The 54,254-nt window shown below is 67.8% G+C and carries 54 protein-coding genes, 1 tRNA gene and 4 pseudogenes (1 of these 59 running past the window's edge); 23 read left to right on the top strand and 36 right to left on the bottom strand.

Going from position 1 to position 54,254, the window contains the following annotated elements; genetic code table 11:
- Nucleotides 1–147: 147 nt before the first annotated feature.
- A complete protein-coding gene (locus tag IT40_RS28335) occupies nt 148–426 on the top strand; it encodes a hypothetical protein (protein ID WP_157034056.1) in 279 nt (92 codons plus the stop codon).
- Between the two features lie 46 nt (nt 427–472).
- Here IT40_RS28335 and nusB read toward each other — a convergent pair whose 3' ends face one another.
- Genes nusB through IT40_RS04040 form a run of 5 tightly spaced genes read right to left on the bottom strand, consistent with a single transcriptional unit; the run spans nt 473 to nt 3,805 of the window.
- Entirely contained in the window at nt 473–973 is a 501-nt protein-coding gene (gene nusB / locus IT40_RS04020; protein ID WP_036751013.1) for a transcription antitermination factor NusB, read from the bottom strand.
- Nucleotides 970–1,521, bottom strand: coding sequence for a 6,7-dimethyl-8-ribityllumazine synthase (locus IT40_RS04025; RefSeq protein ID WP_036751016.1), 552 nt, complete (start codon nt 1,519–1,521; stop codon nt 970–972). The genes nusB and IT40_RS04025 overlap by 4 nt, the downstream gene beginning before the upstream one ends.
- A 4-nt stretch (nt 1,522–1,525) precedes the next feature.
- Nucleotides 1,526–2,644 carry a 3,4-dihydroxy-2-butanone-4-phosphate synthase gene (ribB, locus tag IT40_RS04030; RefSeq protein WP_036751019.1) on the bottom strand — a complete coding sequence of 373 codons (1,119 nt, stop codon included), beginning with the start codon at nt 2,642–2,644 and terminating at the stop codon, nt 1,526–1,528.
- Nucleotides 2,634–3,212, bottom strand: a complete 579-nt coding sequence (locus tag IT40_RS04035) for a hypothetical protein (protein ID WP_036751022.1) — start codon at nt 3,210–3,212, stop codon at nt 2,634–2,636. The genes ribB and IT40_RS04035 overlap by 11 nt, the downstream gene beginning before the upstream one ends.
- Nucleotides 3,212–3,805, bottom strand: a complete 594-nt coding sequence (locus IT40_RS04040; protein ID WP_036751024.1) for a riboflavin synthase — start codon at nt 3,803–3,805, stop codon at nt 3,212–3,214. The genes IT40_RS04035 and IT40_RS04040 overlap by 1 nt, the downstream gene beginning before the upstream one ends.
- A gap of 227 nt (nt 3,806–4,032) precedes the next feature.
- Here IT40_RS04040 and IT40_RS04045 point away from each other — a divergent pair, with 227 nt between their 5' ends.
- The 3 genes from IT40_RS04045 to IT40_RS04055 all read left to right on the top strand — a co-directional run bounded on the left by IT40_RS04045 (nt 4,033) and on the right by IT40_RS04055 (nt 8,724).
- On the top strand, nt 4,033–5,448 hold the full coding sequence (locus tag IT40_RS04045; protein ID WP_084196860.1) for a capsule biosynthesis protein: 1,416 nt from the start codon (nt 4,033–4,035) through the stop codon (nt 5,446–5,448).
- 149 nt (nt 5,449–5,597) lie between these two features.
- A complete protein-coding gene (locus tag IT40_RS04050) occupies nt 5,598–6,728 on the top strand; it encodes a polysaccharide biosynthesis/export family protein (RefSeq protein ID WP_208021288.1) in 1,131 nt (376 codons plus the stop codon).
- Nucleotides 6,729–6,732: 4 nt separating this feature from the next.
- Nucleotides 6,733–8,724, top strand: coding sequence for a capsular polysaccharide biosynthesis protein (locus IT40_RS04055; RefSeq protein ID WP_036751026.1), 1,992 nt, complete (start codon nt 6,733–6,735; stop codon nt 8,722–8,724).
- A 15-nt stretch (nt 8,725–8,739) separates the two neighbouring features.
- Here IT40_RS04055 and ribD read toward each other — a convergent pair whose 3' ends face one another.
- Nucleotides 8,740–9,732 (bottom strand): bifunctional diaminohydroxyphosphoribosylaminopyrimidine deaminase/5-amino-6-(5-phosphoribosylamino)uracil reductase RibD, encoded by a 993-nt coding sequence (ribD, locus tag IT40_RS04060; protein WP_036751222.1) that lies wholly within the window; start codon nt 9,730–9,732, stop codon nt 8,740–8,742.
- Nucleotides 9,733–9,746: 14 nt separating this feature from the next.
- Nucleotides 9,747–10,211, bottom strand: coding sequence for a transcriptional regulator NrdR (gene nrdR / locus IT40_RS04065; protein ID WP_036751029.1), 465 nt, complete (start codon nt 10,209–10,211; stop codon nt 9,747–9,749).
- A gap of 247 nt (nt 10,212–10,458) precedes the next feature.
- Here nrdR and IT40_RS04070 point away from each other — a divergent pair, with 247 nt between their 5' ends.
- Complete coding sequence (locus IT40_RS04070; protein ID WP_036751032.1) at nt 10,459–11,583, top strand: TRAP transporter substrate-binding protein; 1,125 nt, start codon at nt 10,459–10,461, stop codon at nt 11,581–11,583.
- Between the two features lie 102 nt (nt 11,584–11,685).
- On the opposite strand, the gene IT40_RS04075 is transcribed toward IT40_RS04070, so the two are convergent.
- The 5 genes from IT40_RS04075 to cobU all read right to left on the bottom strand — a co-directional run bounded on the left by IT40_RS04075 (nt 11,686) and on the right by cobU (nt 16,561).
- On the bottom strand, nt 11,686–13,560 hold the full coding sequence (locus IT40_RS04075) for a TRAP transporter large permease (RefSeq protein WP_036751034.1): 1,875 nt from the start codon (nt 13,558–13,560) through the stop codon (nt 11,686–11,688).
- Nucleotides 13,557–14,180 (bottom strand): TRAP transporter small permease subunit, encoded by a 624-nt coding sequence (locus IT40_RS04080; RefSeq protein WP_036751038.1) that lies wholly within the window; start codon nt 14,178–14,180, stop codon nt 13,557–13,559. The genes IT40_RS04075 and IT40_RS04080 overlap by 4 nt, the downstream gene beginning before the upstream one ends.
- Nucleotides 14,181–14,314: 134 nt before the next feature.
- Nucleotides 14,315–15,082 carry an adenosylcobinamide-GDP ribazoletransferase gene (gene cobS, locus IT40_RS04085; RefSeq protein WP_036751040.1) on the bottom strand — a complete coding sequence of 256 codons (768 nt, stop codon included), beginning with the start codon at nt 15,080–15,082 and terminating at the stop codon, nt 14,315–14,317.
- Nucleotides 15,075–16,031 carry a nicotinate-nucleotide--dimethylbenzimidazole phosphoribosyltransferase gene (cobT, locus tag IT40_RS04090; protein WP_036751042.1) on the bottom strand — a complete coding sequence of 319 codons (957 nt, stop codon included), beginning with the start codon at nt 16,029–16,031 and terminating at the stop codon, nt 15,075–15,077. Before cobT ends, cobS begins: the two co-directional genes overlap by 8 nt.
- A complete protein-coding gene (cobU, locus tag IT40_RS04095; protein ID WP_036751045.1) occupies nt 16,028–16,561 on the bottom strand; it encodes a bifunctional adenosylcobinamide kinase/adenosylcobinamide-phosphate guanylyltransferase in 534 nt (177 codons plus the stop codon). The genes cobT and cobU overlap by 4 nt, the downstream gene beginning before the upstream one ends.
- 106 nt (nt 16,562–16,667) lie before the next feature.
- Here cobU and IT40_RS04100 point away from each other — a divergent pair, with 106 nt between their 5' ends.
- A complete protein-coding gene (locus tag IT40_RS04100) occupies nt 16,668–17,153 on the top strand; it encodes a HugZ family pyridoxamine 5'-phosphate oxidase (protein ID WP_036751224.1) in 486 nt (161 codons plus the stop codon).
- 34 nt (nt 17,154–17,187) lie between these two features.
- On the opposite strand, the gene IT40_RS04105 is transcribed toward IT40_RS04100, so the two are convergent.
- Together IT40_RS04105 and IT40_RS04110 are read right to left on the bottom strand one after the other, a co-directional pair.
- The gene (locus tag IT40_RS04105) at nt 17,188–19,482 is read right to left on the bottom strand and encodes a glycosyl hydrolase family 28-related protein (RefSeq protein ID WP_036751047.1); all 2,295 of its coding nucleotides are present in this window, start codon (nt 19,480–19,482) and stop codon (nt 17,188–17,190) included.
- A 140-nt stretch (nt 19,483–19,622) separates the two neighbouring features.
- Nucleotides 19,623–21,215 carry a lysine--tRNA ligase gene (locus IT40_RS04110; RefSeq protein ID WP_036751050.1) on the bottom strand — a complete coding sequence of 531 codons (1,593 nt, stop codon included), beginning with the start codon at nt 21,213–21,215 and terminating at the stop codon, nt 19,623–19,625.
- A gap of 89 nt (nt 21,216–21,304) precedes the next feature.
- Between IT40_RS04110 and IT40_RS04115 the strand changes: the two genes are divergently transcribed.
- On the top strand, nt 21,305–21,727 hold the full coding sequence (locus tag IT40_RS04115) for a tellurite resistance TerB family protein (protein WP_036751052.1): 423 nt from the start codon (nt 21,305–21,307) through the stop codon (nt 21,725–21,727).
- A gap of 49 nt (nt 21,728–21,776) precedes the next feature.
- Here the strand turns inward: IT40_RS04115 and IT40_RS04120 are convergent, their stop codons facing one another.
- The 7 genes from IT40_RS04120 to IT40_RS04150 all read right to left on the bottom strand — a co-directional run bounded on the left by IT40_RS04120 (nt 21,777) and on the right by IT40_RS04150 (nt 31,512).
- Nucleotides 21,777–23,189, bottom strand: coding sequence for a D-alanyl-D-alanine carboxypeptidase (locus IT40_RS04120; RefSeq protein ID WP_036751055.1), 1,413 nt, complete (start codon nt 23,187–23,189; stop codon nt 21,777–21,779).
- The gene (locus IT40_RS04125; protein ID WP_036751058.1) at nt 23,186–23,791 is read right to left on the bottom strand and encodes a nicotinate-nucleotide adenylyltransferase; all 606 of its coding nucleotides are present in this window, start codon (nt 23,789–23,791) and stop codon (nt 23,186–23,188) included. The genes IT40_RS04120 and IT40_RS04125 overlap by 4 nt, the downstream gene beginning before the upstream one ends.
- Before the next feature lie 3 nt (nt 23,792–23,794).
- Nucleotides 23,795–25,462, bottom strand: coding sequence for a formate--tetrahydrofolate ligase (locus IT40_RS04130; RefSeq protein WP_036751060.1), 1,668 nt, complete (start codon nt 25,460–25,462; stop codon nt 23,795–23,797).
- Between the two features lie 67 nt (nt 25,463–25,529).
- Nucleotides 25,530–26,663 carry an OpgC domain-containing protein gene (locus tag IT40_RS04135; protein ID WP_036751063.1) on the bottom strand — a complete coding sequence of 378 codons (1,134 nt, stop codon included), beginning with the start codon at nt 26,661–26,663 and terminating at the stop codon, nt 25,530–25,532.
- Entirely contained in the window at nt 26,660–28,825 is a 2,166-nt protein-coding gene (mdoH, locus tag IT40_RS04140; RefSeq protein ID WP_243700136.1) for a glucans biosynthesis glucosyltransferase MdoH, read from the bottom strand. The genes IT40_RS04135 and mdoH overlap by 4 nt, the downstream gene beginning before the upstream one ends.
- A gap of 5 nt (nt 28,826–28,830) precedes the next feature.
- Nucleotides 28,831–30,372, bottom strand: coding sequence for a glucan biosynthesis protein G (locus IT40_RS04145; RefSeq protein WP_244273996.1), 1,542 nt, complete (start codon nt 30,370–30,372; stop codon nt 28,831–28,833).
- A 225-nt stretch (nt 30,373–30,597) separates the two neighbouring features.
- Nucleotides 30,598–31,512: a hypothetical protein gene (locus tag IT40_RS04150; RefSeq protein WP_036751068.1), complete on the bottom strand. Its 915-nt coding sequence runs from the start codon at nt 31,510–31,512 to the stop codon at nt 30,598–30,600.
- Nucleotides 31,513–31,650: 138 nt separating this feature from the next.
- Here IT40_RS04150 and IT40_RS04155 point away from each other — a divergent pair, with 138 nt between their 5' ends.
- The 4 genes from IT40_RS04155 (at nt 31,651) to IT40_RS04170 (ending at nt 34,172) form a co-directional block, all read left to right on the top strand.
- Nucleotides 31,651–32,040: a hypothetical protein gene (locus tag IT40_RS04155; RefSeq protein WP_240540205.1), complete on the top strand. Its 390-nt coding sequence runs from the start codon at nt 31,651–31,653 to the stop codon at nt 32,038–32,040.
- Nucleotides 32,037–32,699 carry a response regulator transcription factor gene (locus tag IT40_RS04160; RefSeq protein WP_036751072.1) on the top strand — a complete coding sequence of 221 codons (663 nt, stop codon included), beginning with the start codon at nt 32,037–32,039 and terminating at the stop codon, nt 32,697–32,699. The genes IT40_RS04155 and IT40_RS04160 overlap by 4 nt, the downstream gene beginning before the upstream one ends.
- Nucleotides 32,696–34,036, top strand: coding sequence for an ATP-binding protein (locus IT40_RS04165; RefSeq protein WP_036751075.1), 1,341 nt, complete (start codon nt 32,696–32,698; stop codon nt 34,034–34,036). Before IT40_RS04160 ends, IT40_RS04165 begins: the two co-directional genes overlap by 4 nt.
- Nucleotides 34,037–34,082: 46 nt before the next feature.
- Nucleotides 34,083–34,172: transfer RNA gene (locus IT40_RS04170), tRNA-Ser, on the top strand.
- Nucleotides 34,173–34,718: 546 nt separating this feature from the next.
- Here IT40_RS04170 and IT40_RS04175 read toward each other — a convergent pair.
- The 5 genes and pseudogenes from IT40_RS04175 to IT40_RS28345 form a co-directional block, all read right to left on the bottom strand.
- Nucleotides 34,719–35,192: a sigma-70 family RNA polymerase sigma factor gene (locus IT40_RS04175; protein ID WP_036751077.1), complete on the bottom strand. Its 474-nt coding sequence runs from the start codon at nt 35,190–35,192 to the stop codon at nt 34,719–34,721.
- A 100-nt stretch (nt 35,193–35,292) separates the two neighbouring features.
- Entirely contained in the window at nt 35,293–35,511 is a 219-nt protein-coding gene (locus IT40_RS04180) for a hypothetical protein (protein ID WP_147307255.1), read from the bottom strand.
- A gap of 579 nt (nt 35,512–36,090) precedes the next feature.
- Nucleotides 36,091–36,291, bottom strand: a pseudogene (locus IT40_RS30725) (hypothetical protein); the annotation flags it as partial.
- A gap of 9 nt (nt 36,292–36,300) precedes the next feature.
- The gene (locus IT40_RS04190) at nt 36,301–36,762 is read right to left on the bottom strand and encodes an NlpC/P60 family protein (RefSeq protein ID WP_052095736.1); all 462 of its coding nucleotides are present in this window, start codon (nt 36,760–36,762) and stop codon (nt 36,301–36,303) included.
- A pseudogene (locus IT40_RS28345) lies at nt 36,759–36,875 on the bottom strand (phage BR0599 family protein); the annotation flags it as partial. The pseudogene IT40_RS28345 and the gene IT40_RS04190, both read right to left, overlap by 4 nt.
- Nucleotides 36,876–36,885: 10 nt before the next feature.
- Here IT40_RS28345 and IT40_RS04195 point away from each other — a divergent pair.
- Nucleotides 36,886–37,101 (top strand): annotated as a pseudogene (locus tag IT40_RS04195) (hypothetical protein); the annotation flags it as partial.
- Nucleotides 37,102–37,308: 207 nt separating this feature from the next.
- On the opposite strand, the gene IT40_RS04200 reads toward IT40_RS04195, so the two are convergent.
- Nucleotides 37,309–37,587 (bottom strand): type 1 glutamine amidotransferase family protein, encoded by a 279-nt coding sequence (locus IT40_RS04200; RefSeq protein ID WP_036751088.1) that lies wholly within the window; start codon nt 37,585–37,587, stop codon nt 37,309–37,311.
- A gap of 95 nt (nt 37,588–37,682) precedes the next feature.
- Here IT40_RS04200 and IT40_RS04205 point away from each other — a divergent pair, with 95 nt between their 5' ends.
- The 3 genes from IT40_RS04205 to IT40_RS04210 all read left to right on the top strand — a co-directional run bounded on the left by IT40_RS04205 (nt 37,683) and on the right by IT40_RS04210 (nt 39,629).
- Nucleotides 37,683–38,444: a DJ-1/PfpI family protein gene (locus IT40_RS04205; RefSeq protein WP_243700131.1), complete on the top strand. Its 762-nt coding sequence runs from the start codon at nt 37,683–37,685 to the stop codon at nt 38,442–38,444.
- Entirely contained in the window at nt 38,380–38,823 is a 444-nt protein-coding gene (locus tag IT40_RS29900) for a hypothetical protein (RefSeq protein WP_243700130.1), read from the top strand. The genes IT40_RS04205 and IT40_RS29900 overlap by 65 nt, the downstream gene beginning before the upstream one ends.
- Nucleotides 38,824–38,981: 158 nt before the next feature.
- Entirely contained in the window at nt 38,982–39,629 is a 648-nt protein-coding gene (locus IT40_RS04210; RefSeq protein ID WP_036751091.1) for a dihydrofolate reductase family protein, read from the top strand.
- A gap of 131 nt (nt 39,630–39,760) precedes the next feature.
- Here IT40_RS04210 and IT40_RS26605 read toward each other — a convergent pair whose 3' ends face one another.
- The 3 genes and pseudogenes from IT40_RS26605 to IT40_RS30730 form a co-directional block, all read right to left on the bottom strand.
- On the bottom strand, nt 39,761–40,552 hold the full coding sequence (locus tag IT40_RS26605) for an FAD-dependent monooxygenase (protein WP_341860329.1): 792 nt from the start codon (nt 40,550–40,552) through the stop codon (nt 39,761–39,763).
- The gene (locus tag IT40_RS30410) at nt 40,539–40,955 is read right to left on the bottom strand and encodes an FAD-dependent monooxygenase (RefSeq protein WP_052095738.1); all 417 of its coding nucleotides are present in this window, start codon (nt 40,953–40,955) and stop codon (nt 40,539–40,541) included. The genes IT40_RS26605 and IT40_RS30410 overlap by 14 nt, the downstream gene beginning before the upstream one ends.
- Nucleotides 40,956–41,007: 52 nt before the next feature.
- Nucleotides 41,008–41,223: pseudogene (locus IT40_RS30730) on the bottom strand (FAD-dependent monooxygenase); the annotation flags it as partial.
- A 181-nt stretch (nt 41,224–41,404) separates the two neighbouring features.
- On the opposite strand from IT40_RS30730, the gene IT40_RS29495 reads away from it, so the two are divergent.
- Nucleotides 41,405–41,647, top strand: coding sequence for a MarR family transcriptional regulator (locus IT40_RS29495; RefSeq protein WP_208021287.1), 243 nt, complete (start codon nt 41,405–41,407; stop codon nt 41,645–41,647).
- Nucleotides 41,648–42,177: 530 nt separating this feature from the next.
- Here IT40_RS29495 and IT40_RS04225 read toward each other — a convergent pair.
- The 6 genes from IT40_RS04225 to IT40_RS04250 form a co-directional block, all read right to left on the bottom strand.
- A complete protein-coding gene (locus IT40_RS04225) occupies nt 42,178–43,122 on the bottom strand; it encodes a zinc metalloprotease HtpX (RefSeq protein ID WP_036751092.1) in 945 nt (314 codons plus the stop codon).
- The gene (locus IT40_RS04230) at nt 43,119–43,598 is read right to left on the bottom strand and encodes a phosphate-starvation-inducible PsiE family protein (RefSeq protein WP_036751094.1); all 480 of its coding nucleotides are present in this window, start codon (nt 43,596–43,598) and stop codon (nt 43,119–43,121) included. The genes IT40_RS04225 and IT40_RS04230 overlap by 4 nt, the downstream gene beginning before the upstream one ends.
- A 222-nt stretch (nt 43,599–43,820) precedes the next feature.
- A complete protein-coding gene (locus IT40_RS04235) occupies nt 43,821–44,780 on the bottom strand; it encodes a YfdX family protein (protein WP_084196850.1) in 960 nt (319 codons plus the stop codon).
- Nucleotides 44,781–44,852: 72 nt separating this feature from the next.
- Nucleotides 44,853–45,344, bottom strand: a complete 492-nt coding sequence (locus IT40_RS04240) for an Hsp20/alpha crystallin family protein (RefSeq protein ID WP_036751095.1) — start codon at nt 45,342–45,344, stop codon at nt 44,853–44,855.
- A gap of 20 nt (nt 45,345–45,364) precedes the next feature.
- Nucleotides 45,365–45,763 (bottom strand): Hsp20/alpha crystallin family protein, encoded by a 399-nt coding sequence (locus tag IT40_RS04245; RefSeq protein ID WP_036751096.1) that lies wholly within the window; start codon nt 45,761–45,763, stop codon nt 45,365–45,367.
- 14 nt (nt 45,764–45,777) lie between these two features.
- Nucleotides 45,778–46,203 carry an Hsp20/alpha crystallin family protein gene (locus IT40_RS04250; RefSeq protein ID WP_036751099.1) on the bottom strand — a complete coding sequence of 142 codons (426 nt, stop codon included), beginning with the start codon at nt 46,201–46,203 and terminating at the stop codon, nt 45,778–45,780.
- Between the two features lie 201 nt (nt 46,204–46,404).
- Here IT40_RS04250 and IT40_RS04255 point away from each other — a divergent pair, with 201 nt between their 5' ends.
- The 7 genes from IT40_RS04255 to IT40_RS04280 form a co-directional block, all read left to right on the top strand.
- Nucleotides 46,405–46,833 (top strand): MarR family winged helix-turn-helix transcriptional regulator, encoded by a 429-nt coding sequence (locus IT40_RS04255; protein ID WP_036751102.1) that lies wholly within the window; start codon nt 46,405–46,407, stop codon nt 46,831–46,833.
- Between the two features lie 16 nt (nt 46,834–46,849).
- Entirely contained in the window at nt 46,850–48,682 is a 1,833-nt protein-coding gene (gene ftsH, locus IT40_RS04260) for an ATP-dependent zinc metalloprotease FtsH (RefSeq protein ID WP_036751103.1), read from the top strand.
- Between the two features lie 64 nt (nt 48,683–48,746).
- Complete coding sequence (locus IT40_RS04265; protein ID WP_036751105.1) at nt 48,747–51,653, top strand: ATP-dependent Clp protease ATP-binding subunit; 2,907 nt, start codon at nt 48,747–48,749, stop codon at nt 51,651–51,653.
- Between the two features lie 78 nt (nt 51,654–51,731).
- Nucleotides 51,732–52,874, top strand: a complete 1,143-nt coding sequence (locus IT40_RS04270; protein WP_036751107.1) for a sigma-70 family RNA polymerase sigma factor — start codon at nt 51,732–51,734, stop codon at nt 52,872–52,874.
- Between the two features lie 26 nt (nt 52,875–52,900).
- Nucleotides 52,901–53,548 (top strand): HdeD family acid-resistance protein, encoded by a 648-nt coding sequence (locus tag IT40_RS04275; protein ID WP_036751109.1) that lies wholly within the window; start codon nt 52,901–52,903, stop codon nt 53,546–53,548.
- An 11-nt stretch (nt 53,549–53,559) separates the two neighbouring features.
- Nucleotides 53,560–53,760: a hypothetical protein gene (locus IT40_RS27320; protein WP_208021286.1), complete on the top strand. Its 201-nt coding sequence runs from the start codon at nt 53,560–53,562 to the stop codon at nt 53,758–53,760.
- Nucleotides 53,760–54,254: the 5' portion of a hypothetical protein gene (locus tag IT40_RS04280; RefSeq protein WP_036751112.1), read on the top strand. The gene runs 126 nt beyond the window's last position; the window shows 495 of its 621 coding nt (coding positions 1–495); its start codon is at nt 53,760–53,762; its stop codon lies off the right edge, out of view. The genes IT40_RS27320 and IT40_RS04280 overlap by 1 nt, the downstream gene beginning before the upstream one ends.

Here is a 54,254-nt window from a genome sequence, read left to right on the forward strand (position 1 = left end):
GTCTGGCGCGGGGTGTCGGGACGCTGCGGCAGCCGGTGACGGCCCCGCGCGGCGGCTGGATCGCGGTGCTGATGCTGGTCGGCTTCCACACCGTCCTGCTCTCGGGGGGGCAGTGCGGCATCCGCATCTGGCTGATGGCCCGCTAGGATGGCCGCGGCGGCGGCCATCCTTGCGGGCCATCAGCATGATGCGGATGCCGAACTGCACCCCCGAGAACAGGATGGTGTGGAAGACGACCAGCATCAGCACCGCGATCCAGCCGCCGCGCGTGGCCGTCACCAGATGCCGCAGCGTGCCGACATCCAGCGCCAGAAGCAGCGCGGTAAAGGCCAGCGCCAGCGCGAAGCCGATGGCGATGCTGACGATATAAAGCCGGACGAGTTGCGGCATCTTTTTTCCCGGAACAGACAAGCCCGGCCATTCTAGCGCGGATCGCGGCAAAGCCCGAGGGGAAAATCCCGCGCGCCCCGCGTCAGAATGCCTCGGGACGGGCCTCGCGCGCCATGTGGTCCAGCACCGCGTTGACGAATTTCGACTCGCGCCCCTCGGCGAAGAAGGCCTGCGACAGGCGGACATATTCGGCGATGACCACCTTGGGCGGGGTCTTGGGCGTCACCAGCTCGGCGCCCGCGGCCCGGAAGACCGAGCGCAGCACCGGGTCGATGCGGCCGATCGGCCATTTCGCCACCAGCGCCCGGTCGGTCATCTGGTCGATCCGCGACTGCCAGGTGACGGCATCGTCCACGATGCGGGTGAACAGCGCCTGGTCGGCCTCGGCCGAGACCATGTCCTCGTCCTCGTCCTCGCGGCCGATGCGCCAGTTCAGGAACTCGCGCTGCACGCGGTCGGCGGACTGGCCGCCCGCCTCCATCTGGAACAGCGCCTGCACCGCATAAAGCCGCGCGGCCGCGGCGCGGGCCTGCCGCGCCTGCCGGTCGCCGTCGCGGCGCGTCTTGTCGCCCGCCCCGCTCATGCGCTGCCCGGCCCGTCGATCTCGCCGGCCAGCTTGATCACGTCGCGCGGCACCGGGGCGTCGCCCCGCGGCGATTGCCCGGCCCAGCCGCGCTTGAGCGCGATCAGGTGCAGCGCCGCGGCCGCGGCCCCGCCGCCCTTGTTTTGGCCCTGCGGATCGGCGCGCAACTCGGCCTGGGCGGTGTTTTCCACCGTCAGGATGCCGTTGCCGATGCAATGGCCCTGCAGGCCCAGCAGCATCAGCCCGCGCGAGCTGTCGTTGCAGACGGTGTCGTAATGCGTCGTCTCGCCGCGGATCACGCAGCCAAGCGCGACATAGCCGTCGTAAAGGTTGCGGCCGGCCGCCAGGGCGATGGCGCTGGGGATTTCCAGCGCGCCGGGCACCTCGACCAGATCGACGGTGGCGCCGGCGGTCTCGGCCACGCCGCGCGCGCCGGCGATCAGCCCGTCGGCGATCTGGCGGTAATAGGGCGCGACCACGATCAGCAGGCGCGCGCCGCCCTCGATCCGGGGCAGCGGCAATTGGTCATGTTCGATGCTGGCGGCCATTTCGTCACTCTTTGGGAATCGAGCGGGTGGAATGGATCGAAAGCCCGTAGGCGTCAAGCCCGACCACCTTGACCGGCGCCGAATTGGTCAGCACCACCAGCTCGGACAGGCCGAGCGCCGAGAGGATCTGCGCCCCCAGCCCGTATTGGCGCAGCACATGCGAGGAAACCTCGTCCTGGCGCGGCAGGCGCGGCTCGAGGTCGCGAAACAGCACCACGACGCCCCTACCCTCCTGGGCGATGACGCGCATGGCGGCGTCCAGGGTGCCGGCGCTCTCGCGCCCGATGCCCAGGACGTCGTGCAGCGGGTCCAGCACATGCATGCGCACCGGCACCGGGCCGGGCGCGGTCAGGTCGCCCTTGGTCAGCACGATATGCTCGGCCCCCGAGGTCTCGTCGGCGAAGATGCGCATCATCCAGTCGCCGCCATGGATCGAATGCACGGCGCGCTGGCCGCGCTCGGCGATCAGGTTGTCGTGGCGGCGGCGATAGGCGATCAGGTCGCTGATGGTGCCGATCTTCAGCCCGTGCTTCTGCGCGAATGCCACCAGGTCCGGCAGCCGCGCCATGGTGCCGTCCTCGTTCATGATCTCGCAGATCACGCCCGAGGGGTTCAGCCCCGCCAGCCGCGCCACGTCCACCGCCGCCTCGGTATGGCCGGCGCGCACCAGCACGCCGCCCTCGCGGGCGCGCAGCGGAAAGACATGGCCGGGCGTGGCGATGTCGGCCGCGCCCTTGCTGGGGTCGATGGCCACCGCGACGGTATGGGCGCGGTCATGGGCCGAGATGCCGGTGGTCACGCCCTCGCGCGCCTCGATCGACATGGTGAAGGCGGTCTCGTGCCGGCTGGAGTTCTTGGGGCTCATCAGCTGCAGGCCAAGCGCGTCGATGCGCGGGCCGGGCAGCGACAGGCAGATCAGCCCGCGGCCATGGGTGGCCATGAAGTTGATCGCCTCGGGCGTGGCCATCTGGGCGGGGATGACCAGGTCGCCCTCGTTCTCGCGGTCCTCGTGGTCGACCAGGATGAACATGCGGCCGTTGCGGGCCTCGTTGATGATCTCCTCGATGGGAGAGATCGCGTCGGACCAGTCGCGCTCGACCGGCCCCGGCTTTTCATACTGCATCCGCCGCTCCTGCAAAGAATTGCCGGCCGGTGACGAAACCCGCCAGCCCGCCTGCCACCATCATTTCCCGCTCATGCCCGGTCTCGCCGATCATCAGCACCGCATCGCCGGGCAGGCCCCGTGCCCGCAACCAGCCCTTCATCCCGTCCCGGATCGCCGACCAGCTGGCGCCAAAGGGCGGCAGGCGTTCGGCCGAGACCGCCCCGATCTGCACCGCGATCGCATCGGGCGCAAGCCCCGGCGCGCAGCCCAGATGCGGCGCGGCGGCACTTTCGGCGATGCGCCGGCGCTCGGCCGCGCCGACCGGCTGGCCGTCGCGGAACACCCCCAGCGCATTCGTCGAGTAAAGAAACGCCACCAGGTCGCGCCCGGTCGTCGCCCGCACCCCGGCATAGGTCTTGTAGTCCAGCCCCAGCTGCCTGGCCCGGCGGACCTGCATGCGCACCACCTCGACCGGCAGCCGCGCGCCCAGCAGCTCGCGCCGCGCCACGGTCCAGGCATGGGCGCGAAAGCCACGGCCCGCCTCGGGGGACAGCGCCGGGCCGCGGTTATGGCCGATCCCGGCCATCAGCCCGCCTCGGCCAGCCGCGCGACATAGCGCGCCAGCGTGTCGATTTCCAGGTTCGCCTCGTCGCCCGGCTGCACCTCGCCCCAGGTGGTCACGGCCTGGGTGTGGGGGATGACGTTCACGCCGAAGCGGTCGCCCTCGACCTCGTTCACCGTCAGCGAGGTGCCGTTCAGCGCCACCGAGCCCTTGGGCGCGATGAAGCGCGCCAGCGCCCTGGGCGCGCGCAGGGTGATGCGGGTGCTGCCGCCTTCGTCGCGCATCTCCTCGATCACCGCGACGCCGTCGACATGGCCCGAGACGATATGCCCGCCCAGCTCGTCGCCGACGCGCAGCGCGCGTTCCAGGTTCAGCCGCTTGCCGGGCGCCCAGCCGTTGGCGCCGATGTTGGTCTTGGAAATCGTCTCGGCCGAGATGTCCACGTCGAACCAGTCCGCCCCCTTCTCGACCACGGTCAGGCAGATGCCGTCGCAGGCGATCGAGGCGCCCAGGTCCACCCCCGCCATCTCGTAATGGCAGGAAATCCGCGCCCGCATGTCGCCGCGCATCTCGACGCGGGATACCTCGCCGATATCGGTGATGATGCCGGTAAACATGGACGCCCCCTTCCTTTGGCTGCCCGAGAACTAGAGCCTCGGCGCGCGATCTTCAAGCAAAGCCGCAGCCGCGACACCACGCCGGTTAAGCCAAAATGAGGAAAGGCCGTGACAGCGGCGGGATTTTGGTGCAATCAGAGGGAATATGACCTCGGTGGCTGGGCCCCGCCTGTAGCGAAAAGCCCGATTCCTGCACAAACAGACACCAGGCTCATATGCTCAATCCCATGACCGGCCCCCGCCACGTCCGCGATCTGCGCCCCGCCCCGGCGCCTGCGGCACCCCAGCGTCCGCTTGCCCCGCCCGATCCGCCGCCGCCCCAGCGCAAGCTGGTCCCGGTGGCGGCGACCGCCGCATTGCCCGCAGCCAAGCGCGTCTTCCTGATGCTGCAGGGCCCGCACGGCCCGTTCTTCGACCGCGTCGGCCGGCTTTTGCGCGCCACCGGCGCCCAGGTCTGGCGCGTCGGCTTCAACGCCGGCGATGAGTTCTTCTGGTCCGACGCGTCCCGGTTCATCCGCCACGGCACCGGGCCCGAGGACTGGCCAGACCACCTGGACCGCATCGTCACCGAAAAGGGCGTGACCGACATCGTGCTTTACGGCGACGTGCGCCCGGTCCATGCCGCCGCGCGCGAGGCGGCGCGGCGCCACGACCTGGTGCTGCATGTCTTCGAGGAAGGCTATCTGCGCCCGTTCTGGATCACCTATGAGCGCGGCGGCTCGAACGGGCATTCGGCGCTGATGCGCATCCCCCTGCGCGAGATGCGCAATGCCCTGCGCAACCGCATCGCCGAGATGCACCGCCCGCCGGCGCGCTGGGGCGACATGCGCCAGCACAAGTTCTATGGCGCGCTCTATCACTTCCTGGTGCTGGTGGCGAACCGCCGCTATCCCGGCTACCGCACCCACCGCCAGATCGGCGTGTTCCAGGAATTCCGGCTGAACCTGCGCCGCTTCCTGCTGACGCCCTTGCACGCCCTGGCCCGCATGCGCGAGGCGGGGGCGGTGCGCCGCGGCGGCTTTCCCTATGTGCTGGTGCTGATGCAGCTGGAACATGATTCCAACTTCGTCGCCCATTCCCCCTATCGCCGCATGGCCGAGTTCACCGACGAGGTGCTGACCGCCTTCGCCCGCTCGGCGCCGCGCCATCACCACATCGTCTTCAAGGCCCATCCGCTCGAGGATGGGCGCGGCGGCATCCGCCACGCCATCCTGGCCAGGGCGCGCGAGCTGGGGATCGAGGACCGGGTCCATTTCGTGCGCGGCGGCAAGCTGGCGCGGCTGCTGAACCAGGCCCATGCGGCGGTGACGGTGAACTCGACCGCCGCGCAGCAGGCGCTGTGGCGCGGGCTGCCGGTCAAGGCCATGGGCAATGCGGTCTTCGACAAGCCCGGCCTCGTCTCGGACCAGAGCCTGGACGAATTCCTGCACGACCCGCGCCCGCCCCATGCCCTGGCCTATCGCCGCTATCGCGACTTCCTGCTGGAAAGCAGCCAGGTGCCGGGCGGGTTTTACGCCGCGCGGTCCCGCGCCCATGCGCTGCGCATCGTGGTGGACATGATCCTGGCGCCCGAGGATCCCTATCAGGCGCTTTTCGCCGGACGTGGCAAATATCGGCAACAGATGGGCGGCAAGGACGATTGAGCGGGGCAAAAATATGGAAAACCCCTGGTTGCTGGGTTAACGTGCGGAAAAATACGACCTGCGATCCGGGAATCGCACGAGAGGACAGGAGCAACAGTTTGACGCAAGCCATTTTTTCGCCCCTTCGATCCGGTGCGGCGCCGCTCCGCATGCGCCGCAGCCTTGCCGCGCGCCTGACGCGGGCCGCGATTCTGGGGGGAATGCTTCTCGTCTCCGCCTGCGGTTTGCCGCGCTCGGGCCCCACCAAGGGCCAGATCATGTCCGGCGCGGTGGAAAAGGGCGGCAGCACCCATATCGTGCATGTCGACGACCGGGTGAACCGGGCGGCGAACTTTACCCCCGCCTATGGGTTCTCGGCCGATTTCCGCTCGGCCGGGACGGTCGCGGCCGACGACATCCGGCCCGGCGACGTGCTGGGGCTGTCGATCTGGGAAAACGTCGATGACGGGCTGCTGGCCTCGATGGGGACAAGCTCGACCCAGCTGACCGAATTGCAGGTGGACAGCCAGGGCTATATCTTCGTGCCCTATGCCGGGCGGGTGCTGGCCGCCGGCAACAGCCCCGAAGAGCTGCGCCGCATCATCACCCAGAAGCTGGAAACCCAGACCCCCGACCCGCAGGTCATGGTCACGCGCGTCGCCGGCGACGGCGCCACCGTCTCGGTCATGGGCAAGGTGAACGCGCAGGGCGTCTATCCGATCGAGCGCCCGACCCGCAACCTTTCCTCGATGCTGTCGCGCTCGGGCGGCGTCTCGATCGAGCCCGAGATCGCCGTGGTCACGGTCAAGCGCGGCAATTCCAGCGGCAAGGTCTGGCTGCGCGACCTGTATTCCAACGCGCGCAACGACATCGCGCTGCGCCCCGGCGACGTGATCCTGGTCGAAGAGGACGAGCGCAGCTTTACCGCGCTTGGCGCGCTTGGCGGCCAGACCAAGGTGCCCTTGGGCAATCAACAGATCAACGCCATCGAGGCGGTGGCCATGGTCGGCGGCCTCAGCACCGCGCTGGCCGATCCCAAGGGCGTGTTCGTGCTGCGCGACGAGCCGCCGGCGGTGGCCCGCGCCGTGCTGGGCCGCGGCGACATCCAGGGCAGCCAGCGCGTCGCCTATGTGCTGGACCTGACCAGGCCCGACGGCATGTTCCTGGCGCGCGATTTCGTCATCCGCGACGGCGACACCGTCTATGTGACCGAGGCGCCCTTCGTGCAATGGCGCAAGACCCTGCAGTCGATCCTGGGCACCGCGACCGAGGTCGGCTCGGTAGACAGCGCCTTCCGGTAAGGCCGTGAAGCAGAACGATGATGCCGCCGGGGATTCCCGGCGGCTTTTCATATGCAGCGGCGGCTTCCTGACCCGGCCTCGCCTGCGCCGCATCCTGCAGCTGGCCGGATGGTCGCCCCGCATCGGCCTGCCCGGCCCCGGCGATCACGTCGGCATCTGGGGCGACAGCCCGACCGCCTGGCGCGGCAAGGCGCTGGCCACCCGCCGCGGCGCCCGGCTGGTGCGGGTCGAGGACGCCTTCCTGCGCTCGGTCCTGCCGGGACGGGCGCGCGGCGCGGTGGCGCGGCGCGGGCCCATCGGCCTGCTGGTCGACCCCGTCGGGCTGCATTTCGACGCCGAGGCGCCCTCGCTGATCGAAACCCTGGTGCATGCGCCCGGCACCCAGGCGCAGCTGCAACGCGCGCGACAGGGGATCGCGCGGCTGATCGCCGCCGATCTGTCGAAATACAACGCGCATCTGCCCCAGGTCGCGCCGCCCGCCGCCGGCTATGTGCTGGTCATCGACCAGACCCGCGGCGACGCCTCGCTGCGCGGGGCGGGCCGGGCGGATTTCCTGGCCATGCTGGAGACGGCGCGCGACGAAAATCCCGGCCTGCCGCTGGTGGTCCGCAGCCATCCCGAGACCGCGCGCGGCCTGCGACCCGGCCATTTCAGCCCCGCCGACCTGCGCCGCGACGAGGTCTTTTGCGACGGCGCGGTGTCGCCCTGGGCGCTGCTTGCGGGCGCGGCGCGGGTCTATGCCTTTTCCTCGCAGCTGGGATACGAGGCGATGCTGGCCGGCCACCGGCCGCGCATCTTCGGCCGTCCCTTCTATGCCGGCTGGGGCCTGACGGACGACCAGCACCCGATCCCGCGCCGCAGCCCGGCCAGCATCGAGCAGCTTTTCGCCGCCAGCCACCTGCTGGCGCCGACCTGGTATGATCCCTGCCGCGACCGGCTGACGGATTTCGAGGGCGCGCTGGAACAGATCGAGGCCGAGGCCCGCGCCTGGCGCCAGGACAATGCCGGCCATCGCGCGCATGGCATCCGGCTGTGGAAACGCCCGTTCATGGCGCGGTTCTTCGGCAGCGGCCGGGGGGTGCGCTTTGTCGCGAAACCGGGGCCGGGCGTGACCATGGCCTGGGCAAGCCGCGCCGATCAGGTGCCCGGCGCGCTGCGGGTCGAGGACGGATTCCTGCGCTCGCGCGGGCTGGGGGCGGCGCTGGTCCCGCCCCTGTCGCTGGTCGCCGACGACCTGGGCATCTATTACGACCCCGGCCGCGAAAGCCGGTTCGAGCGGCTGATGGCCGAACCCCTGCCCCCCGGCGGGCGGGACCGCGCCCTGCGCCTGGCCCGGCTGCTGGTCGAGGCCGGGATCACCAAATACAACCTGTCCGGCGGACCGCCCGACCTGCCGCCCGGCCGTCGCATCCTGGTGCCGGGCCAGGTCGAGGACGATGCCTCGATCCGCCTGGGCGCGGGAGCCGAGCGCACCAACCTGGCCCTGCTGGAGCGCACGCGGGCCGAGAATCCCGATGCGGTGCTGGTCTACAAGCCGCATCCCGATGTCGAGGCCGGGTTGCGCCCCGGCCTGGTCGCCCCGGCCGATCTGGAACGGCTGGCCGATGTGGTCGCCCGCAACGCGGCCGCCGATGCGCTGATGGGCCGGGTGGACGAGGTCTGGACCATGACCTCGACCCTGGGGTTCGAGGCGCTGTTGCGCGGCCTGCCCGTCACCACGCTGGGCGCGCCCTTCTATGCCGGCTGGGGGCTGACGCGCGACCTGGGGCCGGTGCCGGCGCGGCGGCAGGTGCGGGCGGACCTCGCGCTGCTGGTCCATGCCGCGCTGATCGCCTATCCACGCTATTTCGACCCGGTGAGCCACCTGCCCTGCCCGCCCGAGGTCGCCGTGGAACGGCTGCGCGATCCGGGATTCGGCGCGGGCGGCCCCGCGCTGCGGCTGCTGTCCAAGGCGCAGGGCCTGCTGGCCGGCCACGCCTGGCTCTGGCGGCGCTAGGCCACGACCGATTGATTAACGCTCCACCGCATCATCGCGCAGCCAGCGATGCAGGACGTCGGGGCCGATCCGGCGCGTCTCGGCCAGCCGGAAACGCGGCGCATCGGCCAGGCGCCCCAGCCCCAGCGCGCCGATTCCGGCGCGGCCGTCGCCGCCCAGCACCACCCCGGCGCTATAGCCGATCAGCTGATCGACCAGCCCCGCGCGCAACAGGCTAGCCGCCAGCACCCCGCCGCCTTCGCAAAGGACACGGGTCAGGCCACGGACGCCCAGTTCGGCCATGACATCCTCGGGGCGGCCGGCGAGCTGCCACAGCGGGCCATGCTCCGGCCCCTCATCCGGCAGGTCGGGCAAGGGGCGCGACGAGACCACGATCCGCACCGGCTGCCGCACCGGGCCGAAGCCGCGCACGTTCAGCCCCGGCCGGTCGGCGCGCGCCGTCTCGCCGCCGACCATCACCGCGTCATGGCCCAGGCGCAGGGCATGGACATGGCGGCGGGCCTCGGCCCCGGTGATCCACTGGCTTTCGCCCGAGGCGGTGGCGATGCGGCCGTCGAAGCTGGCGCCCAGCTTCAGCGTCAGCATCGGCCGGCCGCGCTGGATGCGGCTGAGGAAACCGCGCTGCACCGCGCGGGCCTCGGCCTCGCAGATGCCTTCGGTCACGTCGATGCCGGCCGCGCGCAGGATGGCATGGCCGCGGCCGGCCACGCGCGGGTCGGGATCGGTCAGGGCGGTGACGACGCGGGCGATGCCGGCGCGGACCAGCGCCTCGGCGCAGGGCGGGGTCTTGCCGTGATGGGCGCAGGGCTCCAGCGTGACATAGGCGGTGGCGCCGCGCGCCGCCTCGCCGGCCTGGGCCAGCGCCATGACCTCGGCATGGGGGCGGCCGCCGGGCTGGGTCCAGCCGCGCCCGACCACCGCGCCGTCGCGCAGCAGGACGCAGCCCACCGCCGGATTGGGCCAGACATTGCCCAGGCCGCGCCGCGCCAGCGCCAGCGCATGGCGCATGTGGCGGCGGTCGGTCACTCCTCGACCGTCTGCGGGCGCAGCTCGGACACGAACTTGTCGAAATCGTCCGCCGCCTGGAAGTTCTTGTAGACGCTGGCGAAGCGGACATAGGAAACGGTGTCGATCCGGGCCAGCGTCTCCATCACGATCTCGCCGATGACCTTCGAGGGGATGTCGGTGTCGCCCATGCTTTCCAGCCGGCGCACGATGCCCGAGATCATCTGGTCGATGCGCTCGGGGTCGATCGGGCGCTTCTGCATGGCGATGCGGATCGAGCGCTCCAGCTTGGCGCGGTCGAAATCCTCGCGCCTTCCGCTGGACTTGACCACGACCAGGTCGCGCAGCTGCACCCGCTCATAGGTGGTGAAGCGGCCGCCGCAGGCCGGGCAGAAGCGGCGTCGGCGGATCGCCACGTTGTCTTCGGCCGGACGCGAATCCTTGACCTGCGTATCGACATTTCCACAGAAAGGACAGCGCATCCCTTGTTCCCCCAAAGCCCCGGACCCCTGCCAGTATAGGCAAGCCCAAACCGCTTGGGTAGTGCGTTGAGCGCCCTACAAGATCGGCGATGCGCGGACCGGGCGGACTGACGCTGCGGCAATTGCGCAAGCGGGCGGGGATGCGGCGGAAATCCGGCACTGGCGTCTCGACAGGCCGTCCGGTCGCATGCAACATTCGCCCCGTCATCGGCCGCCCAGGAACAGGCCGATCAACGCGGAGGAACCCATGAAGACAACCAACCAGTTCGGCCGGCGCGCCTTTCTGACCCGCGCCACGGTTGGCGGCGCGACCGCAGCGGCCGGGGCTGCGCTTGCCGCGCCCGCCATCGCGCAAGAGATGCCCGAGGTGAAATGGCGGCTGACCTCGGCCTTCCCGAAATCGCTGGACACCATCTATGGCGGCGCCGAGGTTCTGTCGAAATACCTGTCCGAGGCCACCGGCGGCAAGTTCCAGATCCAGGTCTTTGCCGGCGGCGAGATCGTGCCCGGCCTGCAGGCCCAGGACGCCGTCACCGACGGCACCGTCGAGGCCTGCCATACGGTCGGCTATTACAGCTGGGGCAAGGATCCGACCTTCGCGCTGGGTTCGGCCGTGCCATTCGCGCTGTCGGCGCGGGCCATGAACGCCTGGCAATACCACGGCGGCGGCATCGACCTTTACAACGAATTCCTGGCCACCCATAACATCTTCGGCCTGCCGGGCGGCAATACCGGCGTGCAGATGGGCGGCTGGTTCCGCAAGGAAATCAACGCCGTGTCCGATCTGCAGGGCCTGAAGATCCGTGTCGGCGGCTTTGCCGGCAAGGTGCTGGAGCGGCTGGGCGCGGTGCCGCAGCAGATCGCCGGCGGCGACATCTATCCGGCGCTGGAAAAGGGCACCATCGACGCCTCGGAATGGGTCGGCCCCTATGACGACCTGAAGCTGGGCTTCTTCAAGGTCGCGCCCTATTATTACTATCCCGGCTGGTGGGAAGGCGGCCCGACCGTGCATTTCTTCTTTGCCAAGGACAAATACGAGGCGCTGCCCGAGAACTACAAGTCGCTTCTGCACACCGCGTGCCGGGCGGTCGATGCCGACATGCTGCAGAAATACGACCATCTGAACCCCACGGCTCTGAAGGAGCTGGTGGCCTCGGGGGCGCAGTTGCGCCCGTTCAGCGCCGAGATCCTGGACGCCTGCTACAAGGCCGCGAACGAGGTCTATGCCGAACTGGAAGCCTCGAACGCGCCGTTCAAGAAGATCTGGGAATCGATCAAGGGGGCGCGGGGCGACTGGTATCTCTACAACCAGACCGCCGAATATACCTATGATACCTTCATGATGATCCAGCAGCGCAACGGCACGCTCTGATCCGTCGCAAGCCTGCAATCGGGCCGCCGCGAGCGATCGCGGCGGCCCTTTTCGTTGCGGGGCGCGGGGGGCGAAGGCGGGCGGGAAACCCGCCCAGCCCGATCAGTTCCCCGCCGGCTGTTGCGGGGCGGTCAGGCCCGGCGGCGGGCCGGACAGCGCCCCCAGCCCGTCCTGCGGCGCGGCCGGGGCCGGGGCCGGGGCAGTCGCCCCATCCGCCGGCGCGGCCGGCGCAGCGGGGGTGCCGAAGTTCGGCGCCCCGCCCAGGCCGCCCGGCGCGGGAATGCCGCCCGGCGCGGCGGTTCCGGGCGCGGCCGGCTGGCCGAAGGGATCGCCCAGCCCGCCGAGGCCGCCAAGCCCGCCAAGCCCGCCGCCCGAGGGGATCTCGATCCTGACGTTCGAGGTATCGACCGGCGCGCCCTTGTAGTGCATGACCAGTCCGGGGAAGGTCATGACGATGCCGACCATGACCAGCTGGATGCAGACATAGGGCACCGCGCCCCAATAGATCTGCCCGGTGGTCACCGGCTGCATCATCTGCCCCGTCACCTTGTCGCGATAGGGCGATTTCGGCGCCACCGAGCGCAGGAAGAACAGCGAGAAGCCGAAGGGCGGGTGCATGAAGCTGGTCTGCATGTTCACCCCCAGCAGCACGCCGAACCAGATCAGGTCGATGCCCATCGCCTGCGCCGCCGGCGCCAGCAGCGGCACGATGATGAACGCCAGCTCGAAGAAGTCGAGGAAGAAGGCCAGCAAAAAGACCAGCACCGACACGGCGATCAGGAAGCCGTATTCGCCGCCGGGCAGCGAGGTCAGCAGATGCTCGACCCAGATATGCCCGTTCACGCCGTAGAAGGTCAGCGAGAAGACCCGCGCCCCGATCAGGATGAACATGACGAAGGCCGACAGCCGCGTCGTCGCCAGAAGCGCCTGGCGGATCACGTCATAGCTGAGCCGCCCCTTGACCCCGGCCAGCAGCAGCGCGCCGACCGCACCCATGGCCCCGCCCTCGGTGGGGGTGGCGATGCCCAGGAAGATCGTGCCCAGCACCAGGAAGATCAGCGCCAGCGGCGGGATCAGCACGATGACGACCTGCTGCGCCAGCCGCGACATCAGGTTGATCTTCAACGCCCGGTCCAGAAGCGCCAGAACATAGATCACGATCACCGCCAGCGAGGGGGCGAGGATGTCGGCATCCTTGCCATGGGTCGGGTAGAGCCAGCGGAAGGCCAGCCAGGCCATGCCCACGGTCAGCGCCAGCGCCACCAGCAGCGAGGTGACGCCCGAGCCCAGCGTCCGCGCCTCTTTCGGCAGGGCCGGCAGGCTGTTCGGCCGGATGAACGACATGACGAAGATATAGGACATGTAGATCCCGGTCAGCACCAGGCCGGGGATCAGCGCGCCCTTGTACATGTCGCCCACCGAACGGCCGAGCTGGTCGGCCAGCACGATCAGCACCAGCGAGGGCGGGATGATCTGCGCCAGAGTCCCCGAGGCCGCGATGGTGCCCGAGGCGATGCGCCGGTCATAGCCATAGCGCAGCATGATCGGCAGCGAGATCAGCCCCATGGCGATGACCGAGGCCGCGACCACGCCGGTCGTCGCCGCCAGCAGCGCGCCGACGATGATCACCGCATAGGCCAGGCCGCCGCGGATCGGGCCGAAAAGCTGGCCCACCGTGTCCAGCAGGTCCTCGGCCATGCCGGATTTCTCCAGCACGATGCCCATGAAGGTGAAGAAGGGAATGGCCAGCAATGTCTCGTTCGACATCACCCCCCATAACCGCTCGGGCATGGCGTTCAGCAGGGGCCAGCTGAGGTTGATGTTGCCGCCCGACAGCGGTGCCAGTTCGACGCCGATGACGAAGAACAAAAGCCCGTTCGCCGCCAGCGCGAAAGCCACCGGATAACCGAAGAGCAGGAAGATCACCAGCGAGGCGAACATGATCGGCGCCATGTTCTGCGCGATGAAGATCATCATTTGCGGGACTCCCCGTCCTTCGTCTCGTCCTCGATCGCGGCCGTCATCTCGCGCACCATGATCTCGCCCTCCATGGCGGCGGCCTCATGGGCCGAGACGAAGGGGTTGGGATCCTCGATGATGCCGCGCATGACGGCGATCTTCTTGATGATCTCGGAAATGCCCTGGAAGAACAGCATGACGAAGCCGGCCAGCAGCAGCATCTTGGCCGGCCACAGCACCAGCCCGCCGGCATTGGTCGAGACCTCGCCGCGGTAGTAGGAGCGCATCGCCCAGGGGTAGAGATACCAGATCATCAGCGTGACGAAGGGCATCAGGAAGAACACATGCCCGATCAGGTCGATCCAGTGCTGGCGGCGGCGGCGCCACATGCCATAGATGATGTCGATGCGGATATGCTCGTTCTCCTTCAGCGTATAGGCCGCGGCGCCCAGGAAGGCGGCGCCATAGAGATACCATTGCAACTCCAGCCAGGCATTGGACGAGGTGTTCAGCACCTTGCGGATGACCGCATTCCCGGCGCTGACCAGCACGGCGACCAGGATCAGCCAGCTTGCGCCGCGGCCGATGACCGAATTGACGCGGTCGATGCCGCGAGAAAGCCCCAGCAGGGCACCCATATGAAAAACCTCCCCAAAACAATGGCCGCCCCTTGCCGTGGCGGCGGCGGATAATCCCCACCTTTCATGTAGCCGTTTGGTATGAGTGAAGTGCAAAAACCCGTCAAGAAAAAGGCGACGCGACGTAACGGCGCTTAGGCAAGGGCGGCCAGCGCCACCAGCCCGGCCGTCTCGCCCGCCTGTTGCATGGCGCCCAGCACGTCGCCGGTCTGGCCGCCAAGCGCCCGCAGGGCCCGGCGCGCCAGCCAAAGCTGCGCCGCCGCCACCGCCGCGGCCAGCACCAGCCAGCCCGCCGCCGGATGCGGCAGGCCAAGCGCCGGCAGCATCAGCGCCGCGGCTCCCAGCGCCAGGGCGGCGAGCATCGCGCCGCGCGTCGGCCGCCCCGCCGCATGGCCCAGCCCGTCGCGGCGCGCAGGCGGCATCAGCCCCAGCCCCAGCGCCATCCCCGCACGCGAGGCCGCCGCCAGCCCGGCCACGGCCGCCGCGGCCAGCCAGGGCTGGGCGACCAGCGCCGCAATCGCCGCCACGCGCAGTCCCGTGACCAGGACCAGCGCCAGCACGCCATAGCTGCCGATGCGGGAATCGCGCATGATCTCCAGCCGGCGCTCACGGGTCGCGCCGCCGCTGCCATCGGCGCAATCGGCCAGCCCGTCCTCGTGCAGCGCGCCGGTGGCAAGGATCATGGCGCCGACCGCCAGAAGCGCCGCGACCATCCCCGGTAGCCCGGCAAGGGCGGCCAGCCCCAGCACGGCGGCACCGATGAACCCCACGGCAAGCCCCACCAGCGGAAAGGCCCAGGCCGCCTGCGCCAGCGTCGGCGGCGAGGCGGGCAGAAGCCGCCCCACGGGCAGCCGGGTCAGCCAGACCAGCGCCAGCGCCGCCTGCGCCAGAAGCCTAGCCAATCCCGGCCTCGGCGAATGTGGCCATGCCGTTGTGGCATTCCAGCGCCGCGCGCAGGATCATCAGCGCCACCGCCGCGCCCGAGCCCTCGCCCAGCCGCATGTCCAGCGTCACCACCGGCTTTTTCTGCATCACCGCGACCAGCCGGCGGTGGCCCGGCTCGGCGCTTTCATGGCCGATCAGGCAATGGTCCAGCGCGTTGCGGTCGTTGACCAGCAACACGCCCGCCGCCGCCGAGCAGATGAACCCGTCCAGGATCACCGGGATGCCCAGTTCGCGCGCGCGGATCACCGCGCCGCAGATCGCCGCCTGCTCGCGCCCGCCATAGGAGCCCAGGATCGAGGCCGCCGTCGCCGCGCCCTTGTGCCGCTTGAGCCCGGCCTCGACGGCGGCGATCTTGCGGGCCAGCACCTCGTCGTCGGCGCCGGTGCCGGGGCCGACCCAATCCTCGGCCGTGCCGCCGAAGGTCGCCGCCGCCAGCGCCGCCGCGACGGTGGAATTGCCGATCCCCATCTCGCCCAGCAAGATCACGTCGGCCTGCGCGTCCACGGCGTTCTTGCCGGTCTGGATGGCGGCGACCAGGTCGTCGACCTCCATCGCCATACCTTGGGTGAAATCGCCGGTCGGCCGGTCCAGGTCCAGCGCGATCACCTGCAATTCAGCGCCGGAGAGCCGGCAAAGCTGGTTGATCGCCGCGCCGCCCTGGCGGAAATTCTCGACCATCTGGGCGGTGACTTCGACCGGGAAGGGGTTCACGCCCTGCTGGGTGACGCCGTGGTTGCCGGCAAAGACCAGCGCCTGCGCGCGCTCGATCCGCGGGCGCTCGCGCCCCTGCCAGCCGGCCATGAACACCGCCAGTTCCTCGAGCCGGCCCAGAGAGCCGGGGGGCTTGGTCAGTTGGTCCTGGCGGTCGCGGGCGGCGGCGGCGGCGGATTGATCGAACTCTTTCACGGTGTCCCTCTTTGCGGTTTGAGGCGCAGCGGCAGGCCGCTGACGGCCATCCAGACCTCGTCGGCGATCCCGGCCACGGCCTGGTTCATCCAGCCATGCTCGTCCCGAAAGCGGCGGGCAAGCGCGTTTTCGGGCACGATGCCCAGTCCCAGCTCGTTCGTCACCACGACCACCGGGCTTTTCTGTGCATCCAGCGCCCGGCAAAGCGCGCGGACATGCGGGCCGGGCTGGCCCTCGGCCATGACGTTGGACAGCCACAGCGTCAGGCAATCGACCAGCCGCACCCCCTGCCCGTCCGTGCGCGCCAGCGCGCCGGCCAGGTTGTGCGGCTCTTCGATCGTGCGCCAGCCGTCGCTGCCGCGCCGGTCGCGGTGCAAGCCGATGCGCTGCGCCATCTCGTCGTCCCAAGCCTCGGCCGTGGCGATATAGATGCGCCCGCCCTCATGGTCGGCGGCGATGGATTCGGCCAGGGCGGACTTGCCCGAGCGGGCGCCGCCAGTGACCAGGGTGATGCGCGGGTGCTTGCTCATGAAGCTGTTGTTTCACAAGGCCGGGCGCTGCGAAAGCCGGAAAACGCCGCGGCTGTCTTACAGGTTCCGGTTGCCTGCCGGGCCGCGGCCGGCGCAGCATGCGGCCATGAAGATCGACCCGATTCGCGAAACCACCGACGAGGCCCGCACCCTTGCCCGGCAATTGCTGGAGGGGGCGCGCCATGCCAGCCTGGGCACGCTCGACCCCGATACGGGGGTGCCGCTGGTCACGCGCATCGCGCTGCAGACCGATGCGGATGGCGCGCCGCTTGCGCTGCTTTCGGGGCTTGCCGCGCATACGCGGGCGCTGGCGGCCGATCCGCGCGCCGGGCTGCTGATTGCGGCCGAGACCGCCAGGGGCGACGCCATGACCCATGCCCGCCTGTCGATCCTTGGCCGTGCCGCCCCGGTCGCACCGGACGCGGCGCGCCGCGCCCGCTGGCTGGCACGCGATCCCAAGGCCAAGGTCTATCTGGACCTGCCGGATTTCCGCTTCTGGCGGATCGAGCCGATCTCGGCCCTGCTGAACGCGGGCTTCGGCCAGGCGTTCCGGCTGCTGCCGCCGGACATGCTGAAACCCCCGGCGGAATGATCCGCCGAGGGCAAAGGCCGGCATAAGGGGGGCGTCAGTCGGGGTTGTCCATGCGCAGCCGCAGGCTGACCGAGCCGCGCACCGCCGCGCCCCAGTTCAGCGCAACCTGTTGCCGCGTGGTTCCCAGCGCGGTCTGCACCCAGGGCATCTCGGACACGCGGGCATTGGCGGCATTGGTGATCTGGCTGGTGGCGATGATGGACTGGACGTTGCGCACCCAGCCGTTGAAGGGCAGCGCCTGGTCCACCGTCACCAGCCAGCGGTTCGAGGCGCTGGCCTGGTTATGCGCCACGTCGACCGGGTTGGCGACATAGCTGTTCACGCCGTTGAACATGTTGCCCTGGAACTGGATGTTGCGCATGCGCTGATAGTTCATGTCGGCGAATGTGGTGTCCACCTTCTCGATCCGGGCGATCTTGTTGAACAGCGACTTGAACACATTGCCCATCACCGCAAGCCCGTGGATGAAATGGCCGCTGCCATAGGGCTTGACCACCAGCCAGTTGAAGCCCAGCGTCGTGTTCGAGGCCAGGAAGGTGTTGCCGGTGACGGTCAGCCCGCCAAAGGAATATTCCTCGCCGTCGAAATTCGGATAGGGGTCATGCTCGTTCGTCCATTCGATCGAGCAATTGTCGATATAGTTCCCGGTCACGGTCGCCTGCAGGTTGGTCTGGGTCAGCACCAGCCCGCCGAAGCGCACGCCGTTCTGGGCATTGTCGCCCTGGAACCAGTGATTGCCCTCGATCATGTGGCCGCCGCCGTTCATCACCGCGAAATGCGCGAAGCGGATGAAGCGGCTGTGGCGGATCTTGGCGTCGTTGTTGTTGACGTTCAGCGCGACGGTGGTGCGGTTCTGCGCCAGGTCGCCCATCTCGTTGGACAGGAACTCGCAGCGGTCCACCAGCATCCCCTGGCAGGACGAGCCGATCGAGGTGATGCCGCGATCCCTGGGCCGGGTGAAGTAGCAGTCGCGGAAACAGTTCATGTTGCCGGTCTTGGCCAGCATGACGCCGCTGGCATTGCCCTCCAGCAGGAACTCGATGTCGTCGAAGTTGAATCGGCTCAGATGCTCCATCCCCGAGAAATCGAAGGCATAGCGATAGCGGCTGAAGGTATAGTTGCGCGTGCCCGCCCCGCCGTAAAGCGGCTGCGACAGCGTCAGCGTCCCGGCGGCGACGTTCCGGGCCAGGACATAGACCTCGCGGCCGACGCCGTTGCCGGTGACGCGGGCGCCGACCTCGATATTGGCGATGTTGGCGACGGCCGAAAGCACCTGGGGCTGCGCCGGGTCATAGGTCGCGGCCGATGTCGCCGCCCGCGTATCCCAGGCCGGGCCGGGCACGATGCTGACCTGGCCATTGGCGATGACGCGGCGGTTGGCAAAGCTGGTCATGCCCGGCACCGCGTCCGAAATGCTGATCGGCTCGGCCAGATGCACGTTGCGGCCGCAAAGGTCCAGCACCGCATGGTCGGTAAAGCCCAGCAGCGCCTGCAGCGCCCGCTTCATCCCCTCGGTCTCGTCACCGAAGGCCGCGGCATAGGTCGGAAAGTCGAAGCTGCGCGTCAGCGACAGCCGCGCCGTGCGCGGCATGGCCAGCGTGCCGACGAAACGAACCGGCGAAGACAGGCTCAGGTCCGAGCCGATGCGATAGCTGCCCTCGGGCACCAGCACCTGCCGCCCGGCCGCGGCCTGGTCGGCGGCGAGGAAGGCGCCGCGGTCGTCGGTCGTCCCGTCGCCCATGGCGCCGAAATCGCGCACATCGACCCAGTCCAGCATCCCCGGCACGAAGGCGGCGGTCACGTCCTCGATCACGATGCTCTCGATGCGGATCGAGCCGTTGTTGTCCCCGGTCAGGTCCAACCCGAAATGGCCAAAGGCGGCGCTGCGTCCCCAGGCCATGTCCACGCCCTCGCGCCGGCCGGTGCCGACGATGGCCGAGACCTCGACCACCTGCCCATAGCCCGGCAGCGTGACCGAAGGGCCGGTCTGCGGCACGCCCGCCACGTTGTTGCCCGCGGCATTGCCGGCAAAGGCGGCGATGCGCACCTGCGGCAGGTTGCCGGCGATGGCCTTGACCCTGGCCGCGATGCGCAGATAGCTGCCGGGATTGATCGGCGTGCGCTGCATGTAGCGGATCTGCGTCACCGCCTCTTGCTTGAGGATTTCCAGGCAACTGCCGAAATCCTCGTCCGCCGGCACGATGGCCGCATTCGCCACCCCCGCCCAGGTCGGCGATCCCGCCCTGCCATCCGTCCGGGACCACTGATCCAGGCCCAGCCGGAAGGCGCGCGGCATCAACGACTGGTTGCCGATAATCGCAATGGTCATGCCAATTCTCCCCTAATCCAGAACGTGCGAGGCGGTTGCCCGCGCGGTCCGGTAGGAATCTGGCAATCTCGCGTTAACGGGTCGTTAACCATGCGCGCGCGGCAACGAGGCCGCGCGCAACAAAGAATTCCCGTTCTGGTTCAGGCGGTTGGTTCGGAAACCAGCTCGCCGGCCAGCGCCCGCTCGATCAGGGCGCGGGTTTCGGCCACGCCGTAAAGCGCGATGAAGCCGCCGAAGCGCGGCCCCTGGTCGGCGCCCAGCAACACCTGGTAGAGCGCCTGGAACCAGTCCTTCATCGGCTCGAACCCGTGTTCGCGGCCGATGGCAAAGACCATGGTCTGCAGGGCCTCGGCATCGGCGGGCTGGCTCCATGCCGCCAGCCGCCCGGCCAGATCCTCCAGCGCCCGGCGCTCGATTTCCGTGGGGGCGCGGAAGCTGCGGGTCGGCGCCACGAAATCGTTGAAATAGCGCACCGCGAAGGCGGCGGCCTGGTCCAGCGTCGGATGGGTCTCGGGGCTGGCCTCGGGCGCATAGCGGCGGATGAAGCCCCAGAGCCCCTCCTTGTCCTTGGCGCCGGCCACCGAGGCGAGATTCAGCAGCATCTGGAACGGCACCACCATGTCCGAGGCCGGAACCGCGCCGCCATGGATGTGCCAGACCGGGTTGGCCAGCTGCTGCTCGACCGTCTGGTCGGGATAGGCGCGCAGCTGCTGGTGGTATTCGTCCACCGCCTTGGGGATGACGTCGAAATACATCCGCTTCGCCGTCTTGGGCTTCTGGAACATGAAATAGGACAGGCTCTCGGTCGCGGCATAGGTCAGCCATTCGTCGATCGACAGCCCGTTGCCCTTGGACTTGCTGATCTTCTGCCCGTGCTGGTCCAAAAACAGCTCATAGGTGAAATGCTCGGGCGGCCGCCCGCCCAGGATCTTGCAGATGCCGTCATAGATCGGGGTGTTGGTGGAGTGATCCTTGCCATACATCTCGAAATCCACGTCCAGCGCCGCCCAGCGGGCGCCGAAATCCGGCTTCCATTGCAGCTTCACATGGCCGCCGGTGACGGGCAGCGTCAGTTCCTCGCCGTCCTCGTCGTCGAAGGTGACGGTGCCGGCCTTGGCGTCGACATGCTTGATCGGCACGTAAAGCACCTTGCCCGACTTGGGGCTGATCGGCAGGAAGCAGGAATAGGTCTGCTGGCGCTCCTCGCGCAAGGACGCCAGCATGACCTCCATGATGGCGTCATAGCGTTCAGCGGCCAGCAGCAGCGTCGCGTCGAACTGGCCGGACTTGTAGAACTCGGTCGCGCTGATGAATTCGTATTCGAAGCCGAAGGTGTCCAGGAACCGGCGCAGCATGGCGTTGTTGTGCCCGCCGAAGCTGTCGTATTCGCCGAAGGGATCGGGCACCGTTGTCAGGGGCTCTTGCAGGTGCCGGCGCAGCATCTCTTGCTGGGGCACGTTGTCGGGCACCTTGCGCATGCCGTCCATGTCGTCCGAAAAGCAGAACAGCCGCGTCGGGATGTCCGAGATGATCTCGAAGGCGCGGCGGATCATGGTCGTGCGCGCCACCTCGCCGAAGGTGCCGATGTGCGGCAGGCCCGAGGGGCCGTAGCCGGTCTCGAACAGGACATAGCCCTTTTCGGGATCCTTCTTCTCGTAGCGTTTCAGCACGCGGCGGGCCTCCTCGAAGGGCCAGGCCTTGGATTTCATCGCGGCGTCACGCAGGGCGGTCATTTTCGGGTCTCCATTGGGTCGAGACTTCCCCGTATTGAAACGGCGCCGGATGGTCAATAATTACCCCCGGAAACGCAAGGAGAAATGCCATGCCCGACAGCCTGCCCTCGTTCTCGCCCTGCGACGCGCTGGTCGCGGTCATGGTGGCGGTCTCGGCCTCGGACCAGAACCCGCGCACCGCCGAGCTGGTCGCCATCGAGCGGGCGGTGAACCACACGCCGGTCTTTGCCGCCTATGACATCGACCGCGTCCGTGCCGTGTCGCAGACGGTGGTGACGCTCTTCGAGGAAGAGGACGGGCTGGACGCGCTTTTCGGCCTGGTGCGCGAGGCGCTGCCGGAAAAGATGTTCGACACCGCCTATGTCCTGGCCTGCGACGTCGCCGCCTCGGACGGCCGCCTGGGCGAGATCGAGGCCGAGATGCTGGCCGAGATCCGCGACCAGCTGGAGATCGACCGCCTGCACGCCGCCGCCATCGAACTCGCCGCCCGCGCCCGCCATCGCGTGCTTTGAAGCGCCCCGGCGGTTTCGCGGCCGCATGGGTATTTGGAGAACGAAGAAGTCAGAGGCTGGCGACCCAGCCCTCGACCAGCGCCTGCTGGAGGCGTTTGGAGCGCCTGGTCCAGCCGATGACGCCCTCGGGCAGTTCCTGGCCCTGGCTGGCGGCGCGGCGCGGCTCGTCGCCGGTCAGGATGGCGAAGGCCAGCTCGCGCCCGCCGGGGCCCCGGGCGTAGCCGGCAAGGTTCGAGACGAAGTTCAGCGTCCCGGTCTTGGCCTCGATGGCGATGTCGCTGTCCTTGCGCTTGCCGCGCGCGTCCTTCAGCGGGATCGGCTTCAGCAACCCGCGCAGGCCGCGCGCCCGTCCCGGCCCGGCCATCAGCCCCGCCAGCATCCGCGCATCGGCACGGTTCGCGGGCGAGAGGCCGGAATGGTCGTGGAAGGCGAAATCGCCGCCGACCCCCTGCCCGCGCAGCCAGTCCGCCATCGCCGCGGCCGAGGCCGCCACGTCGCCCGCACGGCTGGCGGCCAGCCCGATCGCCTCGGCGGTCAGGTTGGTCGAATATTCCAGCATGCCCTGGACGATCTCGCGCAGGGGCGGACTGTCGTGGCGGGCGATCCCGGCCCCTTCGGGCAGGATCTCGATCACCTCGGGATCGGGCAGCGCCAGGCCGCGGGCGCGGCACAGCGTCTGGAACACGTCGCCCGCGTAAAGCTCGGGGCGGCGGACGGGCAGCCAGCGGCTGCCGGACTTGCCCAGGCCGCGCCGGGCGATGGTCCAGCTTTCCAGCTTGCCCGCCTCGTAGGTAAAGAGCGGCAGCCCCCGGTCCACCGCCGCGATCGCGGCCGTATAGGCCCTGGGCGACAGCTTGCGGCCCCGCGCCTGCAAGGACAGCCGATAGCCCGCCTCGCCCTGCCGCCAGTCCAGATGCACCCGGTTGAAGTTCAGGATCATCCCCGAGATCGAGGGGTTGTAGGGCAGATGCTCGTCCTGCGCCGGGTCCAGCCGGCCGATGCGCGGCAGCGCCCCGCCCCAGACGGCAAAGGCGGTGGGCGCCGGGCGGCCGGCGGCCTTTTCGTCGGCGACCGCGGCCGCGGCCAGTTCGTCCAGCGCATCGGTGTCCAGCAGCGGATCGCCGCCGCCCGCCAGGATCAGCGTGTTGCCGGCGCGGATGACCCTGGTCGTGAAGCAATGCCCCTCGCCCAGCCGGTCCAGCGCGTAAAGCGCCGTCACCGCCTTGAGCGTGCTGGCCGGGGCCATGGGCCGGTCGGCCTGGCGCTGGGCGAGCATCCGGCCCGAGGCCGGGTCGATCACCGCGAAGGCCACCGCCCCGCCAAGCCCGGCCGCGGCGATCAGCGCCTCGGCGTCGAAGCCCGCGGGGCGCGCGGCCGGCCTTTGCTGGGCCGGCGCCATGCGGGGGGCCAGCGCCAGCAGCCCCAGCCCCGCCACGAAGCCACGCCGCGTCCATCCGTTCATGCGCGTCCTTTCGGCCCCAGCGCGCGGATGGCGCTGGAACTCAGCTTGTTCAGCGGCAGGTTTATCATCACCCAGGCCGGCGGCCCAGACCGGGCGAGTTCACGCGCCCGCGACTCGGGCAGGCGCGCGCGCCACAGCAGCCGCGCCGCGCGCGAGAATCGCGCCGGCATCCGCCAGCCGGGCCGGGCGATCACGCCGATCGGCACCCGCGCCGCGATGTCGCGCCAACGGTCCCAGCGGTCGAACTGGACCAGGTTGTCCGCCCCCATCAGCCAGACGAAGCGCACGCCGGGGTAAAGCCGCTGCAGCGCGGCGATGGTGTCGCGGGTCATGCGGGTGCCGAGCCGGGCCTCGATGCCGGTGATCTCGACCCTGGGGTCGCGCATGAGGTGCCGCGCGCGGTCGATGCGCTGCGCCAGCGGCGCCGGCCCGTGCGGCTTCAGCGGATTGCCGGGGCTGACCAGCCACCAGATCCGGTCGAGGCCGAAGCGGCGCAGCGCCTCCTGCGTGATATGGACATGGCCTTCATGCGCGGGATCGAAGGAACCGCCCAGAAGGCCCACGGCCATGCCCGGCCGCGCGATGGGAAAGCCGGCGCGCATCGGCTAGAACAGGCCCTGCACATGGCCGTCGCCGTCCAGCCCCACGCGCAGCGCCGCGGGGTCGCGCGGCAGGCCGGGCATGGTCATGATGTCGCCGCAGATCGCCACCACGAAGCCCGCGCCGGCCGACAGCCGCACCTCGCGCACCGGGATGGTAAAGCCCTCGGGCGCGCCAAGCGCCGAAGGGTTGGCGGAAAAGGAATATTGCGTCTTGGCCATGCAGACCGGCAGATGGCCGTGCCCGGCCCGCTCCCATTCCTCGAGCCGCTCGAGGATATGCGGCAGGAACTCGATCTGGCCGGCGCGATAGACCTGGCGGCAGATGGTCTCGATCTTCTTGGCCAGGGGCATCTCGTCGGGATAGAGCGGCGTGAAATCCGCCCCGCCCTCGGCCAGCGCGACCACGGCGCGGGCCAGATCCTCGGCCCCCCTGCCGCCCTCGGCCCAGTGCCGGCACAGCACGGCCTGAACGCCATGCCCGCGGCAATGATCGGCAAGCGCCGCGATCTCGGCCTCGGTATCGCCGGCGAAATGGTTGATCGCCACCACCACCGGCAGGCCGAAGCGGCGCAGGTTCTCGATATGGCGGCCCAGGTTCGCGCAGCCGGCCCGCAGCGCCGCGACATTCTCGGCCCCCAGGTCGGCGCGGGCCACGCCGCCGTTCATCTTGAGCGCCCGCACCGTCGCCACCAGCACCGCCGCGTCGGGTTGCAGCCCGGCCAGCCGGCACTTGATGTTCAGGAATTTCTCGGCCCCCAGGTCGGCACCGAAGCCCGCCTCGGTCACGACATAGTCCGACAGCGCCAGCGCCGTGCGCGTCGCCATGACCGAGTTGCAGCCATGCGCAATATTGGCGAAGGGCCCGCCATGGACCAGCGCCGGGTTGTTTTCTAGCGTCTGCACCAGGTTCGGCTGCAAGGCGTCGCGCAGCAGCACCGTCATCGCGCCCTCGGCACCCAGGTCATGTGCAGTCACCGGCCGGCGGTCGAAGGTCTGGCCGATGACGATGCGGCCCAGCCGCGCCTGCAAATCGGCCAGGTCCGAGGCCAGGCACAGGATCGCCATCACCTCGGAGGCGACGGTAATGTCGAAGCCGCATTCGCGCGGCACGCCGTTGGCCGGCCCACCAAGCGCCACCACCACCTGCCGCAGCACCCGGTCGTTCATGTCCATGACCCGGCGCCATGTCACCCGGCGCGGGTCGATGCGCAGCGCGTTGCCCCAGTGGATATGGTTGTCGATCATCGCCGCCAGCAGGTTGTGCGCGCTGGTCACGGCATGGAAATCGCCGGTGAAATGCAGGTTCATGTCTTCCATCGGCACGATCTGCGCATGGCCGCCGCCCGCCGCCCCGCCCTTCATGCCGAAATTCGGCCCCAGCGAGGCTTCGCGGATGCAGACCGTCGCGCGCTTGCCGATGCGGTTCAGCGCGTCGCCCAGGCCCACGGTGGTCGTGGTCTTGCCTTCGCCCGCCGGGGTCGGGTTGATCGCAGTGACCAGGATCAGCCGGCCCTGCGGCCGCCCGGCCAGCCCGGCGATGGCCTCATGCGCGATCTTGGCCTTGTCGCGGCCATAGGGCAGGAAATCGGCCTCGGCCAGGCCCAGGCGGCCGGCGATCTGCGCGATGGGCAGCTTTTGCGCCTCGCGGGCGATCTGGATGTCCGATTTCATGATCCCTCCTCGGTCTGCGGCCGACAGTTGAGCGGCTGGGGCCCGCCAAGGCAAGCCCCCGCACGCCCTAGCCCAGCCCGAGGCGTGTCCGCAACGGCGGCAGCCAGGTTTCCCGCCGCATCCAGGCCGCCGAGATGGCCCAGAAGGCCACCACCAGCCAGATGTCGATGGCCAGCCGGGTCCAGATATTCGCCGCGCCGGGCGGCACGGTCATGTCCAGCGCATCGCCCCAGATCGACAGCATCACGCAGACGATGAAGGAAAACAGCCCGCCGCGGCCGATCTCGGCCAGCGCCTCGCCCGGCACGGTGGCGGCCATCCAGGCAAAGGGCCGCGCCAGGGGCACCGCCACCATCCAGCTTGCTGCAAGAATGGCGGTGAAGCGCATGAAATCCAACGACCATTTGTCTATGCCGCCGGTGATCTGGCGCAGGAACTGGCTGACGGGCTTGGCGGGCGCGCCGATCTTCCAGGCGATCACGATGGTCAGCCCGAAGAGCAGCACCCCCACCGAGATCCAGGTCAGCGGCGCCGAATAGCGCCGCAGGACCGGCATGATCCGCTCGCGGAAGGCACCCATGGCGACGCCGGCAAAGAACAGGAGCTGCCAGCCGAAGGGGTTGAACAGCAGCCCCGGCCCCGGTCGCTGGTTGGGGATCAGCGCGTTCAGCGGCTGGGCAAAGACCCAGACCAGCACCGAAACCGCCATGGCGAGCCAGGGCCAGCGCAACAGGAAGGGCACCGTCACCGGCACGGTGGCGATCAGCAGCACGTAAAGCGCCAGCACGTCGAGCAGGTTCGGCTGCATCCACATCAGCGCCACGGTGGCGACATAGCCGATGGGATGTTCGATGATCCAGCGCGCATATTGGAACCAGACCGCGGTATGGTTCATGTGCAGCTGGAACAGCAGCGCCGAGAACAGCGCCAGCAGGATGGCGCCGGCGATCAGCGCCAGCCAGACCTGCGCCGCGCGGCGCAGGAAGCGGATCTGCGCGGCGCGGCGGCCCTCGCGCGCCTGGACCTTGACCCAGACCATGCCGACCAGGAAGCCCGACAGCAGCACGAACAGCTCGGCCGCGTCGAAGACGGCGAAATTGGTCAGCGTCAGGTTGCGCAGCACCCCGATCGGCATGTGGTCCAGCATGATGCAGACCAGCGCATAGCCGCGCAGCATGTCCAAAGCGGCGATGCGTTTCATTGCGGCAACTTCGCGAAGGCTTCGATCAGCGCGCGGTTCTCGATCAGCGCCAGTTGCTCGGCCGGGCCCAGGAAGTGCAGCGCCTGCGCCTGCGAGGCGGCATGGCCGATCTTGGCCTCGGCCGAGATGGCGTCGAGCCGCTCTTCGACCGGGCCGCGCGGCGCGGCGGGCAGCAGCGCCAGGATGCGCGCGCGCAGCGCCGCATCGCGCCCCAGCGCCTCCAGCCCCCCGCGCGGCAGGCCGCCCGCGATGCGGAAGTCCAGGACGTTGGCGGCGGTCAGCACCTCGGGGGGCTGGCGCTCCTCGGGGGTGACCAGCAGGCCCTGGCGGCGCGCCCAGCGGCCAAAGACCGGGCTGGCCGACCAGCGCGAGGTCAGGGGCGACAGGATCAGCCCGGCCAGGATCGGCGACAGCCAGACCAGCTGCCAGGGCGACAGGAAGGCCAGCACCACCAGCGTCGCGACCCCCAGGACGACATGCAGCGCATGGCGGCGCAGCACGACGTGCCAGGGCGGCATCTGGCCGGCGCGGACCTGCGCCTCCCAGCCGGAATCGCGGCCGCGCAGGATCTCGATGATCTGCCGGGTCTGGATCAGCATCTGCACCGGCGCAATCAGCGCGGAAAGCACGATCTCGAACATGGCCGAGGCCAGAAGCCGCACGTTGCCGCCCGAATCCTTGGCCAGCGGCCGCAGCCAGGCGCGGAAGATGGCGATGAACTTGGGCACCAGCAGGAAGGACATGGCGGCGATGAACAGCCACAGCATCCGCACCGGGTCGAAGGTCGGCCAGGTCGGGAACAGCTGGTAGGTCTGCGGGAAATAATCCGGCCGCGACAGCAGCACATTGGCCGACAGCGCCAGCCCGACCAGGATCAGCATCAGCCAGATCGGCGACATCAGGAAGCCCAGGATGCCGATGACGAAATGCGCCCGGCTGATCCAGGCGAAGCCGCGCGAAAAGATCAGCCGCGCATGCTGCAGGTTGCCCTGCGCCCAGCGGCGCTCGCGCACGGCCATGTCCAGCAGCGTGGGCGGGCAGCCCTCGAAGCTCTGGCGCAGGTCGTGGTCCAGCCGCACCTTCCAGCCGGCGCGGCGCAACAGCGCGGCCTCGACGAAATCGTGGCTCAGGATGGTGCCGCCAAAGGGCGGCCTGCCCGGCAGTTCCGGCAACCCGCAGCATTGCGCGAAGGCGCCGACGCGGATGATGGCGTTGTGGCCCCAGAAATTGCCGCTGTCTCCCGACCAGGCGGCGACGCCGCGGGCGACGGCCGGGCCATAGATGCGGCCGGCAAATTGCGTCAGCCGGGCGAAGATGGTCTGGCCGCCGACCAGCATCGGCATGGTCTGGATCAGCCCGACGGCCGGATCGGCGTTCATCCGCGCCGACAGCGCCTTGATCGTCGCCGCACCGACCACGCTGTCGGCGTCCAGCACCACCATCTGGTCATAGCGCCCGCCCCAGCGGCGCACGAAATCGCCGACATTGCCCGCCTTGCGCCCCTTGTTGAAGCTGCGGCGCCGATACCAGACCGGCACCGGCGAGATGTCGCGCAGCCGGCTGATCGCCGCCATCTCCTCGAATACGGCCTGCGGCTCGTAGCTGTCCGACAGCACGAAGATCTCGGCCCGCTCGCCCAGGCCCTCGCGGTAGAGGTCGCGCGCCAGCGCCGCCAGAAGGCCAGCCGTCGCCGCCGCGTTCTCGTGATAGACCGGCATGACCACGGCAAGGCGCGCCTGGTTCGGCCCCTCCGGGTTGCGCAGCCGCCGCGCGAAGATCCCCGAGACCATCGAGGTAAAGGAAAACCCGACCCAGGTGAAGGTCAGCGCGAACAGCACCAGCAGCACCGATTGCAGCCAGGTCATGTTCGTGCCGAAGGTCAGCATCATCTGCCGCCAGCCCAGCCAGGCGATCGCCGCCGCGCCGCCAAAGGCGGTCAGCCGCGCCGCGATCGTGCCCAGGCCCGGCCAGCGGCTGTCCGGCCCCAGGGGCGGGCGGGCACGGAAATCCTGCTCGGGCATGTCCAGCGGCGCCTCGGGCGGCGTCGCCGGGCCTTCGGATTGCGGCAGGTCCAGCGCCTCCCAGCCCTCTTCCGCGGACAGAGGAAGAGGACGGTTCTGGCTGGCCGGATGCCCGCCCGGCTGGCTGTGGGTCGCGCCCATGTCGGTCACTCGCGCGTCCAGCGGGCGATCCAGGTCTCGCTGAGCGGGCCGTTCGGACCGTTCAGCACCGCCGAGAGATCGGCCAGCTTGGCGCCTTCGGGCAGGTATTCGAAGGCCAGCCGCATCCGGCCCTGCTCGGGCAGGCGCAGCAGGTAGCTGTGCCCGATCCGCCCGGCCGAGGCGCGCAGCTGCGGCACCGGATCGTCCGAGCCGAACAGTCCCAGGTCGAAATCCACGATATAGGTGCGGCCGTTGGGATTGTTGATCGCCTGGCCCGACATGGTCTCTAGCACGCGGGAAATCGGTGCGCTGTCAGGGACTTCTGCGGCAAATGTCAGAATGTAGTTGAAGTCGTAGCGATTGCCCTTGGCCAATGTGTCGGCCGGCTGCCAGAACGAGACGATATTGTCGTTGAACTCGTTCTCGACCGGGATCTCGATCAGCGTGACCGTGCCCTTGCCCCATTCGTCCTGCGGCGCGATCCAGGCCGAGGGGCGCTTTTCATACCGCGCCTCGGCATCCTTGTAGGATTCGAAATCGCGCGCGCGCTGCGCCAGGCCGAATCCCAGCGGATCGTTGTCCATGAAGGCCGAGACCTGCAAGGTGCTGTGCCCCGACAGCACCCGCCACAGCCGCTGTTCGCTGCCGGTCAGCATCTGCAACCCGTCGCTGTCATGCACCGCGGGGCGATAGTCGTCCACGCGCGAGCGGTCGGTCGGCCCGAACCAATACATCGAGGTCAGGGGCGCGATGCCTGCGTTGCGCATGTCCTGGCGCGGAAACAGCGAGACGCGGGTGTCGAAGACCGTCTCGGCGCCCGGCGTGATGCGGAACTCGAACGCGCCCGAGACCGAGCGGCTGTCGAGCAGCGCATGGACCAGCACGGAACGGTCCTGCGATCCGGGCTTGTGGATCCAGAAGCCGCGGAACAGCGGGAACTCCTCGCCCTCGGCGCTGCCGGTGCCGATGGCCAGGCCGCGCGCCGAAAGGCCGTAAAGCGTGCCGCGCGCCACGGCGCGGAAATAGCTGGCGCCCTGGAAGACCGCGATCTCGTCCATCACGTCGGGACGGTTCAGCGGCGCGCGCAGGCGGAACCCCGACCAGCCCATGTTGCCCAGCGTCTCGTAATCGACGCCATCGGGGAATTGCACCGGGTCGAAGTCGAACATGTGCGGATCGAACCGGACCGGAATCACCACCCCCTCGTCGACCAGGGCGATGTCCACCGGCTCGTGGAAGATCGCGCCCGGCGGCAGCAGGTCCAGCGCGAAATCGCGGCTGCCGGCCCAGGGGTCGCGGTCGCGGCGGAACCGGATGCCGCGATACTGGTCATAGGTCAGGTTGCCGAAGCTGCCGACCAGCTCGGCATCGCGGTATTCATAGGGATTGGCGGCCAGATCCCTGGCCATCGCGGCGACATCCTCGAAGCCGAAGGGCCTGGGCGCGGCCTCCTCGGCCGGTTCGGCGGCGGCTTCCGGCTGGGCCTCGGGGCTTTCCTGCGCCAGGGCCGCCCCCAGCGAGGCTGACAGCGCGCTGACGGCCGACACGGCCGCACCGGCAGAAAGGACAAATTCACGACGACGCATCGACCGACCCCATGTTTCGGGCAGGAAAGCCCGGAAATTCCGGGGGGATTTCGCATTGCCGCGCGCATCAGGCAAGCCTTTTCGCGCCGAAAGGCAGGGTCTTGCCGAGAGGTTGATCGGAATTGCCGCGCCAAAGGGCCGCGCCGGCCCGAAAGCCCGCGCGGCCCGATGTGCCTGCCGCCTGCCTCAGCGGTTGATTTCCCGCGTGACCTGCCCCTTGGGGCTGAGCTCGACCGCGACCGGCTCGCCCTCGGGGTTCACCGCCTGCGCCAGGACGCGCGTCTCGTCCTGCATGATCTCGCCGATGCGGCTGTAGCCGGCCGAGGTCAGCGCCATGCGCACCTCGCCCCGGTCAAGCTGGTCCGGCGACAGCGCGCCCTGGCGCTGCGGCGCGGGCGCCTCGCCGGCAGGGGCCGGTGCCTCTCCGGCGGGGGCCGGCGGCGGCATGTCGCGGCCCGGCCCGCGGTCCCAGCCGCGCTCGCCCCCGCGATCCCCGCGCGGCCCATGGTCCCAGCCCCGCGGGCCGTCGCCGCGGTGATGGCCGCGACGCATGTCCCGGCGGTCGTGGTCGTGCTTGCCCTGCCAGCCCTTGCCACGATCGCCGCCGCGCTCGGCATCGCCGCGGCCAAAGCGCATCAGCGTGCCGTCCTGGGCAAAGGCGGCGCGCACGCCCTGCTTGCCGTCGCCCTGCCCGGCCAGCATCACGCCGCGCTCGCCCGAAAACACCGCCTTCAGCCCGCCCAGCTCGCCGAAGACCGCGCTGTCGCGCACGGGCTGCGGCACCAGCTGGTCGACCAGCGCCTGCGGCAACACGCCGTCGCCCTTGGCGCGCAGCCCGCGCAGCTGGCCCTTGTCGTCCAGCATGGCGTCGATCTGCGTGCCGTCGGGCAGCTTGCCCTCCAGCCGGGTGGCGCCACGCGGGCCGCGCTTGCTGGTCACGTCGGTCAGCCCGGCATCCTGCAATACCTGCGGCAGCGCGACCGGCGCCTGGGCCTCAGCCGCGGGCGGGGGCGCGGCGGGCGTCTCTTGCGCCAGCACGGGGGCCGAGAACGCCGCCAGCAGGGCCGAAAGCGCGATCGAGGTCGAGAGTTTTCTGCTCATCTCTGGTTCCTTCCTTATCGGGGCATCCTCAGCGGCCCCGGACGAATCGGGTGATAGCCCCTGTCGCGCCAACCAAAGACCAACGACCCGTTTGGCTTTCATTTGGATTTCGCCCATTACATAGGGCCGATGAACCGCATGCGCATCATATCCCTGTCGCTTCCCGTCGCGCTGGCGCTGGGGCTGAACGCGCTGGCCGAGGATCGCGGCCACGACCGCGGCCCGCCCTGGCCCGAGGATTGGGCGCCCGAGTTCGAAAGCCTCCAGCGCCACGATTCCCGCATCCTGCCGCTCAACCGCGCCGCCGAGATCGTGGCGGAACGGTTCCGCGGCCGGCTGATCGCGGCGCGCATCGTGCCGCCCACCCCCGACGAGCGGGCGCAGGGCGTGATCCTGGTGCATGAGCTGCGCCTGCTGACGCCCAGGCGCGACGTGCTGCTGATCCGGCTGGACGCGCATAGCGGCGATTTCCTGGAGGTCGCGGGCGCGGGCCTGACCGATGCCCGCCGAAAGGGGCCGAAGCCATGAAATGCCTGATCGTCGAGGACGACCCGACCCTGTCCGCGCAGCTGGCCGCCGCCCTGCGCGACGGCGGCTTCACCTGCGACATCGCCGCCGACGGCACCCAGGGCGAATTCCTGGGCTCGACCGAGACCTACGACCTCGCGATCCTGGACCTGGGCCTGCCCGGCATGCCGGGGATCGAGGTGCTGACCCGCTGGCGCGAGGGCGGCGCGACCATGCCGGTGCTGATCCTGACCGCGCGCGGCGACTGGACCGACAAGGTGGCCGGCTTTCGCGCCGGGGCCGACGACTATGCCGTCAAGCCTTTCCGCCTGGAAGAGGTGGTGATCCGCGCCCAGACCCTGGTGCGCCGCGCCGCCGGCCATGCCCAGGCGGTGATCAAGGCCGGGCCATTGCGGCTCGACACCCAGCTGGGCGTCATCACCCGCAACGGGCTGGCGCTGAAGCTGACGGCGTTCGAAACCCGCATCCTCGCCTATCTGATCCATCACCAGAACCGCGTGGTCAGCCGCAGCGAACTGTCCGACCACCTCTATGATTCCGCCGCCGACCGCGACTTCAAGTCCATCGAGGTGGTGATCGGCCGGCTGCGCAAGAAGGTCGGCGAGGGCCTGATCGAGACCCGGCGCGGCGAGGGCTATGTGCTGAGGACCGCCGCTTGATCCTGCCGCGCGATTCGATCCGCGCCCGGCTGATCGGGCTGGCGGCGCTGCTGACCGGGGTGGCGCTGGTCGCAGGCTACCTCGCCATCGCCGCCATCCTCGAGGATTTCATCACCGGCCGCTTCGACGCCGAGACCGGGGCGGTGGCCGACGCCCTGATCGCCGGCGCCGGGATCGACGCCGAGGGCCGGCTGGTTGCCGGCCCCGCCCCGACCGATCCGCGTTTCCAGATGCCGCTGTCGGGCTGGTTCTGGCAATTGACGCAGGACGGCCAGGTGATGGCGAAATCGCCCTCGCTCTTCGACAACGTGCTGAACCCGCCCGAGGCGGATTTCCAGGGCGGCCCCGGCCTTGGCCCGGCGAACGAACCGCTGCGGGTCGCGCGCCATGTCTTCACCCTGCCCGGTTCCGCCTCGGCCCTGGCCGTGACCGTGACCGCGCCGCGGGCCGAGATCGACGCCGCCATGGCGCGGCTGCGCCGGCCGCTGGCCATCTCGCTGGCCGTGCTGGGGCTGGCGCTGGCAGCGGCCAGCCTGCTGCAGGTCGCGGCGGGGCTGCGCAGCCTCGACCGGCTCGGCCGCGACCTGCGCCGCATCCGCGCCGGCCAGGCCGAGGCGCTGCCCCTGCCCGCCGTGGCCGAACTGCGCCCGGTCGCGGCCGAGATCAACGCGCTGCTGGAACAGAACCGCGCCGTGCTGGCCCGCGCGCGCGAGCATGTCGGCAACCTGGCGCATTCGCTGAAGACGCCGCTGGCGGCGCTGGACAATGCGCTGCCCCCAGACCATCCCGGCCACGCGCTGATCGCGCGCATGGACCGCCAGATCGGCTGGCACCTGCGGCGCGCGCGCAGCTCGGCCGCGCCGCGGCTTCTGGGCCAGCGCACGCCGGTCGCGCCGGTGATCCAGGACATCCTGCTGGTGCTGGGCGGCCCGATCCGCGAGACCGGCCTGCGCGTCGAGGTCCGCGCCGAGGCCGATCCCGCCTTCGCCGGCGAGCGGCAGGATCTCGAGGAGATGATCGGCAACCTGGTCGAGAACGCGGTGAAATGGGCTTCCTCGGCGATCCGCATCACCGCGCGGACCCAAGGCGACCAGCTGCACATCCTGATCGAGGACGACGGCCCCGGCATGTCGGATCAGGATCATGCCCTGGCGCTGACCCGCGGCGCCCGGCTGGACGAGGCCGGCCCGCCGGGCACCGGCCTGGGCCTTGCCATCGTCGCCGACCTGGCGGCGCTGCATGGCGGCGCGCTGACGCTGGACCGCGCGGCGCTGGGGGGCTTGCGCGCGGGATTGCGGCTGCCGGGGGCTGCCGCGCCGGCAGCGCGGCGCGGCTAGATTCCCCTTGCCTCGCATGGCGCGCCGGCCTATCCCGGCTCGGCCTGGAAGCGTGGCCGAGTGGTTTAAGGCTCTGGTCTTGAAAACCAGCGTGGGGGAGACTCCACCGTGGGTTCGAATCCCACCGCTTCCACCATTCCATCAATAAAACAGTGGCTTGTTGAAGAATGCTGAGAAAACCGGGTCGCTCTCCCGGCCCGCCGGTCGAGGCCGAAACGGACTCGCCTTATCGCGGCGCGATGCAGGTGGTGCCGGGCGGGACCGCTGGCTGGCACGCATGATAGGAGCGACAAGAAAGCCGGCCAGCCCTGTGTAGCGCGTCAAAAAAACGCCACCAGACACCAGCCGCTCAAAGCGCATTAAACCCATGTTTCTGTCGCGTTACACCCTGCGTCGGCCGGGGGCTGTTCATCCCCCTTGGTCGAGGGGACATCCCCAGCGACCCGATCTTCGTGTTCGATGCCTGTCCTATGCCTTCAATTTCGAGCCGTTGGAACCGGCCCCTGCACCCTACGGCCGCGGGGGTGTTGGCGGTGGCAAGGATGGCCGCCAGTGCAGGGCCGAGCGCGGGGCGCAAGCGTCCAGAAACGCCGCACTGGCCCCGGCCAGCGGGACCGGCCTTCCCGCCCCGATCGCCTTCCCGAACCAGCCCGGCAAGCGCGTCGCAGCTCGGCTTCGGCCTTCAGAACGCGGGTTCCAGCACCCTGCGCAGCATCGAACGCGCCCGGTTCACGCGGCTCTTGATGGTGCCGATGTCGCAGTCGAGGATGCGCGAGGCGTCCAGGTAGCTCTCGCCAAGCGCGCCGACCAGCACGATCGCCTCGCGGTAATGCACCGGCATCGCGCGCAACGCCGCCTGCAACTCGCGAGCCTGCAGGTGCCATTCCTGGTCCGGCTTGACCTGCGGCGCCAGCGAGGCGCAATCCGGCGCCCCGGTGCGCTCGCGCGCGGCTTTCCGGCAATTGGTGAAGAAACGGTTGCGCATGATGGTGAACAGCCAGGCCCGCATGTTGGTGCCCGGCCGGTAGCGGTGGACGTTCTCGATGGCGCGCAGCAGGGTCTCCTGGACCAGGTCCTCGGCATCCGGGACCGACCGGCACAAGGCGCGCGAATAGGCCCGGAGCGCTGGGATATGGCCGAGTATGTCGTCCGACATGACGGTCCTTCGCAATCCTCGAGGTGACGGCGGAGAGTCAATGCGGGCCAGGAAGGATGGTTCCGTGCGAAATCGCCGGATCGGCAGGAACCGGCCGGGCCTAGCGCAGGCCCCCGCCCGCGCTGCCATTGCCGCCGCCACCATTGCCGCCGCCCTTGCCGGCGCGGCGATGCCGGGCCTCGTCGAGCGCCGTCTCGAGCCGCCGCGCCAGTTCGCGCAGCCGCGGCGAGATCGGTTCCCTCTCCGTCTGCGCCAGCAGCTCGGACAGGGCCTTGTCGAGTTCGGGATCGACGATGGGGCTGCTTTCACCGTTGGCCATCAGGATCTCCATGTTCCACGCAACTGATCTATTTTAATCGAATGCCGCCGCTTGGCGAGCCTTCCCCCGCTGCATATTCCGACAGTGTTGCAGAACGGGGCGCGAATTCCCGCTCACATTCGGGCGATGCCCGCCGCCGCCTTGCCTTCCGAGGTGCCCTCGCGGCCGGCCGGTTCGGCAGCGGCCGGCGCGCCGTTTCCTGCGGGAACATCCCACGCCGGGGGCGATCACATGGCGCGGGAGGCCGGGACATCCAGAAACGGGTCCGGAAAAGCAGACCAGCCGCAGGACGCGACCGAGGACGCCGAGACGGCAGGCGGGGGCCAAACCAACTCGGGCCGGGACGCGAAGGACGACAGCTTCGCCAGGCCGCGCGAGCCTCACCGGGCCCTGCGCGCGCTGCTGGGCGAATGCGCCGAGGCCGCCGAGCGGTCCGGGCCGGACCAGCGCGGCCGCAAGACTGCCGCTGAAGCGGATGTCCGCCGGCCCGGCCCCATCCCTGGCCCCCGCTCTGTCCCCAGCCTCGCAGGCGCGGCCAGCCGGTGGCGCGCCAGCATCCGCGGCAGGACCGGTGCATGGGCCCTCCGTCGAGGAGGTGATGCGCAGCGTGTCGAGACGCGCGCCCTCGATGCGCTGGGTGGGCGCGAGCGACGAGATGATCCAGCTGTCGACGACCGAGCCGATGGTGGAGCCGATGAAGCCGCCGATCGTGGCGGCGCAGACGCCGAGGATCGCGCCGCCGATGGCGGCGCCGGCGACGCCGAGAACGAGGGTGGCCATGGCAGATGCTCAGCGTTGCGGGAACACGAAGGCGAAGGCGATCCGCCGCCGCCAGACAGAGGTGAGTGGCTCCTCGATCACACCCAGCCGCTCGTAGGCGTGGAGGAAGGTGCCAGGCCCGGTGAGGATCCCGACATGCTTGGCGATGGCGCGGGGCTTCATCCGGAAGAGGACCAGCGCGCCGGGTTCGGCCGCCGCAGGGTCCACTTCGATCATGATGCGCCGCGCGCCCTCCGCCAGCACCTCGCGCGGGCCGGTCTCGCCCCAGTCGCGGCCGTAGGGCGGGATCGGGAACGGCTCGGGGCCGACGAGTTCGCGCCAGACCCCGCGGGCGAGGCCGAGACAGTCGCAGCCCACGCCGCGCAGGCTGGCCTGGTCGTGGTAAGGTGTGCCGAGCCAGGATCGCGCCGTCGCGATCACCCTGTTCGGCTCGGCCCCGCGCGGAGCGCACTCTTCCGGTAGGCTCGTCACAGCACGCTCCCGTCGTGCCCGCCGTCCCTCGTCGCGTAGCGGAGAACGGCATCCTGACCGGGGATATGCGGGAAGCCCCGGAAGTTGGCGACATTGGCAAACTTCACGCCACAGTTCACCGGCTGGGAAGGTGTCGGCGATGCCTACGGCAACCCCGTTCCCGTCACATCGGAAGGCATCGACGCGCTTCTCGATATCTGGCCGGTGTTCGAGGCCTTCCAGACCCGCTGTCTCGCGCCGCACCCGATGCTGGACGTGGGGGCCTGCAAGGACATGGAAACGGCGGCCGTTCAAGGCCGCCCACTCACCTTGATGAGACAACGCAACAGGAGACGATAGCCGCCACGCGCCAGGTCGTTCGCCATCGCGTGCCGTCCGGCGCGATGAGGCCGGTGGCCATCACGCCCCGTTTCGTGGATCTGGCAAAGAGCGGGCGACGGGCGCTCAGGCCCGAGCGCGTCGCAATGCCTGCGGCGGCTGGGCTCGGCGAGCAGGAAAGCGCCCGAGCAGACGCTGGCGATGCGCCGGGCCGTCACGCTCCTCAGCTCAGGCGACGATCTGCTGCGCTGCCGCCATCGAGCGGATGATCTCGCCGCCCGAGACGAGGATTGTATCGAAGGGGCCGTCGCGCAACGGCTCGGCCGCGAGGCTGAGGCCGAAGGAGCTTTCCACGCGCGCCGTCGCGCGGCAGATGCCCGGTGCCATGCCCCTGAGCTGGTAGCTGCCCGGCCGGAAGCGCTCCGCCATCTCGAAGGCTGCGGTCGGGCCGGCCGCGTCGAGCAGTTGAAATCCCGGATGGAGCACAATGGCGATATTGCGCATCATGGCAGTTTTTGCCGGATTTATGTCATTTCAGCCATGATCGGCCCGCGGTAAGATCAGGTCAACCTGGAACCCGGAGGACCAAAGTGAGAAAACGCATGGTTGCCATGTGGGGACTCATCGGGGCCGTCATCGTCGTGGCGGGTGGCTTCGGCCTGTGGCTCGCGGCGTTGCCGTCCGATATGGCGGCATCCGCGCCGCCGGTGCCTGCCTCCGAGACGGCGGCGATGCTGGACGCGCTCCAGCCCTCCAGGAAGCGGCGGCCGGTCATCGCCGTCATCGGCCTCAACGATGCGACCGAGACGACGGACTACGTGGTGCCGACAGGAATCCTGCGGCGCGCCGACGTGGCCGATGTGCTGATGCTGGCGGCCGGCCCTGGTCCGGTCCATCTCTATCCCGCGCTCAACGCGGTCGAGCCGGATGCGACGATCGCCGAATTCGACGCTGCGCACCCGGACGGGGCGGACTATGTGATCGTGCCGGCAATGAGCCGCGACGACGATCCCGCCGTGCTGGCATGGCTGCGGCAGCAATCGGACAAGGGCGCCATCGTCATCGCTGTCTGCGCCGGGGCCAAGGTCGTCGGCGCGGCCGGCCTGCTCGACGGCAGGCGCGCCACGACACACTGGTACTACCTGAAGGACCTGCTTCGGCGCAGCCCGACCATCGAGTATGTCGCACCGGCGCTTCGTGATCGACGGAAACGTCGCGACGACCACCGGCATCACCGCATCCGTGCCCATGATGCTGACCCTGATCGAGGCCGTCGCCGGCCGCAAAAAGGCAGAGGCCGTGGCCCAGGATCTCGGCGTCGACCGCTGGGACGCGCGGCATGCGAGCAGCGCATTCAGGTTTAGCCGCTCGTTCGCCACCACTGTTCTGGGCAACCTGGTCGCCTTCTGGAACCGCGACGCGTTCGGGATCGCCCTGGAACCGGGCATCGACGAGGTTGCGTTGGCTCAGGTCGCCGATGCCTGGTCGCGGACCTATCAGTCGAAGGCCGTCACCTTCGCTGCCTCGACGTCCGCCATCGTGACGGCGAACGGCATTCGCATCCTGCCCGGCCAGGTTGCGGAGGCCTGGCCGCAGGAGCACACCGTCTCGATCTTCCCGGACCGGCGACCCGAAGCTGCCCTCGACCTCAATCTTCAGGCGATCGCCGGGCGATATGGCCAGCGCACGGCCAGGGTGGTGGCCATGCAGCTTGAATATCCTTGGGCTGAGACTGTGCCATGAAGGATTCGCGGAACTTGCCGGGTCGCGCATCTGCACGTCCCCTGGCTGACGCTCGGCTTCCATCGCGGCGGCGATGCCATCCGCAGCTGAAAAGGTGAAGGGGTCAGCGGCCGCAGGTCGATCGCGGTCCTGGCCCGACAGACAGAAGGAATATCGACATGTCGCTCGCCCAAGTCCAGAACTTTGCCATCTCGCTCGACGGTTTCGGCACCGGGGAAGGCCTGAGCCGCGATCGCCCGTTCGGCCATGCGGACGAAAGGCTCCACGAATGGATGTTCAAGACCCGATGGTGGCGGGAGAGAACTGGCCGACAGGGTGGAACCGGCGGCATCGACGACGCGCTCGTTCGCCAGCACGACACCGGCATCGGCGCCGAGATCATGGGCGCCGGCAAATACGGCTTCCCCGGATGGCAGGACGATCCCGACTGGAAAGGTTGGTGGGGTTCCAGCCCGCCGTTCCACACGCCGGTCTTCGTCCTGACCCATCACATCCGCCCGCCGATCGAGATGGAGGGCGGCACGACGTTTCACTTCATCGATGCCTCGCCCGCCGAGGCGCTCGCGATGGCGCGCGAGGCCGCAAAGGGCCAGGGCGTGCGGATCGGCGGCGGCGCGACCGTCGTGCGCGACTTCTTCGCCGCCGGCCTGGTCGACCACGCCCATGTCGCGGTGGTGCCGATCCTGCTCGGCCGCGGCGTCCGGCTGTGGGACGGTCTCGAAGCCCTGGAGCACAGCTATGAGATCGAGGCGGTCTCGTCGCCGAGCAGGGTGACGCATCTGACATTCACGCGCCGAGGTCTGTAAACCACGGTCCCCCGGTGGCCGACAGCCGGGCGAAACCGGGCATCAGTCCGCGCTGCGCAATGAATCCGTCATCAGCTTGAAGCCGCGCGCACCGGCAGCAACGCCGGCCACTATCCGTTCCGGTCCTTCGTTCATTGGCGCGACGACCTCCAGGAATGGCAAGCCCCGAAACAAGTACTGCCAGCAATACGGCATGGAAGAGGTAGTCCGCCGGCGAGCGTAATGCCCTGTCTTTCGCTGACGGCCGCCCTCGCCCGGCGCCATGCGGCCTCTACCGCAAGCAGAACAAAGCCGCGGTCGACCAGGTCGAGCATCGAGATCGGCTCTCCGCTGCGCTCGACCACCAAATGCGGCGCACGTGTGCCGGGCCGGCCCGACAGTTCGGCGACCGGCTCGAAGGGACGATCCGGCGGCGGACCTTCCGGCACGATCGCACCCGTGTCGTAGCGCTGCCCGAACACGATATCGTAGTCGTCCACGATGGCGACGGCAGGCGGCAGCCGCCCCGCAGGACCCTTGAACCACTGCTGCAAGCGGGCAAGCGCCTGCGCCACCGTCGCGGCGATCACCGACCGGCGCTCCGCGTCGTAGCTGTCAAGCAGGCCGGCATCCGCCTCGCCCCGGACGACCATGGCGAGCTTCCCGGCCAGGTTGTGCGCGTCGTGGATGCCCGAATTGCCCCCGAATGCCCCGGTCGGCGGCATGAGGTGCGCGGCGTCGCCGACCAGAAAACAGCTACCCGCGGAAGCGCTTGGCGACGCATGCCGCCATCTCCCAGAACCGCGCGTCGACCAACCCCGCCTTGATGCCGGATCGGCCGGCCGCCTTTTCGACGAGTTCCCGGCAACGGTCGCGGTCGAAATCCTCCGGTCGCTCGCCTTTCTCTGGAAAATACTGCAATGCCACCAGTCAGCGCCCGCCAGGACGCAGCGTGACGGTGGCGTTGAGGTCGGTAACGAAGCAGGAGGTGAAGCGCTCGCCGCCGATCTCGGAAGACAAGTCGGTGTCGAAGATGATGTTCATCCAGTGCTGCAACACGCCCGGACCGCTTCGGCCGATGCCGAACATCTCGCGGAGCCTGCCGCCGGCACCGTCGGCGGTGATCAGATAGTCGGCGACCGCCGTTTCCTCCTTCCCGGTTTCGCGATTTCGGATGACGGCGCGAACACCGGCGGCGTCCTGCTCGAAGGACAAGCGCTCGCTGCTGAAGCGAATGTCCGCACCCAGCCTCTCTGCGCAATGCTGCAGGATCGGTTCCAGAACGTACTGGTCGCAAGTCGCAGGCTGCGTGAGGCTGTAGGGGCTGGCACCGGGCCATGGCACCATCGCATATCTGGATCGGCAAGGCTTCTTCCCCGCACAATGCCGCCCCCTGCTGGTCACCGGAGCGTTTGGCGCGGATCTCCGCCTCCAGCCCGAGGCCGCGGAATATCTCCATGCTGCGGGGCGAGATGCCGGCGAATTTGTACTGGATCGACGTGTCGGCATGGCGCTTCACCACCATGCAGCCGATACCCTGATGGGCGAGAAGTGCTGCGGCCGTCAGGCCGTTCAGGCCGCTGCCGACGATCAGGACAGGGATATGCGTGCTCATGGGCTTCTCCCGTGCTTGGCATAAACGGGTTCGCCTCCGGCAGAGCCGGGTCACGTGCTGCCGGCATTTCTTTTGACTAACAAAATCATTTGACCATTCAAAGTATGCCAAGACATTGAAGCAAGGCGAAACCGAAGATGACGACACGCCCTCACGACGCGCCGGACCCTGCCACCGAGGCTTGGCGCTGTTTGATTTTCTGATGCGTTCGGCGCCGCAGCTTCTTGAGGCGCAGCAAAGCCATGAACTGACACCGAACCATTCCCGCGCCCTGTTCTCGCTCGACGCGGATGGCAAGCCGATCGGGGTGTTGGCGCGCGAATGGGGCTGCGACCCTTCGACTGCGACATGGTTGGTGGACCGGCTGGAGCGATCCGGCCTGGCCGACCGCGTTGCGTTGCGTTGCCCAGCGATCGGCGGGTGAAGCTCGTGCGAGCAACCGAAAAGGGAAGCGCGACGAAGGACGATTTGCAAGCGGCCTACTATCGTCCCCCGGCCGAGATCGCAAAGCTATCGCCAAGCGATCTCGATGCGCTCATCCGCATTTGTCGGAAGCTGCAAGATGGGTAAGAGGGTGCTTCGGCATCAGGTGCGCGTCGACGCCGCGCGGATCGAAGTCATGCTCGCAAGCTCCACCCATCCGCGCCTCACAGCTGCCGCCGTGCGGGAACTGGGAGCGCAGCCGGCTCCGGCTCGTAAAGCACGACTATCGGCAGGATCACGTCCGGGCTTTTGCGCAACGCGTCGAGGTGGCCGACGATGCAATCTACATCAGGCAGAAAAAGCGCCCTGTTGCGGACGCTGATAGCCACCAAGGGAGCGAAATGGCGGGAATCGGCGTTCCCGGTTTTATACCGAATTGGCGGAGGGGACGGGCCTGACGTCGAACCTTCTCCACTGATTTACTTTACAAAGCAATGACTTACGTGCGTTTCCGTCAGCCGTCCGGCTGCCTTACCAATAAAATCCGAAGGACCTGAACCGCGGTTGAGCCTGTGGCGACGTCAGTGCGGGCATCGCGTGCCCGGCCATCGGCGGGACGGAAAGCGTTCGGCTGGGGGCCAGCGCGCGGAGCCTCGCGATCCGGCTTTCCACCGGCGGATGCGTCCGCAGCAGCGAGGGTTCGGGGATGCGTCTGCCGGGCAGGAAGATGTCCTCCCAGAACCGGCCGACGCGGCGCTCGAGCTTGCCGAGCGCGCCGATCAACCCCTCGGGGTCGCCGGTCAGGTCCGCCGCCACCCGGTCTGCATCGTATTCGCGGGTGCGCGACAGCCCGAGCTGGATCAGCGCCATCAGCGTGGGCGCGAAGATCAGGAGCACCACGACCGACCAGGGCACATGGACCATGCCCGCCATCACGAGCGGCAGGTTCACCAGCACAAGCAACTGTCCCATCCAGCTTGCCAGCGACACCAGCCGCGACATCACATCTGCGAGCCCCATGATCCAGAGGTCGCGATGGGCGATGTGGCCGATCTCGTGCGCGAGGACGCTGGCAAGTTCGCGGCCGTCGAGGATCTCGAGCAGCCCGTCGGTGACGCAGATCGTGCTGTCCTCGGGGCTGCCCATGGCAAAGGCGTTCGGCAGCCGGCTCGGGACGCGATAAAGCGCTGGGGTGCGCGGCAGGCCGGCGCGGCGCGCGAGCTCGGCAAGTGCTGCGATGAGACCGGGGGCCTCGCGCCCCGTCAGACGCTGGGCGCGATAGGCCGACAGCAGCATTCGTCGGGACAGGTCGGGGGCCAGAAACAGGCCGGCGACCATGCCGAGCGCGACGAGCAGCCCCGTTCCGGGCCCCAGGATCACGGTGACCGAAACCCAGGCGAGCGCCGCCATGAGTCCGAGCAGCAGCGCCGATTGCACGAGATTGAGCAGACGGTGGCGGGCGGAGGTCGCGGTCATGTCGTCGTACGGTCTCCGAGTTCGCGCCGGTCCTGATCGCGCACCAGCCAGTGGACAGCGCCCAGTGCAAGCGCTGCGGCGGCGAGTGCGGCAATCTTTGCCGGCTCCGTCTCGCCGAGGTCCAGGATGATGAATTTGCGCGCGAGGGCGAGGAGCGCGATCAGCACGATCGTGCGGACTTGGAGGATCCCGAAGCTGCGTTCGGTCGCAACAAGAAGGGAGCGCTTGAACTCGAGCGCGATCACTACGGTGAAGATCATGCCGAACACCACCTGGAAGGTGGCGTAATCGAGAGTGTCGAATGCCCCCAGAATCAAGCGGTTCACGACTTCGCGCAGCAGCGCCCAGACCGACGCCACGACGATCGCCGCAATGATGACGCTGAGGACGATGATGACAACTTGCTCGAACTTCTCGTAGAGCGTCATCGCCGACCATTGTTCACGGGTCAGCCTGGATGGTTTCAGGTCTTTCATCAGTACCCCTCGAAGTTCCCCCCGGAATAGACAAGCTCTCCCTGGCTTGGCCGCAGACCGGGATCATTCGGGAGTTCTTTACCTGCGATGGAGCCAGGAACCAATTGTTATGTTTCGAGAACCGGGACTCTGGTCCCAGACTGTCGATCGTTCCTCAGTCTTCATGCGAAAGAGCCCCGCCGCCGGTCTCGTTTGCGGCGGGGCTCCATCAGAGGTTCTCTTTTAGTTGAAGATGCGGGTTCGAAGTTCCTCGAACCGGGTCGCAATCGTTTCGAAGATCCCTCCGGTATCCTCCTGCGCCTTAATCTGACGGTCCAACTCATTCAGCGCCTCATGCAGATCCTCGAAATCGCTTTCGCGGCCGTAGCCGAGCGCTTCGGCGATTTCGATTTCCTGGCGTGCCGCCGCAACATAGTCGGCGGCCGTCAGATCGGCACCTTCAGTAGCGGCTTTGTCGTTTGCTTCAGTAGCGGCTTTGTCGTCTGCCGCCTTACCGTCGTCATTGAGCAGAGCTTTGGCCTTCTCGATCATCGCCACGGCTCTGAGCGGAGGCAGGGCGATCACTGTTTCGGTCACCACCTGGGTGCTCAGTGCGGCGTTGAGAACCGTCATCGCTTCGTCGGTCTTTCCTTCATCAAGCAGTGCCGTCGCTGCGAGGATCGCGTCGGGATAGGTCGCAAGCGGCAGGCTGGTTGTCCGGATGACAACCTCGGACGCGAACTCGCTCAGCAGCGGTCTCGCTTCCTGGAACTTCCCATCGTCGACCAAGTCCGCGATCTGTTTGCCGAGTCCTCGGACGGCTTCGACGCTGCCCAGAACGTCATAGGTGAAATGATTGACCGATACGGGCGCCAAAGCGAGATCCGGTTCACGCGCGACGACGGTCTCGAGCTTCCCCGTGGCCAACGCGAGCGCAGCAATCGCCGCATCTGTATCGCCCTTCTCGATCGCGGCGATCGCAGCGTTCGTTTCATCGAGCGCGTCGACCGCCTCCTGGATCAGGGCGGTGCGTTTATCGGCGAACTGTGAATCGGTTTCGGCGGTCACGCTCTCTTGGACCTGCTCCCGGTTGACCGCCTGCGCTTCAGCCTCCGCCTGAGCCGTATCCTGAGACCAGGAAGGGCCGGCGCTGACAATCAGCAGGGCCAAAGCTGTTCCCGCGTAAAGATTCCTGAGTTTCATCGGTCTGTTCCTTTCGGCTGTGATTGGTTCTACGGCGGTTTCGCCGCAGAGTTGGCACGATCAATGCCCGGCTCAGGCCTCCTTGACCGCGATTTTCCTGACCTTGGCCTGGGCTTCGGGCGTTTGCGGCAGCTTGATCGTCAGAACCCCGTTCTTGAAGGATGCCTCCGCCTTTTCGCCATCCACACCGGGGGGGAGCGGGATTGTCCGATAGATCGCGCCGTAGCTGCGCTCGGACAGATAATACCCTTTTTTCTCCTCCTGGCGCTCGATCTTCTTCTCGCCCTTCACAGTCAACATGTCATCGTTGACCGTCACCTCGATGTCCTTCATCTCCATGCCCGGCAGCTCGATCGACACTTCGATCGCCTTGTCGGTCTCGACCACGTCGGATTTCGCTTCGCCGCTGCCAAAGGGCCATTCGAAATGACCGACCCGGTTCCAGAAGTTCTCGAACACATGGTTCATTTCGCGCTGGAGTGTCGCGATCGGGTTGTCTTCGCTGCTCTTGGCATCTGGCGCGCCGTCCTTGCGCGCCCAGGGAATGAGGTCTTTGATCTGCAAGATATGGTCTCCTTCGGATTTCAGGCGCCCTTGACGGCGATCTTTTTCGGCTGCGCTTCAGGGGCTCGGGGGAGCGTCAGGTTGAGGACAGCTCCACGCATCTCGGCTTCGATCCTGTCGGGGTCGAAGTCCTCGGAAAGCGTGAAGGCACGCTCGAAATCGCCCTCGCCATATTCGGCATGGGCAAGTTCGAGGTTTTCCGGCCGCACCGGGTCAACCTTGCCGCGGATCGTCAACACGCGATTTTCGAGCGTGATTTCGACCGCATCGGGAGCGACCCCAGGCATTTCAAGCATCATGGAGACGCCCTGATCGGTCTCGACGATATCGGTCAACGGACGGTAGATGCGTCCGCCGCCGGTGGTTTCGGGCGAGTCGGTCGGCGTCTTTTCGGCGGCTTGCGTGATGTCGGTGCTCATCGTGCCAGCTCTTCTCAGGCTGCCTTGATCTCGATTTTCTTCGGCTTTTCTTCCTCGGGCCGGGAGATGACGATCCGCAATACGCCGTTCGTCATCCTCGCCTCGACCTTGTCATCCGAGGTCGCGAACGGCAGGCGTATAGCGCGGGAAAACCTGCCGTAACCGCGTTCGTTGCGGTGCCAGCGCGCACCGTCGGGAACCTCGGGCGCCTTGCGTTCGCCCGAAAGGGTCAGGACGCTGTCCTTGACCGAAATCTCAATGTCGCCCGGTTCGATGCCGGGAAGTTCAGCGGTGACTCCAACGGCCTCAGGGCCTTGCCAGACATTCACCGCCGGGAACGCCGCGCGGGACGGCGGCCAGAAACCACGGTCGAGATCGCGCATCATGGAGCGCATCAGCGCAAAGGGATCGCTGCGGCGCAGATATGTCGGGTAGAGCATTGCTGGCCTCCTGTTGCTGATCGATGCCCCCGAACCGTCGGCATGGACGGACCGGGCAACGGTGCCGGCCGGATGTGGGTTCGGAGACCGCCTATCAAGATAGGCGGTTCCATTTATTATGCAAGCATATATGGTGCATGCATTGCGCATTGGATGGAGAGCAGTCTATCCTGTTTCTCATGCAGTGGAGGAAGGATACCCATGATCTCTTCTGATCTTGCCCTGATCGGGACGACGATCCACCGGGTCGCGCAGCTCATCCAGCAGCGGATCGACAACGAGATCGGCGACAGCGGCCTGACCCGCCTGTCCTGGATGGCGGCGACACATGTCGAGGATTCGCTCGGGCTGACCATCGGCGATCTGGCCGGGCGGCTGGAGGTAGGCCGGGCCACTGCGGGCCAGCTCGTCGATCGCATGGTACAGGGCGGTTGGGTCGAGCGGTGGCCCTCGCCCGACGACCGGCGGTCGCAGATCGTCACGGCAACACCTAAGGCCAGGGCGATGCTGGAGGAACTCGCGCCGCGGCAGTCGGCGCTCGAAGATGAAATCCTGCAGGATCTGTCGGCGGACGAAAGGCGCATTCTGCTGGCGCTGCTCGAGCGGATCAAGTCGCGGCTTTTACGCTAGAGGGGGGCGAATAGGTATGGAAAGGAAGACCGAATACAACATCTGGTACTGGGTGGTGGCTTTCATAGCCGTGCTTTTCATCCAGAACCTGATCGCCGGCTGGCAATCCGTCGCGCCGATCAGCTACAGCCAGTTCGAGAAGTATCTCGCTGACGGGAAAATTTCCTCTGTCGCGGTCGGGGCAGACACTATCACAGGCACCTTCGCCGAACCGGTCGACGGCAAGAAGCAGTTTGTGACGACCGTAGTGAATCCCGCAATCCTGGAGCGGATAGACCGGTCAGGTATCGAGATCACTGGCGTTCCGCAAAACACTTTTCTCGGCACGCTGATTTCCTGGGTGGCGCCAGCGCTTGTCTTCTTCGGAATCTGGATGCTGCTGTTCCGCAAGTTCGCCGACAAGCAGGGTTTTGGCGGCTTCATGCAGGTCGGCCGCAGCAAGGCCAAAGTTTACATGGAAAAGGAAACCGGCGTCAGCTTCGCCGACGTGGCCGGTGTGGACGAGGCCAAGGCCGAGCTCGAGGAGGTCGTGGAGTTCCTCAGGAACCCCGCCGAATACGGAAAGCTGGGCGCACATATCCCCAAAGGCATATTGCTCGTCGGGCCGCCGGGAACCGGCAAGACGCTTCTGGCGCGCGCGGTGGCAGGCGAGGCCGGCGTGACCTTCTTTTCGATCTCGGGATCAGAGTTCGTCGAGATGTTCGTGGGCGTCGGTGCCGCACGGGTGCGCGACCTGTTCGAGCAGGCCCGGAAATCGGCCCCGGCAATCATCTTCATCGACGAACTCGACGCTCTTGGGAGGGCGCGCTCCTCCGGCCAGATTGCCGGTGGCCATGATGAGCGTGAGCAGACGCTGAACCAGCTTCTGACCGAGCTCGACGGCTTCGACCCTGCAGTGGGCATCGTGCTCCTGGCCGCCACCAACCGACCCGAGATTCTCGACCCCGCGCTGCTGCGTGCGGGACGCTTCGACCGTCAGGTGCTGGTGGACCGGCCCGACAAGACGGGGCGTGTGCAGATCTTGAACGTGCACATGAAGAAAGTGACGCTCGCCCCAGACGTCGATGCCGAGAAGGTCGCAGCTCTTACTCCCGGCTTTTCCGGCGCGGATCTTGCCAATCTCGTCAACGAGGCAGCATTGCTCGCCACGCGCCGCAAGGCTGATGCGGTGACGATGGACGACTTCAACAATGCGTTGGAACGCATCATCGCCGGGTTGGAAAAGAAGAACCGCGTGCTCAATCCGCGCGAACGCGAGATCGTGGCGCACCACGAGATGGGGCACGCGCTGGTGGCGATGGCTCTGCCGGGGGTGGACCCGGTGCACAAGGTCTCGATCATACCGCGCGGGATTGGCGCGCTCGGCTACACCATCCAGCGCCCGACCGAGGACCGCTTCCTGATGACGCGGGAGGAACTCGAAAACAAGATCGCAGTCCTGCTTGGCGGGCGCGCAGCAGAGAAGATCATCTACGATCATGTCTCGACCGGGGCGGCGGACGATCTGGTCAAGGCGACCGACATCGCCCGCGCCATGGTCGCGCGGTACGGGATGGACGAAGAACTCGGGCATGTCAGCTACGACAGCGATCGGCCCGGCTTTCTCGGCACCGGCGACCAGTCGTCCTGGCTGAACCGCCGTTACAGCGACGCCACTGCCGAGCGGATGGACGCGAAGGTGCGCGACATCGTGGATGGCGTGTTCAAGCGCACCCTCACCCTTCTTGAAACCAATCTGGATCTTCTCGAGCAATCGGCGCAGGATCTCCTGCAAAGAGAGACACTGGACGAGCCCGATCTTGTGGCAATTGGGGCCAAGTTGAAAAGAACGGAAGCGGTCGCTGCGTGACACTGTCACTGGCGCAGATGATCGGCGAACAACCCTGACTGGATAATGAAAACGGAGAAGACGAATGGCAAACGGAGCTTGCGATATTTGCGGTCGCCCGGCGACGGCGCGCGTGCGCGCCTCGGTGAACGGCAGGGTTCAGAACATGGAGCTGTGCGATCAGCACTACAGCGAAATGGCGCGCCGGTCGGGGCGCAGCGCCTCGCCGCTTGAGTCCCTGTTCGGACGGCGTTCCCTTCTTGACGAATTCTTCGGCGAGAGCGGTTTCGGCAGCCTCTTTGGTGACAGTCCGCTGCGAGGCGGCACGCTCGGCTCTATGGGTGATGGCGATGACGCTGTCGTCGACGCCACTGTCGGCGAGCGCGCGCCGCGGCGTGGATCGCGGCGCGGCGGCGGACGCACCATCGCCGACCGGCTGAGCGAACAGGGCAACAAGCTGCTGCAGGATGCAGCACAGAAGGCCGGGGAATTCGGGCGCAGCGAGGTCGATACCGAACATCTGCTTCTGGCATTGACCTCGTCTGACGTCGTCAAGACGATCCTGGAACAGTTCAAGGTCGATGTGGACGATCTGCGCCGCCAGATCGAGAAGGAAGCGAAGCGTGGAGACGCCAAGACGGAAGGCGAAATCGGCGTAAGCCCTCGCCTGAAGGACGCGCTGAACCGGGCCTTCATCGCCTCGAACGAACTCGGCCATTCCTATGTCGGTCCCGAGCACCTTCTGATCGGACTTGCCGAGGAAGGTGAAGGCCTGGCCGCGGCGATGCTGCGCAAGCTGGGGTTGACGCCGCAGGCGCTGCGTCAGCAGGTGACGAAGGTGGTCGGCAAGGGAGCCGAGGAAGGCCGCGTCGAGACTCCGTCGAACACCCCCGATCTCGACCAGTTCAGCCGTGACCTGACGAAGCTTGCCCGCGATGGCAAGCTCGATCCCGTCATCGGCCGCGCCCGCGAGATCGAGACGACGATCGAAGTGCTGGCCCGCCGGAAAAAGAACAACCCGGTGCTGATCGGCGAGCCCGGCGTGGGCAAGACCGCCATCGTCGAGGGACTTGCACAACGGATCGTCGCGGGCGAAGTGCCCGAGGCGCTGCGCGACAAGCGGCTGGTCGAGCTCAACATCAACTCGATGGTGGCCGGGTCGAAGTATCGCGGCGAGTTCGAGGAGCGAGTCCAGAAGATCCTCAAGGAGATCACCGAGGAGAAGGACAGCCTGATCCTGTTCATCGACGAGATGCACACCATCGTCGGCGCCGGCCAGGGCGGTGGCGAAGGTGGTCTCGACATCGCCAACACCTTCAAGCCGGCGCTGGCGCGGGGCGAGCTGAACCTGATCGGCGCGACGACGCTCAACGAGTACCAGAAATACATCGAGAAGGACGCGGCGCTCGAGCGACGGTTCCAGCCGGTTTATGTGGACGAGCCCACGGTCGCACAGACGATCATGATTCTGCGCGGGCTGCGCGACACGCTCGAAAGCCACCACAAGGTGACGATCACCGATGAGGCGATCATCGCCGCCGCGGAGCTTTCGGATCGCTATATCACCGGTCGCTTCATGCCCGACAAGGCGATCGACCTGATCGACCAGGCCGCGGCGCGGGTGAAGATCTCGGCCACTGCGCGGCCCGTGGACGTGCAGGAACTCGAAGCCGAGGTCGCGCAGATCAAGCGCGAACAGGACTATGCCGCAGCCCGCAAGCAATTCGACCGAGCAGCAGAACTGAAGAAGGAGCTGGAGCAGAAGCAGAAGGAGCTGGACGAGCTTCTGGAGATCTGGAAGCGCGATCAGGCTTCGGCGACCGCCGAGGTGCGCGCCGATCACGTCGCGCAGATCGTCTCCAAGATCACCGGCGTTCCGGTCACGGACCTGACCACCGAGGAGAAGGACAAGCTCCTCAAGCTCGAGGAGAAGCTGCACGAGCGCGTCATCGGCCAGGAAGAAGCGATCCGCGCCGTGGCCGATGCGGTGCGGCTGGCGCGTGCGGGTCTGCGCGATGGTTCCGGTCCGACTGCGACCTTCCTGTTTCTCGGGCCAACCGGGGTTGGCAAGACGGAACTGGCCAAGACGCTCGCGGAGGTGATCTTTGGCGACCAGGATGCGCTGATCCGTATCGACATGTCGGAGTATGGCGAGCGCCACTCGGTTGCCCGGTTGGTTGGCGCACCTCCGGGCTACGTCGGATACGACGAAGGCGGGCAGCTGACGGAGAAGGTGCGCCGTCGGCCCTACTCGGTCGTGCTCCTCGACGAGATCGAAAAGGCGCATCCCGATGTCTACAACATCCTGCTTCAGGTGTTCGACGATGGCCGCCTGACAGATGGCAAGGGCCGCGTGGTGGACTTCACTAACACCATCATCATCGCCACCTCGAACCTCGGTTCGGACATCATCCAGCGCAACCTCACGAAACGCGGCAGCAGTGAGTTCGACGAGGCCAAGCAGAAATCCGAACTGATGGAGGTGTTGCGCGGTCATTTCCGGCCAGAGTTCATCAACCGGATCGACGAGATCATCGTCTTCCACTCGCTGAACCAGTCGGAAATCCGCCAGATCGTGGGGTTGCAGCTGAACCGGGTGAAACGGACCGCCCTCGGCCAGGGCGTCGAGCTCGAGTTCGACGTGAGCGTCGTGGATCACTTCGGCGCGGTCGGCTTCCGCCCCGAATTCGGCGCCCGCGAGCTGCGCCGGCTGATCCGGTCGGAGCTGGAGACCGAGTTGGCTCGCGAGATGCTCTCCGGGCGGATCGAGGATGGTGACAAGGTCCGCGTCGCCTGGTCGGCGGACGAGCAGAAGGTCGTGTTCGAAAAGATCGCAAAGGACACCGGTGACGACAGCCCGGACGATCAGGCCAAGGCCGGGATCGACGAGTCCGGCAAAGTTGCCCAAGAAAAGGCGCACGCTCCGACGCCCGACGTCCCGGCCGAGGCCAAGGATGAGGTGCAGTCCAAGGACGACAAATCCGCCGGGTGACTTTGCGAAGGACTGGCCCGGCGCGATGACGGTCGCGCCGGCCCATTTCGTCGGAGGGTTGCAGGAAGGATCCGCGGCATGGAAGTCATAAGAGCGTTTCGCAATCTCGACCGGCACGGCCAACAGCGCGCGCCTGAGGTCATCGAGGAAGAGGTGCGGCAACTTGAACCGCATCTTGGACGCTTCCGCGAGGAACTCGTCCGGCTCGAGGTCGTCGCCTCGCAGACGAAGGGCAAGACGCGCATCCAGGTCAGCCTGCGCCTGCAACTGCCCTCGGGAATGATCGCGGCGCAGGAAGAGGGGTTCGAGATCGAGCCTGCCCTGCGCAAGGCCTTTGCCGATCTGCGCCACCGGGTCGATCGGCATGTGGCGCGCCTCAAGCACGAGCCTGAGTACAAGCGTCCCGCCCGCCGGCGCCGGATCGGCGCCCCGCTGGCGCCCGCGCGGGATGCGGCGGAAGCGGAACGGCGTCAGCTCTTCTTCGACCTGATCGAGGATCATCTCGATACGGTCTACGACACCGTCAGGCGTGAGTTGACCTATCTCGAATGCAGTGGATCTGTGCCGGCTGGTTACCTGAGCGTTGGCGATATCGTCGATGCGACGATCCTCAAGGGGCTGGCCCGCTTCGAGGATCGGCCTTCGGAGTTTTCCGTCGGCGACTGGCTGAAACGGCTGGCTTTTGAGACCATCGAGGAAGAATCCCGCGCCGCCCGCCGCGCCGTGCCTGAGGATGCCGCCTCCATCGAGGCGGAACCCGAGGCCCCGGCGGAGGATCCGACCGAGGCCGATCAGGCGATGATCGAGTTCTACCAGCCCGACGAAGTGCTGATGCTGGAGGACCTCATCGCCGACGACGGCGGCACAGACCCCGAGACCGAAGTGGATCGTCATAAGATCGCCATGGCACTGCACCGGGCTATCGCAGATCTTGCTCCGGTCGAGCGCCGCGTCCTGTATCGGATGTACCTGGAAGACGCCACGATCGCGGAGACGGCAGACCTTTTCGGCCTGACCGAGACAGAGGTCGCCGAGATCGCAGAAAATGCGGGCGCGACACTACGCGCGAGGCTTGCCGAAGCCGGGTCGGTCAGAGATCCATCAGGCCGCGCGCCCATCGAACGGGAAATCGCTCACACGCAGCGTCTGCCTCAGCCGATCGAGGATCGCCGCCGCTTGGCCGCCGCCCTAACCGGCGAGGAGGCCGGCTCCGACACCTGACATGGAACTGAATAGGAGATCGACCAATGACCACAGCCTCTGAAAACCCGACCGACAAGATGCAGGACATGCTGTGCAGCCTGTCCCGGAATTGGTGGGCATTCGTGTTACGCGGCGTGCTCGCATTGATCATCGCAGTGCTAGCCTTCGTCATGCCCGCGGAAGCGCTTCTGGCGCTCACGCTGGTCTTCGGCGCGTTCGCCTTTGCCGACGGCGTGTTCGGCCTCGTCGCCGCGATACGTAACATCCGCAAGGGCGAACGCTGGGGCTGGCTGATGTTCAGCGGCATTCTGGGCATCGCCACGGGCGTCGTCGTGGTTGTCTCGCCTTTTGTCGCGACGCTTGTGCTTGCGACATTCCTCTGGGCCAGCATCGCATTCTGGTCCGTGTTCTCGGGTGCCCTCGAGATCGCGGCAGCGATCCGCCTGCGAAAGGAAATCAACGGCGAAATCTGGCTGATCCTGAGCGGCCTTCTCTCGGTCGTTCTCGGTGTCGTCGTGACCTGGATGCTGCTGACGCGCCCGGTCGAAAGCTTCCTCGCGCTCGGCTGGCTGATCGGCTTCTACGCCGCGGTCTTCGGGGTGATGATGATCCTCCTCGGGCTACGGCTTCGCAAGGCGGATCGTTCGGACGGTGCGGCTTTCGATAACGCTCCCCCAACGGCAAAGGCGTGAGGTGCCCTGTGGTGGATGACTGGCGACTTGCCGGCGAGGAGCACGATTTCACCCGATGGGACGAAACGATCTTCGACCGTTGCCTGAGCACCGGCTTCAATCCGTTCGGCAGCGGTCCGACGCCAATCTTCCTGCGGCACCGGGACGCAGTGGCGCCGGACGCCGATGCAAAGCCGTGCAAGCCATCTGACACCGAAAATGCGAGGTGCTGATGTCGAACCGCCTGCCTGACTTGGCATTTGCTGCTGCGGCCGCTGCCTTGGGCATCGGCATCGTTTTCGTTTTTCGTTCGATGTATCTTGCCGAAGACATACTGCCTTTCGCGCAGGAGATGACTCTCATCTTCCTCGGCGCTGTCGTGACGATCATTCTGACCGCGGCGCTTCTCAATCGCCAGACCGATCTCGAGCTTCGCAAGGAAGGAAGGGTCATCATCCTCCAGCAGCAATGCGACATTTACATGGCCTGTATCGAGAAGGTCGCAGAGATCGTGGAAACCGCAAGGCACGATGCGAAGCTGATCGATGACCTGCGTGTTCTCAGCCACAAGCTGGCTGTGGTCGCGAGTGCAGGGGTCGTGTCCAGCTTCGAGCAGGTACTGGAGAGCTTGCAGTCCGGTTTTGCTGACGGCACGCTCTCGGACGGGGACGGAGAGGGCGTGATGAATGCCGTCGCCGATCTCACGATAGCGATGCGGTCGGACGTC

The sequence above is a fragment of the Paracoccus versutus genome (assembly GCF_000763885.1).
GTDB classification, from domain to species: Bacteria; Pseudomonadota; Alphaproteobacteria; order Rhodobacterales; family Rhodobacteraceae; genus Paracoccus; species Paracoccus versutus.

What these genes read in the sequence shown, in the direction of transcription:
- IT40_RS28335 (WP_157034056.1), top strand. Translation starts at nt 148, where the DNA reads ATGGCCGCGGCGGCGGCCATCCTTGCGGGCCATCAGCATGATGCGGAT.
- nusB (WP_036751013.1), bottom strand. Translation starts at nt 973, where the DNA reads ATGAGCGGGGCGGGCGACAAGACGCGCCGCGACGGCGACCGGCAGGCG.
- IT40_RS04025 (WP_036751016.1), bottom strand. Translation starts at nt 1,521, where the DNA reads ATGGCCGCCAGCATCGAACATGACCAATTGCCGCTGCCCCGGATCGAG.
- ribB (WP_036751019.1), bottom strand. Translation starts at nt 2,644, where the DNA reads ATGCAGTATGAAAAGCCGGGGCCGGTCGAGCGCGACTGGTCCGACGCG.
- IT40_RS04035 (WP_036751022.1), bottom strand. Translation starts at nt 3,212, where the DNA reads ATGGCCGGGATCGGCCATAACCGCGGCCCGGCGCTGTCCCCCGAGGCG.
- IT40_RS04040 (WP_036751024.1), bottom strand. Translation starts at nt 3,805, where the DNA reads ATGTTTACCGGCATCATCACCGATATCGGCGAGGTATCCCGCGTCGAG.
- IT40_RS04045 (WP_084196860.1), top strand. Translation starts at nt 4,033, where the DNA reads ATGACCGGCCCCCGCCACGTCCGCGATCTGCGCCCCGCCCCGGCGCCT.
- IT40_RS04050 (WP_208021288.1), top strand. Translation starts at nt 5,598, where the DNA reads ATGCGCCGCAGCCTTGCCGCGCGCCTGACGCGGGCCGCGATTCTGGGG.
- ribD (WP_036751222.1), bottom strand. Translation starts at nt 9,732, where the DNA reads ATGCGCCATGCGCTGGCGCTGGCGCGGCGCGGCCTGGGCAATGTCTGG.
- nrdR (WP_036751029.1), bottom strand. Translation starts at nt 10,211, where the DNA reads ATGCGCTGTCCTTTCTGTGGAAATGTCGATACGCAGGTCAAGGATTCG.
- IT40_RS04070 (WP_036751032.1), top strand. Translation starts at nt 10,459, where the DNA reads ATGAAGACAACCAACCAGTTCGGCCGGCGCGCCTTTCTGACCCGCGCC.
- IT40_RS04075 (WP_036751034.1), bottom strand. Translation starts at nt 13,560, where the DNA reads ATGATGATCTTCATCGCGCAGAACATGGCGCCGATCATGTTCGCCTCG.
- IT40_RS04080 (WP_036751038.1), bottom strand. Translation starts at nt 14,180, where the DNA reads ATGGGTGCCCTGCTGGGGCTTTCTCGCGGCATCGACCGCGTCAATTCG.
- cobU (WP_036751045.1), bottom strand. Translation starts at nt 16,561, where the DNA reads ATGAGCAAGCACCCGCGCATCACCCTGGTCACTGGCGGCGCCCGCTCG.
- IT40_RS04100 (WP_036751224.1), top strand. Translation starts at nt 16,668, where the DNA reads ATGAAGATCGACCCGATTCGCGAAACCACCGACGAGGCCCGCACCCTT.
- IT40_RS04105 (WP_036751047.1), bottom strand. Translation starts at nt 19,482, where the DNA reads ATGACCATTGCGATTATCGGCAACCAGTCGTTGATGCCGCGCGCCTTC.
- IT40_RS04110 (WP_036751050.1), bottom strand. Translation starts at nt 21,215, where the DNA reads ATGACCGCCCTGCGTGACGCCGCGATGAAATCCAAGGCCTGGCCCTTC.
- IT40_RS04115 (WP_036751052.1), top strand. Translation starts at nt 21,305, where the DNA reads ATGCCCGACAGCCTGCCCTCGTTCTCGCCCTGCGACGCGCTGGTCGCG.
- IT40_RS04120 (WP_036751055.1), bottom strand. Translation starts at nt 23,189, where the DNA reads ATGAACGGATGGACGCGGCGTGGCTTCGTGGCGGGGCTGGGGCTGCTG.
- IT40_RS04125 (WP_036751058.1), bottom strand. Translation starts at nt 23,791, where the DNA reads ATGCGCGCCGGCTTTCCCATCGCGCGGCCGGGCATGGCCGTGGGCCTT.
- IT40_RS04130 (WP_036751060.1), bottom strand. Translation starts at nt 25,462, where the DNA reads ATGAAATCGGACATCCAGATCGCCCGCGAGGCGCAAAAGCTGCCCATC.
- IT40_RS04135 (WP_036751063.1), bottom strand. Translation starts at nt 26,663, where the DNA reads ATGAAACGCATCGCCGCTTTGGACATGCTGCGCGGCTATGCGCTGGTC.
- mdoH (WP_243700136.1), bottom strand. Translation starts at nt 28,825, where the DNA reads ATGGGCGCGACCCACAGCCAGCCGGGCGGGCATCCGGCCAGCCAGAAC.
- IT40_RS04150 (WP_036751068.1), bottom strand. Translation starts at nt 31,512, where the DNA reads ATGAGCAGAAAACTCTCGACCTCGATCGCGCTTTCGGCCCTGCTGGCG.
- IT40_RS04155 (WP_240540205.1), top strand. Translation starts at nt 31,651, where the DNA reads ATGCGCATCATATCCCTGTCGCTTCCCGTCGCGCTGGCGCTGGGGCTG.
- IT40_RS04160 (WP_036751072.1), top strand. Translation starts at nt 32,037, where the DNA reads ATGAAATGCCTGATCGTCGAGGACGACCCGACCCTGTCCGCGCAGCTG.
- IT40_RS04175 (WP_036751077.1), bottom strand. Translation starts at nt 35,192, where the DNA reads ATGTCGGACGACATACTCGGCCATATCCCAGCGCTCCGGGCCTATTCG.
- IT40_RS04180 (WP_147307255.1), bottom strand. Translation starts at nt 35,511, where the DNA reads ATGGCCAACGGTGAAAGCAGCCCCATCGTCGATCCCGAACTCGACAAG.
- IT40_RS04200 (WP_036751088.1), bottom strand. Translation starts at nt 37,587, where the DNA reads ATGATGCGCAATATCGCCATTGTGCTCCATCCGGGATTTCAACTGCTC.
- IT40_RS04205 (WP_243700131.1), top strand. Translation starts at nt 37,683, where the DNA reads ATGGTTGCCATGTGGGGACTCATCGGGGCCGTCATCGTCGTGGCGGGT.
- IT40_RS04210 (WP_036751091.1), top strand. Translation starts at nt 38,982, where the DNA reads ATGTCGCTCGCCCAAGTCCAGAACTTTGCCATCTCGCTCGACGGTTTC.
- IT40_RS30410 (WP_052095738.1), bottom strand. Translation starts at nt 40,955, where the DNA reads ATGGTGCCATGGCCCGGTGCCAGCCCCTACAGCCTCACGCAGCCTGCG.
- IT40_RS04225 (WP_036751092.1), bottom strand. Translation starts at nt 43,122, where the DNA reads ATGACCGCGACCTCCGCCCGCCACCGTCTGCTCAATCTCGTGCAATCG.
- IT40_RS04230 (WP_036751094.1), bottom strand. Translation starts at nt 43,598, where the DNA reads ATGAAAGACCTGAAACCATCCAGGCTGACCCGTGAACAATGGTCGGCG.
- IT40_RS04235 (WP_084196850.1), bottom strand. Translation starts at nt 44,780, where the DNA reads ATGAAACTCAGGAATCTTTACGCGGGAACAGCTTTGGCCCTGCTGATT.
- IT40_RS04245 (WP_036751096.1), bottom strand. Translation starts at nt 45,763, where the DNA reads ATGAGCACCGACATCACGCAAGCCGCCGAAAAGACGCCGACCGACTCG.
- IT40_RS04250 (WP_036751099.1), bottom strand. Translation starts at nt 46,203, where the DNA reads ATGCTCTACCCGACATATCTGCGCCGCAGCGATCCCTTTGCGCTGATG.
- IT40_RS04255 (WP_036751102.1), top strand. Translation starts at nt 46,405, where the DNA reads ATGATCTCTTCTGATCTTGCCCTGATCGGGACGACGATCCACCGGGTC.
- ftsH (WP_036751103.1), top strand. Translation starts at nt 46,850, where the DNA reads ATGGAAAGGAAGACCGAATACAACATCTGGTACTGGGTGGTGGCTTTC.
- IT40_RS04265 (WP_036751105.1), top strand. Translation starts at nt 48,747, where the DNA reads ATGGCAAACGGAGCTTGCGATATTTGCGGTCGCCCGGCGACGGCGCGC.
- IT40_RS04270 (WP_036751107.1), top strand. Translation starts at nt 51,732, where the DNA reads ATGGAAGTCATAAGAGCGTTTCGCAATCTCGACCGGCACGGCCAACAG.
- IT40_RS04275 (WP_036751109.1), top strand. Translation starts at nt 52,901, where the DNA reads ATGACCACAGCCTCTGAAAACCCGACCGACAAGATGCAGGACATGCTG.